Here is a 56761-nt window from a genome sequence, read left to right on the forward strand (position 1 = left end):
GCGCGCAGGTAGGCGACGCCGGTGGCCAGGGACAGACCCAGCTCCTCGGCCGCACTGCCACCCGCCTCGTGATACGGCAGCGCGTCCACGGCGAGCGCCCGCACGTGCGGGTAGTCGGCGGTGGTCGCCTTCGCCAGCTCCACCGCGTCGGCAAGGTCCAGGGCCTGGCCGGTGCGGGCCTCGTGGCCCAGCGGGTCCGCGCCGAGGCTCGCTCGGACGGCCGTCGGCTGCATCTTGCGCTCGGAGCAAAGGGTGAGGAACGCCCGCGCGGCGTCGGCGTAATCGGCCCCCGCGTCCAGGGAGACGGGCGCGAGGTCGAGGTAGACGCCGTCCAGAACACGGGACAGCGAATCGACCGGAACGCCGCCGTGGCCGACGGTCAGCCAGAGGGAGGTGACCCCGTTCTCCAGGTCGGCGAGGGCCGCCTCGTTGACCCGTACGGGGTCGGTGCCGAGGTGGCGCTGGCGCACGTCCCAGCCGGCCGCCGCGTTCCCCTCGGCCCTGCCCCCGCGCACGAAGGGGGCGAAACCCGGGAAGCCCGAGGAGTCGGGCGCGCCGGCGGGCGCGGTGTACAGCGGGCGGGTGGTGAGCCCGTCCTCGAGCTTCGTGGACAACGCTTCTTCCGCGGCCTCGCCGGATGCTTCCTTGCCCGACTTGCGCAGCACGCCTTCTACCAGGCGCTGCCACTGCTCATGCGTCGCGTCAGGGAACTCGGCGGCCAGGGAGAGCCCGTCGTCAGGCAGGACCGTCATGGCTCGAATGCTAGGGGGGCGCCTGTGAACGACCAATAACCACTCGGTGTGATCTCCCCCTCTCAATTGAGGTGGGAGGGGTCACGAAAGAGCGGGCCGAGCAGGACGGTCGCGGCCGCCCCGGACAGTACGGCGGGCCCCGCGTGCGGCGCCACGATGCGGTCGGGGTCACCGGGGGCCGAGCCGGTTCGGGAGACGGCGGCGGCCGCCGTGCGGATCTCGTCCAGGTAGCCGTCGTGCAGCACGCTCGACAGTTCGGTGATCACCATGACGGCCGGGTTGAAGACGTCGAGGAGTACGGCCGCGGCGCTGCCGACGGCGCGGGCCCGCTCGCGCAGCAGCCGGTCGGCACGGGGGTCGCCGGCCGCCGCGGCGTCCACGAGCAGGTTGACGGAGGGTTCCGGGACGATGCCGAGGCGCAGGGCCTCGGCGCCGAGCGCGGCGTCGGAGGCGGTGGCCTGGAGGCAGCCGGTACGACCGCAGGGGCAGACCGTACGGCTTCCCGGCACGGGGAGGTGAGCCACGTCACCGGCCGCCGCGCCGGGGCCCTGGTGCACGGTGCCCTCGATGCCGAAGGCGGCGTCGACGACGCTGCCGATGAACAGGTGGACGATGCTGCGGCGGGCCTCGGGGCGGCCGAAGAGGATCTCGGAGTGGGCGACGGCGCGGGCGTGGTTGTCAACGGAGACGGGGAGCCGGAGCCGTTCGGCGAGCTGGGCGGCGAGGGGGCGGTCGTGCCAGCCGAGTGCCTCGTGGCGTACGACGGTCCCGTCGGCGGGCCGTACCCATCCACCGAGGGCCACACCGAGGCCGAGGAGGGGACGGCCGGTGTCGAACTCGCCGAGGAAGGCGGCGAGTCGGTCGGCGATGTCGGCGGGGCCGGGGCCGGGGCCGGGGCCGGGGGCGCCGGGGGACGGGTGGGGGGAGGTGCGGCGGGCGAGGACCGTGCCGCGGAGGTCGACGAGGCTGAACGTGGCGGAGGGCACGCCGATGTGCAGCCCGGCGGCGACGGGCCCGCCGATGGCACCGGTGTGCAGGTCGAGCGGGATCCGGGGGCGCCCTACGCCCGCGGCGGGGCCGGGGAGTTCGCGCAGCAGGCCGCTGCGGAGGAGGCCGGTGGTCTGCCGGGACACGGCGGCGGGGCTGAGTCCGCACAGCCGGGCGATGGCGCTGCGCGCGACGGGCCCGTGCTCCAGGACCGTGCGGAGCACGGTGGCGGCGTTCGCGGCGGCTCGGCTGTCGCCGGCGGTGGGGGGCATGGGGGCTCCTGGGGATTGGTCCCCCGATGATGCCGGTTCCTGCCGGGGGCGGGTGGGGGTCTTGGCCCCGGGGGCGGTGCGGCTCAAGAACCTGGGGCTCCGCCCCAGACCCCGCGCCTCAAACGCCGGCGGGGCTGGATTTTGCCGCCCCAGGGGTTCCGGCGGAGTCGGGCGCGCGCCGGGGCACCTCCTCGGGCGTCGAACCTTTCAGGCAGCGGACAAGTCCGACGTGGTTGCGTTCGACGCCCTGCGGGGGCGCCCCGGCACACACCCGACTCCGCCGGAAGCGGGCAGCGCCGGCTCCTGTGAGGGCGCGTTCCCGGGACGGGGACGGGGACGGGGTGGGGTGGGGTGTCGTCCGGGACGTGAAACGTGATGTGTGGCGCGGCGCCCACCTGGGCATCACAACCCGTCCGGGCGCCATAGATCATGAGTCCCGGATGACACCCCACCCCGGCACCGGCCCCCTTGCGAAGCCCCCGGCTGGGACACCGCGCAGCGGAAGTCCGGACCCGTGGCGGGCGCGTTGCGGGGGTATGAAATCCAGCCATGGTTTTCGGCCGATCGGAGAGGTGTCATCGGGCCGGCGCCCGGCGGGAAAGCGCAGGTCAGGGTGGGTGGTCGGAGGTCGGTTCGGGTTTGTGGCGGGGTCGGGGGAGCGGGTTGACCGGGGGCTCGGGCGCTGACACGCTCCGGGACATGTCCGCGAACGAACTCCTTGTCCCGCGGCTCCACACCCCCGGCCCCTGTACCGCGCCGGGTGGCTGTCCGGGCCGCTGTAGCGCCCCGCGCCAGGTCTGAGTCCCGCAAGGGCTCGCGCCCGACGCCGGGCCTGAGCCCCGCCGGGCCCTGATCCCGAGCCGGGCCCTGATCCCGAGCCGGGCCCTGATCCCGAGTCGGGGCCGGGTCCCCCGTCGGGCCCGGGTTCCGCCTAGGTTCGTGCCTCGACCGAGGGCCTGAGTTCCGCAGGGTCCGGACCTGTATCGGGCGCGGCGAGTGCCTCGCGTCACGCCCCGCATCGGGTGGGTTCCGCAGGGCCGAGCCCGGAGTCCGGACCGAGTCCCGTACGCGCCGAATCCGGCCCGGCCCGCACGGGCCCGCGGCGGGTCCGGTTTCCGTGGCTCGGCCCCCTGGGGCCCCGCCCCCCCCGTGTCGTCGTCACCCGTCGTTCCGAGCACCCGCACCCGCAGCCGCGTACCCCGCACCCGCGCCACCGTTCCCGCGTCGCCCCGTACTCGCGACGTCCCCCGTCGTTCCGCAGCCCCGTACCCCCGTAGGCCTATTTCTTCCGCTGCGGAAATAACTGCCGCAGCCCACTCCAGGGAGCACCCATGACCACCGTCACCACCTCCACCACCGTCACGAAGATCGGCGGCCGCATCGGCGCCGAGATCGGTGGCGTCAAGCTCGGCGGAGACCTCCCCGAGGCGACCGTCGCCGAGATCCGGGCCGCTCTCCTCGCCCACAAGGTCGTCTTCTTCCGCGACCAGGACCACCTCGACGAGGCCGGTCACGAGGCCTTCGCCCAGCTGCTCGGCGCACCCGTCGCGCACCCCACCGTCCCCTCCGCGGACGGCCGTTACGCCCTCGGCATCGACTCGCACCACGGCGCCCGCGCCAACCAGTGGCACACCGACGTCACCTTCGTGCCCGCCTACCCCGCCTTCTCCATCCTGCGCGCCGTCACCATCCCCCCGTACGGCGGCAACACCCTCTGGGCCAACACGGCCGCTGCCTACGCCAACCTCCCGGCGCCCCTGCGGACCCTCGCCGACGGCCTGCGCGCCCTGCACTCCAACGAGTACGACTACGCCGCCCTCAAGCCCGACGCGGTGCCCGAGGCCCTGACGCAGTACCGCGAGGTGTTCACCTCGACCAAGTTCCTCACCGAGCACCCGGTGGTCCGCGTCCACCCCGAGACCGGCGAACGCACTCTGCTGCTCGGCAACTTCGTCCAGCGGATCGACGGCTTCACCGGCCGGGACTCCCGCGCCCTGCTCGACCTGTTCCAGGCCCACATCGAGAGCCCGGAGAACACCGTCCGCTGGCAGTGGCGCGCCGGCGACGTCGCCATCTGGGACAACCGCGCCACCCAGCACTACGGCGTGGACGACTCCGATGACCACGAGCGCACCCTGCGCCGCGTGACCGTCGACGGGGACGTCCCGGTCGGTCCTGACGGCGAGCCCTCGCGGCTGATCACCCCGGAGTCCGTCCCGGACCCGGCCTTCGGCATCGCCTCCGGAGCCTCCACCACCGACTCCGCCACCGCCACCTCCGGCGACTCCGCCGCCTGACCGTCCCGCAAGGAGCCCCCGTGCCCAGCCTGCTCGCCATCACCGGCAGCCCCTCCGCCCACTCCCGTACCGCCGTGGTCGCCGAACACGTGCTGGGCCGCCTGGCCCACTCCGGTTTCGAGACCGCGCACCTCTCCGTACGCGACCTGCCCGCCGCCGATCTGCTCGCCGCCCGCCGTGGCGAGCCGGAGATCCGCCGGGCGCTCGATGCCGTCGCCGAGGCCGACGGCCTGGTCATCGCGACCCCCGTCTACAAGGCCTCGTACACCGGCCTGCTCAAGGCGTTCCTCGATCTGCTCCCGCAGGACGGGCTGGCCGGCAAAACGATCCTGCCGCTGGTCACCGGCGGCAGCCTCGCCCACGTCCTGACCATCGACTACGCCCTGCGCCCGGTCCTCTCCGCCCTCGGCGCCCGGCACGTCACCGCCGGCCGGTTCGTCCTCGACTCCACCGTCGAGCGGGGCAACGGCCCCGACCGGCTGCGGCCCGAGGCGGAGCTGGACCTCTACCAGGCCGTGGACGAGTTCGCCGACGCCCTGCGCTCCGTCCCCGCCACCGCGCTCACCGCCGCCCCGTAACCCCGTATCCCGTACCGACAAGGAACCGTCATGGCCGCAGCCTTCACCTCGACCTCCACCTCCCGTCGCCAGTTCCTCACCCTGCTCGGCATCTCGGCGGCCGCGGTGAGCTGCGGCACGGCCACCGCCAACGGCGGCGGCTCCGGCTCGGGCTCTCAGATCAAGACCCTGAAGTACCAGGGAGCGGTCGGCTCGGTCTCGCTCCCCGAACTCGCCGCGGACCTCGGCCACCTCGAGGACCTCAAGCTCGAATGGGTCGGCAACACCATCAGTGGCCCGCAGGACATCCAGTCCGCCGCGACCGGCCAGACCCACTTCGGCAGCGCCTTCAACGGCGCCGTCATCAAGCTCGCCGCCGGCAACGCCCCGATCAAGGCCGTCATCTCCTCCTACGGATCCGACCAGTACTCCTACGGCGGCTACTTCGTCCTGGAGGACAGCCCGATCCGCTCCGCCCGCGACCTGATCGGCAAGAAGGTCGGGATGAACACCCTGGGCGCGCACTACCAGGCCCTGCTGGACCTCTACCTGAACCGCAACGGCCTCTCCAAGGCGGACGCCGGCAAGGTCGAGCCCCTGGTGGTGCCGCCCGTCAACACCGAACAGGCCCTGCGCCAGAAGCAGATCGAGGTCGGGGTGCTCACCGGGATCCTGCGCGACAAGGCCCTCGCCACCGGCGGCATCCGCCCGCTCTTCACGGACGTCGAGCTGCTCGGCCCGTTCAGTGCGGGCACCTACATCATGACCGAGCGCTTCATCAAGCAGAACCCGGACACCGTACGGACCTTCACGACCGGCGTCGCCAAGGCCATCGAGTGGTCCCGCACCACCCCGCGCGAGGAGGTCGTCGCGCGGATGACGGAGATCGTCAAGAAGCGCGGGCGCAACGAGGACACCGCGGCCCTGCAGTACTGGCACTCCTACGGGATCGCCGAGCACGGCGGCCGGATACCCGACAAGTCCTTCCAGCTGTGGATCGACTGGCTCGGCGAGCGGGGCGAGATCAAGAAGGGCCAGTTCAAGCCCTCGGACCTCTACACCAACGAGTTCAACGGCTTCGGAAAGGGCTGACCGGACATGGCGAAGATCGTGTTCGAGGGGGTGGGCAAGACCTTCCCGGCCAAGAACAAGAGCCGGGGCGGGCAGGAGTTCACCGCCCTCGACGGCATCGACCTGGAGATCGAGGCAGGTGAGTTCGTGGTCGTCGTGGGCCCCAGTGGCTGCGGCAAGTCCACCCTCCTGGACCTCCTCGGCGGGCTGTCCCGGCCGACGTCGGGGCGGATCCTGCTCGACGGCGAGCCGGTCACCGGGCCGGGTCTCGACCGGGGCATCGTCTTCCAGCAGTACGCGCTGCTGCCGTGGCGGACAGCGCTCGGCAACGTCGAGTTCGGCCTGGAGGCCACCGGCGTACCCAGGCGCGAACGGGCCGACCGGGCACGGGAGTTCCTCGACCTGGTCGGACTGAGCGGATTCGAGGACCGGCACCCGCACGAGCTGTCCGGCGGCATGCGCCAGCGCGTCGCCATCGCCCGCTCGCTCGCGTACGACCCGGACGTGCTGTTGATGGACGAGCCGTTCGCCGCGCTCGACGCGCAGACCCGCGAGTCCCTCCAGGACGAGCTGCGCCGCATCTGGCAGCGCACCGGCAAGACCGTCGTCTTCATCACGCACGGCATCGAGGAGGCGGTCTACCTCGGCCAGAGGGTGGCCGTCATGACCTCGCGCCCGGGACGCGTCAAGGAGATCGTCCCCGTCTCCTTCGGTGAACGGAGCGCCGGTCTGCAGGGCGAGGAACTGCGCTCCAGCCCGGAGTTCGCCCGCTACCGCCACGAGGTCTGGACCCTGCTCCACGACGAGGTGGCCCGCGCCCAGCAACTGGAGAAGGAGGAGGCCACCGTATGAGCACCGGAACCGACACCACCGTCGACACCACCACCCCTACCACCATCGGCGCCGCCACTGCGACTGCGACTGCGACTGAGCCTGTGACCGCGACCGCCACCGTCGCAGACCCTGCGCCGGAGTCGGGCGTACGGGCCAAGGCCGACGAGGTGCGGGACCCCGCGCCCCCGGCCGCTCCCGATGCCGGGAAGAGCAACCGTCCGGCCGCGGCTGCCGGCCGGCAGCCCCTCCGGGCCGTGGGCCGGTGGCTGCGCGCCGCCGCCCTGCGCTCGGCGGCCCTCGTCGCCCTGCTCGCCGTATGGGAGTCCGCACCGCGGTTCGGCCTGGTCGACGCCACTTTCCTGCCGCCCTTCAGCGTCGTCGCGCAGGCGTGGTGGGACCTCCTCGGCAACGGCCAACTCGCCGAGCACACCTCGGCCAGTCTCACCCGCTCCTTCGGGGGCTTCGGGATCGCCGTCGTCGTCGCGGTCCCGCTCGGCCTGCTCATCGGCTGGTACCGGCCGGTCGCCGCGCTGCTCGGCCCGCTGCTGGAGGTGTTCCGCAACACCGCGGCCCTCGCCCTGTTGCCGGTCTTCGTGCTCCTGCTCGGCATCGGCGAGACCTCGAAGGTCTCGATCGTCGTCTACGCCTGCGTGTGGCCGATCCTGCTGAACACCATCAGCGCCGTCGGAAACGCCGACCCCACGCTCGTCAGGCTGGCCCGCTCGATGGACCTGTCCACCCCGAGGCTCTTCCAGAAGGTGATCCTCCCGGCCTCGGTGCCGGTCATCTTCACCGGGATCCGGCTCGCCGGCGCCGTCTCCATCCTCGTCCTCGTCGCCGCCGAGATGATCGGTGCGAAGGCGGGCCTCGGCTACCTGATCAACGCCTCCCAGTTCAACTTCGCCATCCCGCAGATGTACGCGGGCATCATCACCATCTCCGCCATCGGGGTGGCCTTCAACCAGCTGCTGGTCACCGTCGAACGCCGCCTCAGCCTCTGGCGCGTCCCGGCCGCCTGACGCCGTTCGCCTCCCGGCGCGGGTGGCGTACGAGAGCCCGGTCCCGCGGCCCCGGCCCCCGTTCGGTGCCGGGTCCGCCCGACCGCCACGCGTCGCCGCCCCCGCCCCGCCCGCTCCGCCCCTCTTCCCACCCCAGGATCAGCCATGACCGCATCCCGCACCCTCCACCTCAACGCGTTCCTCATGAACGCCGGTCACCACGACGCCGCCTGGCGGCACCCCGACAGCACCCCCGAACGGGCCACCGACCTCGCGTACTTCCAGGAGCTGGCCCGCACCGCCGAGCGCGGCAGACTCGACTCGATCTTCTTCGCCGACGGGGTCGCCCTGTGGGGCAAGGCCCGCTACAACGCCCTCGGCGGGTTCGAGCCGATCACCCTGCTCTCCGCGATCGCCGCCGTCACCGAGCACATCGGGCTCATCGCCACCGTCTCCACCACCTTCAACGAGCCGTACAACCTGGCCCGGAAGTTCGCCTCACTCGACCACATCAGCGGCGGCCGCGCCGGCTGGAACATCGTCACCTCCGGCAGCGTCGACGAGGCCCGCAACTTCAACCGGGACGAGCACCTGGAGCACGCCCGCCGCTACGAGCGCGCCCGCGAGTTCCTCGACGTCGCCACCAAGCTCTGGGACAGCTGGGAGGACGACGCGATCGTCCTCGACAAGGAGCGCGGCGTCTACGCCGACACCGACAAGCTCCACCCCGCCGCCCACCGCGGCGAGCACTTCGGCGTCGCCGGACCGCTCAACGTGCCCCGCTCCCCGCAGGGATACCCGCTCCTCGTGCAGGCGGGCTCCTCCGAGGACGGCAAGGAGTTCGCCGCCCAGTACGCCGAGGCCGTCTTCACCGCCCAGCAGACCCTCGCCGACGGCCAGACCTTCTACAAGGACCTCAAGTCCCGGCTCGCCCGCCACGGCCGCGCCGAGAGCGACCTGCTCGTGCTGCCCGGCATCGCCCCCGTCATCGGTTCCACCGAGGCCGAGGCGAAGGCCCTGGAGCAGCAGCTCACCGACCTCCAGATCCCCGAGTACGGCCTCGCCCAGCTCTCCGGGATGCTGGGCGTGGACCTCACCGGCCTGCCCCTCGACGGCCCGCTGCCCGATCTCCCGGAGGAGCGGGACATCAACGGCAACAAGAGCCGCTTCACCCTCGTCGCCGAGCTCGCCCGCCGCGACGGGCTGACCCTGCGCGAGCTGATCGCCCGCCTCGGCGCGGGCCGCGGCCACCGCACCTTCGCCGGTACCCCCGAGCAGATCGCCGACCAGCTGGAGGAGTGGTTCACGCAGGGGGCCGCCGACGGCTTCAACATCATGGCCCCGATCCTGCCGACCGGCCTGACCGACTTCGTCGACCACGTCGTGCCGATCCTCCAGCGCCGCGGCCTCTTCCGCACCGAGTACACCGGCCGCACCCTCCGCGAGAACTACGGCCTGCCGCGCCCCGTCAACCGGTACGCGAGGGAGTTGGCGTGAGCGAACACCTCGCCGACGTACTCGTCGTCGGCGGCGGGCCCGCCGCCACCTGGGCCGCCCTCAAGGCGGCCCGGGCCGGGGCCCGCGTCGTCCTCGCCGACAAGGGCTGGTGCGGTACGAGCGGCGCGACCGCCGCCGGGGGCACCGGTGTCTGGTACGTCCCGCCCGAGCCCGCGGCCCGCGAGGCGGCGATGGCGAGCCGCGAGGGCCTCGGCGGATACCTCGCCGACCGCCGCTGGATGGCCCGCGTCCTCGACGAGACGTACGAACGGATGAACGAGCTCGCGGTCGACGGCCGTTACCCGTTCCCCACCGGACCCGACGGGCGGCAGCTGCGCGGCGGCCTCCAGGGCCCCGAGTACATGCGGCGGATGCGCATCCGAGTCCGCCGCGCCGGGGTGCGGATCCTGGACCACAGCCCGGTCACCGAGCTGCTCACCGACGCGGACGGGGCCGTGGCCGGGGCCGCGGGCTACCGCCGTCAGGCCCGTGAGACGTACCGGGTCCGGGCCGGCGCCGTGGTCCTCGCCACCGGCGGCTGCGCCTTCCTCAGCGGGGCCCTCGGCACCAACACCAATACGGGCGACGGCGCGCTGTTCGCCGCCGAGGCCGGGGCGGAGCTCTCCGGGATGGAATTCTCCAACGCCTACGGGATCGCCCCCGAGGGCACCTCGGTCACCAAGACCGCCTTCTACTCCTTCGCCACCTTCTATCAGGAGGACGGCAGCGTCCTGGAGGGCGCCGCCAGTCAGGGGGGCCGCTCGGTCATCGCCCGCGAACTCCTCACCGGGGCCAAGGTGTACGCCCGCCTCGACCGGGCCGACGAGGCCGCGCGGCGGGCGATGCGCAACGCCCAGCCGAACTTCTTCCTCACCTTCGACCGCCTCGGCATCGACCCCTTCACCGACCGGTTCTCCGTCACTCTGCTCGCCGAGGGCACCGTCCGCGGCACCGGCGGCATCCGGATCACCGACGACGACTGCGCCACCGGGGTGCCCGGCCTGTACGCCGCCGGGGACGCGGCCACCCGGGAGGAGATCTGCGGCGGCTTCACCGGAGGCGGCAGCCACAACGCGGCCTGGGCCATCTCCTCGGGCAGCTGGGCCGGCCGGGCCGCGGCCCTGCACGCGCTCGCCCTCGGACCGGGGCACGCCGGGTCCCGCCCCGTCAGCGGCGTCGGCGGAGCGGGAGTGCGGCCGACGGGAACCCCCGGACCGGCCGGGGAGCACCGCGCGGCCGTGGCCCTCGTACAGGAGGAGGTCCTGCCGTACGACAAGAACTACCTGCGCCGCGGTGATGTCCTGGCCGCGTCGCTGAGCTCCCTCGACGAGGCCTGGTCGCGGCTACGGTCCTCGCTCCACGGCGAGGGCGCGGAGCTGGTCAGGGCCCGGCAGGCGGCGGCGATGACGGCGCACGCGCGCTGGATGTACGCGGCCGCGCTCGCCCGGACGGAATCCCGGGGCATGGCCAGGCGTCTGGACCACCCCGGGCAGGACCCGGCCCAGCACCACCGGATCACGGTCGGCGGCCTGGACCGGGTGTGGACGCGGGCGGCGGTGGCGGCGTGATCGAACTGGTCTCGGCGGAGCGCTGCATAGCATGCGACAAGTGCGTGGAGGTCTGCCCGACGGACGTGTTCGAGCGCGGGCCCGACGGGATTCCGGTCCTGGCCCGGCAGGAGGATTGCCAGACCTGTTTCCTGTGCGAGGCCAACTGCCCGGTGGACGCCCTGTTCGTGTCCCCTCTGACCCGGCCGGCGCCGGACGACCCGGCCGTACGGGACGAGGCCGGACTGGTGCGCCGGGGGCTGCTCGGCAGCTACCGGCGCGAGATCGGCTGGGGTGAGGGGCGCACGCCCGGGGCGCTGAGGGCGGTCGGGCCGTCCCTGGCACCGGCGTCGCCACCGATCACGTCCTGAGCGCGCGAGGGGCGGTGCGCCACGGGCCGCCCCGTCGCGCGCGGCGGACCCGTCAGACCGTCAGGACGATCTTGCCGCGGGTGCGGCCGGCGGCGCTCAGCTCCCAGGCCTTGGCGGCCTCGGCGAGCGGCAGCGCGTGCTCCACGTTGACGGTGAGCTTGCCCGCGTCGGCCAGTTCGGCCAGGAAGGTCAGGTCGGCGGTGTCGGGGCGCACCCACAGCTGGTGGGCGCCCTTGGCGGCGGCCTCGTAGTCGGCGATGGAGACGACCCGCCCGCGCGCCTTGACGAGCGACTGGAGGATCTCGACGGCGCCGTCGCCGTAGAAGTCCAGGCCCGCGTCGATGCCTTCGGGCGCCAGCTCGCGGATCCGGTCCGCCAGCCCCTCGCCGTAGAGCACGGGCTCGGCGCCGAGCGAGCGCAGATAGTCGTGGTTGTGGGCGCCCGCCGTGCCGATGACGCGCAGGCCGAGCGCGACGGCGATCTGCACGCCGAAGGAGCCGGTGCCGCCGGCCGCGGAGTGGATGACGACCGTCTCGCCCGCCTTGAGGCCCACCCGGGTGAGGGACTGGTAGGCCGTCAGACCGGCCAGCGGGATGCCGGCGGCCTGCTCGAAGGTGAGCTCGCGGGGCTTGCGCGCGAGGGTGCGGACGGGGGCGGCGACCAGTTCGGCGTAGGTGCCGAGCTCCACCCATTCCTTGCGGACGTAGCCGTAGACCTCGTCGCCGACGGCGTGGTCGAAGGTGTCGGGGCCGACGGCCTCGACGACCCCGGCAACGTCCCAGCCCGGTATGACGGGGTAGCGGACTTCGAGGATCGGGTCGAGGTATCCGGCGGCGAGCTTCCAGTCCACCGGATTGACGCCGGCGGCCTTCACGCGGACGAGCACCTCGCCCGGGCCGACCTTGGGTTGGGGCGCCTCAACGAGCTTGAGGGAGGCGGGAGTTCCGTATGCGTCGTACGTAATCGCTTTCATGGTCAACCCCAACGGGGCGAATCGCGACGCTATTCCTCAGGCCGGGAGGGTGTTGTGGTGCGAGCGTCGCCGGGCCGCGCTGATGAGCGCCTGGATCTGCGCGCCGGACTGTTCGACGTGGTCGAGCGGGGAGGGGAAGGGCAGCCGCACGTCGTGGTGGCCGCGCCGTTCCTCCAGGCGCAGGGTGATCCCGTACCGGTCCAGGGCCACCGGCAGCGCGCGGACCATGGCGGTGGTGGGCAGCGGCCGGACCAGGCGCAGGAGCAGGGTGACGAGGTCGGGGTGGTCGTCCTGGAGGTGCGTGAGCATCCCCGCCTCGAAGGGGGCGAGCGGGTCGGGGACGGCGGCGTCCAGCTCTTCGAGTCCGGTGTACGCGACTCCGCGCGAGGTCTCCAGGACGGCCTGGCCGAACTCCATGCAGGTGGAGTCGGCGGACTCGTCGGAGTAGGGGGTGAGGAGCCGGCCCAGCAGGGTGACGCGGGCGCGTACCCGGTCGCGCACGGGGGTGGGGGCGATGTCGGTGAACTCAAGCCGGATCGCGGGCCGGTGTTCACGCTCGCGCTCGTGCCCGTGCCGGTGACCTCGCCCGTGACCGCCGTCCGGTCCGGAGGGGTGCAGGTGCAGGCGGCCCATCGGATCGGAGCCGTCGAGGTGGCGGACCTCGCTGCGCAGGCCGTCCGTGACCACGGTCATGGAGTGGGCGGCGGCCAGCACGGACCGGATCAGCTCGGCGTCGGTGGGGGTGCGGCGGGCACCGGACATGTGCATCGGGTCTCTCCATCCTCCGAGGGGTTACTTAGGTATGCCTAACCTAACCTACTCGCCCTTTCGGGGGTAGCCGGCGTGGCTCGTGTCGGTGTTGGGCTGAACGGGTGAAACGCGAGAGGATGGGGGGATGCACAAGAAGCCAACGGCCGAGGCGGCCCGGTGAGCAGGTACGACGTCACCGACGAGCAGTGGGAGGGGCTCGCGCAGGTGGTCCCCCTGCGCAGCCGCAACGAATGGCCCTCCCGGGTGGACCACCGCACGATCCCCAAGGCGCCCGGCGCGTCGGCGGCGGAGCAGCGGCGCTTCGTGGTGATCCGGGTCCAGATCTTCGCGGACGCCCGGGAGGTGGCGGAGTACCTGATCGCGCAGATTCCGGTACTGCTCGACCTCACCGGTGCGGACGGCGAAGTCGCCAAGCGCATCCTGGACTTCAGCAGTGGCGTGGTCTTCGGGCTGGGCAGCGGGATGCACCGGGTGGACCGGAACGTCTTCCTGCTGGCGCCGGTCGGCACGGAGGTCGAGGGGATCGCGGCCGCGGCCGTCCCCCGATCGTAGGAAGGTCCGTACGAGGTAACGGTTCGCCGGGCCCACGGGGCACCCGGCGGCCCGTACCGTCCGCCGCATGGACGCCACCCTGCCCGAGGCAACACCCCGCCCCGCCCCCGTTCCCCCGTTAGTCGACGCCCCGTCACGCCCGGCCGAAGCGCAGCCCTCGGCCGGGCCGGGCATGCCGACGGCCTCGCCGGCAGCCGCGTTGACCGCTCCGCCGGCCCCGGCGCCGGTCACTGCGCCGATCGCCTCGCCGGTCACCGTGCCGGTCGCCTCGCCGGTGACCGCGCCGGCCGCTGGGCCGGTCATCGCGCCGGTCACGACGCCGTCCAGCTCACCGGGCACCGTGCCGACCGACTCGTCCGCCACCGCGCCGACCGCCTCGCCGCCCCAGCCCGCGCAGCGGCACCTGCGGGCCGTCATCACCGAATTGCGGCTCTCCGCCTTCGGCCCGCACCGGGCGGCGGTGTTCCCCGTCGGGCCGGTCACCCTCTTCGCGGGGCCCAGCGGCAGCGGGAAGTCCCAACTCCTGGCCGCCTACGAGGCCCTCGCCGCGCTCGGTTCCGGGGCCGAGCTGGAAGAGGCCTTCCCCGACGCCCGCGCCCGCATCCCCGACCGGGCCGTGCCCGACGCGGAACGGCGGCGCGGGTTCCGGCTCGGCTGCACGGTCGACGGGCCCGCCGGGCCGGTCCGGCTCGACCTCGCCGTGCAGGCCGAGCCCGCCCTGCGGATCGTCGGCGAACGGCTCTCGCAGGACGGGCAGATCCTGCTCGCCACCGCCCTGCGCGACCCGGGCCGCCGTTCCGTGCAGGCCGCCTGGCTGACCGGCGGCTCCGTCGGCGTCACCCGGGCCCCGCTGCCCGACGACCGGCTCGGCACCGCCCTGCTCCCGCTGCGCGTCGCCGGGTCCACCGCCGGGCAGCGGCAGGTGCTGGCCGCGGCGGAACAGGTGGTGGTGGCCCTGCGGTCGGTGTTCCCCTGCGACCCCGGACCGGACCGGATGCGCGCCCCCGTGCCGCCCGGCGAGGGCCGGCTGCTGCGGGACTGCGCCAACCTGGCCGACGTACTGCGCCGGACCCGCCACGAGTGCGGCACCCGCCACGCGCTGCTGACCGAGGCGGCCCGTACGGCCTGCCCGGGCACGGTCGCCGGGTTGGACGTACGGGCCCCCGCCGGCGGCACCCCCGTCACCGCGGTGCTGGACCGCGGCCCCGGCCGGCCCGCCACGGAACTGGCCCGCCTCGGCTCCGGCGAGCTCCGGTTCCTCGCACTGGCCCTCGTCCTGCTGACCGGACCGGGCGTGCTCGCCATGGACCCGGCCGCCGAACTGCCCTCCGCGCGGCAGGTGCTGACCGTGCTCGCCGACGACTTCGACCGCGGCCTCGACCGCCGCCAGAGCGCGGAGCTGCTGCGCCTGGCCCTGCTCTCCTGCGGTCGCGGACACGTTCGGTTGGCGGCCGCGGTGGGCGAGGCGACGGCCGATGCCGCCCGCCGCCTCCCGGGCGTCGCGGTGGTGGACCTGTCCGCCTGATCCCGCCCCTCGCGGGCGGGGGTTACGTTGGTGTCCCTCCGGCCGAGGCCGGGGGGGTACGTTCGAGGAGGCTGGGATGAACGACACGCACGACGCCCGCGAACCGCGGCCCGAGGAGAGGCTGGACCGGCTGCGGCGGCGGCTCGTGGACTTCGCGGCCGCGCGGGGCTGGGAGCCGTACCACACGCCCAAGAACCTGGCGGTGGCGCTCAGCGTGGAGGCGTCCGAACTGGTCGAAATCTTCCAGTGGCTGACACCGGAACAGTCCGCGAAGGTCATGGAGGAACCGGAATCCGCCCACCGCGTGGCCGATGAGGTGGCCGATGTGCTCGCGTACCTGCTGCAGTTCTGTGAGGTCCTGGGGGTGGATGTGCTGGATGCGCTCGCCGCGAAGATCGAGAGGAACGAGCTCCGCTTCCCCGTGACGGGCCCTCCGACACCGAATCGTCACTCTTCGGAGTGATGGCGTCATCCACAATCACGTTTCTGTCCACATTTTCCGAATACCCCTGGCTTTACTGGCCGGTTGCCCTCACTCTGGGTAGTGGCGAGAACGGCGGGATGTCGTGCGGACGGGGGACGGCATATGGATGCGGTACGGCTCATCGCGGCCGGCCGGCACGCGCTGGCACAGAGCGGGGCTGCGTGGGGCATCGTGGGCGAGGCCTGGCAGGCACAGGCGCTCGCGCAGGGCATAGGGGGCTACCTGGCGGTCACCGGGCCGCAGGAGCTGAGATCGGAGGCACGGGGGCTGGGGGAAGCGGGAAGCAGAGGCTGCGGGGTGCTCGACAGAGCGGCCCTGCGTGGTGAGGGCATCGCGCCCGAACGTCCGCCGAGAGCAGCGCAGTTGAGCGAGATGTCGGACGTCCGGCAGGCGCTGCTCGGACTGCAGGCGCTGCTGGGTGAAGTGGGCATAGCCCTGGTCGGGGTGGCCTGCGGGACGGATGACGAGACCCTGTACTGGCAGTGCATAGAGTCGATCGACGCGGCCGACGAGTCGAGCGACCGGGTACGTGCGCTGCTGCGGAGGATGACGGTCCGTGAGCGGGGATCCGCCTCGGGTGTGGCCTGACGGGCCTGGCCTGACGGGCCGTCCGGCGAGGGTGGTGGCAGGGCCCTGGCGGCACGGGTCCCGCCGCGCGCGACGGGACCCGCCCGGTCAGTACGCCCGGTGCGCCGGGAGCTCGGTCTCGGCGCCGGAGCCGGCGGCCGGAGCGCGGTCCGTGGAGGACTGGAGGTCGGCGTCGAGCTGCGACAGATCGGCGTTCAGTGCCGCCATCAGCTCTTCCATCTGCTGGAGCAGGCCCTTCGGCGCGCCTCCGCCCTGGGCGGGTACCGAGGGTTCCTGGTGTGCGTGGTCGTGCGCTGCCTGTCCGGTCCGTCCGGTCTGGCCGGCGGGTCGGTGTGGCTCCGGCGCGGACTCGTGGGACATGGCGGCCTCCTCGGCCCTGGCCCCTTCCGGGGCGGAAGGGTGCGACGGACGCACCGGCGAAGGGGCCGCCGGCGCGCGGGCCGGGCGGTCCGGCTCCCTCCGAGCAACGATCTCCGTCCGGGCTGGTCACTGGCGGGGTCGGCGACCGACACATCCGGTTGACGAAGATTCACTCGGCAGGGGTGGGCCGTGCGGCAACGCGCGGGCGAACCCGAGTCGCACACGACATACGTCACCATCCGGGACAATGAAGAGGAAGGCCATGTCACCCACACGCCGAACGAGGTAGCACCCGATGCCACGCGCGTCCGGCCCGCTCTCCAGGGCCCTGAAGCACAGGACCCTGCTCCTGGACGGCGGGCTGAGCAACCAGCTCACCGCCCAGGGCTGCGACCTGTCCGGCGGCCTCTGGTCGGCCCGGGTGCTCGTCGAACGGCCCGACCAGGTGGAGGCCGCCCACAGCGCGTACGTGCGCGCCGGCGCCGAGGTGCTGATCACCGCCAGTTACCAGATCGGGTACGAGACCTTCGCCGCCCGCGGCCACGACCGGGCGCAGACCTCCGCCCTGCTGCGCCGCAGCGTCGACCTCGCGGCCCGCGCCGCCGAGGCGGCGGACCACGAGGTCTGGGTGGCCGCCTCGGTCGGCCCGTACGGGGCGGTGCCGGCGGACGGCTCCGAGTACCGGGGCCGGTACGGGCTGAGCGTGCGCGAACTCGTCGCCTTCCACCAGCCCCGCGTCGAGGCCCTGCTCGACGCGGGCCCGGACGTCCTCGCCCTGGAGACCATCCCCGATCCGGACGAGGCCGAGGCCCTGCTGACCGTCCTGGCCCGGACGGGCGCACCGGCCTGGCTGACCTACACCGTCGCGGACGGCCGCACCCGCTCCGGCACCCCGCTCCCCGAGGCGTTCGCCCTCGCCGCGGGCTCCCCGCAGATCATCGCCCTCGGCGTCAACTGCTGCGACCCGGCGGAGGTGCTCCCCGCCCTGGAGGCCGCTGCCGGCGCCACCACGAAACCGCTCGTGGCCTACCCCAACGACGGCTCCGTCTGGGACGCGACCACCGCCACCTGGCACGAGCCCGACACCGAGGCCCCCTGGCCCACCACGGCCTGGCGCAACACCGGAGCCCGCCTCATCGGCGGCTGCTGCCGCATCGGCCCGGTCCGGATCGCGGCGCTGGGCGAGACGTTCTGAGCTACTGACGCCAACGGTTCGGGGCGGGGCCCTTGCAGGTGTAGATCCGCCCGTTGTACGTGCCGGTGGCTCCGGCCGGGGAGCAGAACGCGCCGGGGTGGACGGTGCCGACGCTGCCGGACCCACCCGACGTGCTGCCGGAGCCGCCGGAGGTGCTGCCCGAGTCGTCCTCGTCCACCGTCGGCTTGGGCGTGGGCGTGGGCGTGGCCTTGGGCGTGGACTTCGGTTTCAGGGAGGTGCCCTTCTCGGCCGGGCACGTCGTACCGGCCGCCACGAGGTGGACGCTCGCCGGGACGGACTTCGATGCGAGCGCGGAACCCGCCGCAGGCTCCTGGAAGCACACGACCCACGTCGTGTGGTCGGCCGGCAGCGTCACGTCCGCGTACGCGCTGAGGGCGGTCAACTCGGTGTCGAGCAGGGCCTCCACGGCCTTCTCGGCCCCGGCGAAGGGAGTGCCGACCACCGAGGGCATCGCGGGGGCGGGCGTCGGTGACGGAGCCGCGGCCGCCGGCGCAGAGGACTGGGGCGCGGCCGTCGTCGCGACGGTGGCCGGGGACTTGGCGTCGTCACCCGACTTCTTCGCCGAATCCGGGGTCAGCACGAAGAGCAGGAACCACAGCCCCGACAGGACGGTGGCGATGATCTTCTTCTTCTGGTCCCAGCGGCTCGTCCAGGCCAGTGCGATTCCCGCCGGGGGCAGGAGAACGAGGGCGGTGATGATCAGCGCCGGATGCTGCCACCAACGTCTTAAGGGCTGGGGGGCGTAGGAGTGGGGCTGCTGGTACTGCTGGTACACGGTGCTCCAGGTCTGGGTGAAGACGAATGGATGTTCAAACCCGAGCAGAATGTCAAAATGTGTCAGCCCTTGTGCGGGAAATGAGGAAGTCCCTCACCTGCGGTGTTCGCGCAAAACACGTTGGCCGGGTCGTGAGTGCCGCCCCATACTCGGACGTGTGTTCCTGACGATCTCCACCACCGGTACCCCTGAACGACCCGCGACCGACCTGGGCTTCCTGCTGCACAAGCATCCCGGGAAGATCCAGGCGTTCTCCACCTCCCACGGCAACGCCCACGTGTTCTATCCCGAGGCCACGGCCGAGCGGTGCACGGCGGCCCTGCTGCTGGAGGTGGATCCCGTCGCGCTCGTGCGACGCGGACAGGGCAAGGGACGGGGCGGCGCTCCCGACGCGGCGCTCGCGCAGTACGTCAACGACCGCCCGTACGCCGCTTCCTCACTGCTGGCCGTCGCGCTCAGCGGGGTGTTCCGCAGCGCACTGAAGGGTCAGTGCGCCGCGCGGCCGGAGCTGCCCGAGGAGAAGCGGCCGCTGCGCGTGGAGATTCCCGTGTTGCCCGCACGCGGCGGCGCGGCGCTCGTGCACCGCCTGTTCGACCCGCTGGGCTGGGACCTCGTGGACGTGGAGCCCGTACCGCTCGACGAGCGGTTCCCCGAGTGGGGGGACTCCCGGTACGTGCGCCTCGTACTGGAGGGCGAGCTCAGGCTCGCCGACGCCCTGCGGCAGCTGTACGTGCTGCTGCCGGTCCTCGACGACGCCAAGCACTACTGGATCGCTCCCGACGAGGTCGACAAGCTGCTGCGCGCCGGAGACGGCTGGCTCGCCTCCCACCCCGAGCACGGGCTCATCAGCTCCCGCTACCTGGCCCGCCACAAGCGGCTGACCCAGGACGCGCTGGAGCGCCTGGAGCTGGTACGTCTCGCCGAGTCCGACGGCAGCGAGGTCGAGGAGCTCGACAACGCGGTCGACGACGAGATCGCGGAGCGGTCCGTGCCGCTCGCCGTGCAGCGGCGCGAGGCGATCCTCACCGCGCTGCGGGCCGCGGGCGCGGCACGCGTCCTCGACCTCGGCTGCGGACAGGGGCAGTTGGTGCAGGCGCTCCTCAAGGAGGTGGCGTTCACCGAGATCGTCGGCATGGACGTGTCCGTGCGGGCCCTGAACCTGGCCGCCAAGCGGCTGCGGCTGGAGCGGATGGGCGAGCGGCAGAGTTCGCGCGTCACGCTGTTGCAGGGTTCGCTCGCCTACACCGACAAGCGGCTGGCCGGCTACGACGCGGCCGTGCTGAGCGAGGTCATCGAGCACCTGGACCCGGAGCGGCTGCCCGCCCTGGAGTACGCGGTGTTCGGCTCGGCCCGCCCCCGCGCCGTCCTCGTCACCACCCCGAACGTCGAGTACAACGTCCGCTGGGCGAGCCTGCCCGCCGGGCACGTGCGCCACGGCGACCACCGCTTCGAGTGGACCCGCGAGGAGTTCCGCGCCTGGGCGGACGGCGTCGCGAACCGGCACGGCTACGGCGTCGAGTTCGTCCCCGTCGGCGACGACGACCCCGAGGTCGGTCCGCCGACCCAGATGGCCGTCTTCACCCAGACCGACACCACCCCCGACACCACCACCGAGACCCCGAAGGAGGGCGAGGCAGCATGACCACCGAGACCGACATCGACGCCGACATCGATACCGACGCCGGCACCGAGACCGGGAAGCACCGTGTACTTCCCGTCACCGATCTGTCCCTCGTCGTCCTGATCGGGGCCACCGGATCGGGCAAGTCCACCTTCGCCCGCAAGCACTTCAAGCCGACCGAGGTCATCTCCTCCGACTACTGCCGGGGGCTCGTCTCCGACGACGAGAACGACCAGAGCGTCAGCCGGGACGCCTTCGACGTCCTGCACTTCATCGCCGGCAAGAGGCTGGCCGCCGGGCGCCTGACCGTCGTCGACGCGACGAGCGTCCAGGCCGAGGCCCGCCGGAGCCTGGTCCGACTCGCCCGCGAGCACGACGTACTGCCCGTCGCCATCGTGCTCGACATGCCCGAAGAGGTCTGCGCCGAGCGCAACGCGGCCCGCCCCGACCGGGCCGGACTGCCCCGTGCCGTCATCCAGCGCCACCGCCGCGACCTGCGGCGCTCCCTGCGCGGACTGGAGCGCGAGGGCTTCCGCAAGGTGCACGTGCTGCGTTCCGTCGAGGAGGCCGAGAACGCCGAGGTGGTGCTGGAGAAGCGCTTCAACGACCTCACCCACCTCACCGGCCCCTTCGACATCGTCGGTGACATCCACGGCTGTTCGTCGGAGCTGGAGACGCTGCTCGCCAAGCTGGGGTACGAGGACGGCGTCCACCCCGAGGGCCGCACCGCCGTCTTCGTCGGCGACCTCGTCGACCGCGGCCCCGACAGCCCGGGCGTCCTGCGCCGCGTCATGGGCATGGTGAAGTCCGGCAACGCCCTGTGCGTGCCCGGCAACCACGAGAACAAGCTCGGCCGGTTCCTCAAGGGGTCCAAGGTCCAGCGGACCCACGGGCTCGCCGAGACCATCGAGCAGCTGGAGAAGGAGCCGGAGGAGTTCGTCCGGGAGGTACGGGAGTTCATCCGCGGCCTCGTCAGCCACTACGTGCTCGACGGCGGCAAGCTGGTGGTCTGCCACGCGGGCCTGCCCGAGAAGTACCACGGCCGCACCTCCGGCCGGGTCCGCTCGCACGCCCTGTACGGGGACACCACCGGCGAGACGGACGAGTTCGGGCTGCCCGTGCGCTACCCGTGGGCCGAGGACTACCGCGGCAAGGCCGTCGTGGTCTACGGCCACACCCCGGTCCCCAACACCGCGTGGATCAACAACACGATCTGCCTGGACACCGGCGCGGTCTTCGGCGGGAAGATGACCGCCCTGCGCTGGCCCGAGCGCGAACTGGTCGACGTACCGGCCGAGAAGGTCTGGTACGAGCCGGTCAAGCCGCTCGCCGCCGAGGCGCCCGGCGGCCACGACGGCCGCCCGCTCGACCTGGCCGACGTACAGGGACGCCGGGTCGTGGAGACCCGGCACCTGGGCAACGTCAACGTGCGCGAGGAGAACGCGGCCGCCGCCCTGGAGGTCATGAGCCGCTTCGCGGTGGACCCGCGCCTCGTCCCGTACCTGCCGCCGACCATGGCGCCGACCGAGACGTCCAAGGAGGACGGCTACCTGGAGCACCCGGCCGAGGCCTTCGCCCAGTACCGCAAGGACGGCATCGCCCAGGTCGTGTGCGAGGAGAAGCACATGGGCTCCCGCGCCACCGTCCTGGTCTGCAAGGACGCCGAGGCGGCCCGCGAGCGCTTCGGTGTGGACGGACCCACCGGTTCCGTCTACACCCGCACCGGACGGCCGTTCTTCAAGGACCCCGAGGTCACCGAGGAGGTCCTGACCCGGCTCCGCTCGGCCGTCGCCGACGCCGGCCTCTGGGAGGAGCTCGGCACGGACTGGCTGCTGATCGACGGGGAACTGCTGCCCTGGTCGCTGAAGTCCACCGGCCTGCTGCGCAACCAGTACGCCGCCGTGGGCGCGGCCTCCGGCGCCGTCTTCCCGGGTGCGCTCGCCGCCCTGGAGGCGGCCGCCGCCCGGGGCATCGACACCGGTGAGCTGCTGAACCGCCAGCGCGGCCGGGCCGCCGACGCGGCGGCGTTCACCGAGGCGTACCGGCGCTACTGCTGGACCACCGACGGGCTGGACGGCGTACGGTTCGCGCCGTTCCAGCTGCTGGCGGCGGCCGGGCGTTCGCTGGCCGCCGTACCCCACGACGAGCAGCTGTTCTGGCTGGACCGGCTGGTCGCCGCCGACGAGGCCGCGGGGACCGGGCTGTTGCGCCGCACCGGCCGGATCCTCGTGGACACCGCGGACGAGGCCTCCGTACGGGCCGGCACCGACTGGTGGCTGGAACTGACGGCCGCCGGCGGCGAGGGCATGGTCGTCAAGCCGCTCCAGGCCTACGCCCGGGACGGCAAGGGCCGTCTCGTGCAGCCCGGAGTCAAGGTGCGGGGACGCGAGTACCTGCGGATCATCTACGGCCCGGAGTACACCCGTCCGGACCACCTGGAGCGGCTGCGCGGGCGCTTCCTCGGGCACAAGCGCTCGCTCGCCCTGCGCGAGTACGCGCTCGGTCTGGAATCACTGGACCGGTTGGCCGCGGAGGAGCCGCTGTGGCGGGTCCACGAGGCCGTCTTCGCGGTGCTCGCCCTCGAATCGGAGCCGGTCGACCCCCGGCTCTGACAGAGGGGAATCGACGGCACATGTCGAAGGCATGGGCCGCCGGCCGCCCGGAGCGTCAAGCCGAGACCTCCGGGCGGCCCCTCTTTAGGTCGTATGGGGGAACTTTCGTCGAGAACGCCGGGAAACGACCTGGCGGGATCGTTCATCCAGGGCAGCGGAGTGTCCGCGACCCTGGAAGGACGGAACGTCACCTATGAAGATGACCGCGCGCGGAAGCATTGCGGCGCTCATGACCTGTATGGCGGCGGCCGGCGCTGCCGCCCCGGCCGTCGCCGACTCGGTGCCGGTCGGTGTCCCCCTGGACGCCGTCAAGACCACGCTGGGCGTGGACACCCCCCGCGTGGCCACCGGGATCCCGGTGCCGGTCGTCGGAGCGCCGGAAACGCCGGTCCAGCACATGGGGGACATGCTCCCGACCCCGGTGCTCCCGACGGTCCCGCTCAGCACCGAGCTCGGTCGCACGCTCGTCTCCACGCCCGTCCCGAACGTGCTGGGCGACCCGGCGACGGACGGCGAGGGCTCCCTGACGGCCCCGGACACGGACATGCGCGCGCACACCCCGGGCGCCGTCGTCGGCTCCCCGCTGACGATGCCGAACGCCGCCAACTACGGTCTGCCGGACGTCACGCTGCCCAAGTTGGGGGTGGTCGCCCCGGAACTCGTCGGCGCGCCGTCGGCGCTTCTCGGCCTCACCCCGGCCCGCTGAGCCGACGCCGGGTCAAAGCCGCCCCGTCTGGGAACGTGTACGGCATGGGATTCCACGTCGACTCCGAGACCGGGCGGCTCCGCCGCGTCATCCTCCACCGGCCCGACCTGGAGCTGAAGCGGCTCACACCGAGCAACAAGGACGCGCTCCTCTTCGACGACGTGCTGTGGGTGCGCCGGGCCCGCCAGGAGCACGACGGCTTCGCGGACGTGCTGCGCGACCGGGGGGTCGCGGTCCACCTCTTCGGCGACCTGCTGGTCGAGGCCCTGGACATTCCCGAGGCGCGACATCTCGTACTGGACCGGGTCTTCGACGAGAAGGAGTACGGGCCGCTCGCCACCGACCACCTGAGGTCGGACTTCGACGGGATGTCCTCGGCAGACTTGGCGGAGGCGCTGGTCGGCGGGATGACCAAGCGCGAGTACCTGGAGCGGCACGCGGAGCCGCTGTCGGTGCGCTTCCACGCCCTGGACCTGGACGGCTTCCTGCTGGGGCCGCTGCCCAACCACCTCTTCACCCGGGACACCTCCGCCTGGATCTACGACGGCGTCTCCGTCAACGCGATGCGCTGGCCTGCCCGGCAGCGCGAGACCGTCCACTTCGAGGCGATCTACCGGCACCATCCGCTCTTCACCGCTTCCGGGGCCTTCCACTACTGGTCGCAGGGGCAGGTGGACTACCCCTCGACGATCGAGGGCGGTGACGTCCTGGTCATCGGCAACGGCGCGGTGCTGATCGGGATGAGCGAGCGGACCACCCCGCAGGCCGTGGAGATGCTGGCGCGGGGCCTGTTCGCCGCCGGCTCGGCGCGCAGCATCGTGGCCCTCGACATGCCGAAGCGGCGGGCCTTCATGCACCTGGACACCGTGATGACGATGGTCGACGGAGATACGTTCACCCAGTACGCGGGGCTCGGCATGCTCCGCTCCTACACGATCGAGCCGGGCGACGGTCCGGGCGAGCTGAGGGTGACCGACCACCCTGCCGAGCACATGCACCGCGCGATCGCCGCGGCCCTCGGCCTGGACTCGATCCGGGTGCTGACCGCGACCCAGGACGTGCACTCGGCGGAGCGCGAGCAGTGGGACGACGGGTGCAACGTACTGGCCGTGGAGCCGGGGGTGGTCGTCGCCTACGAGCGGAACGTGACGACCAACACCCACCTGCGCAAGGAGGGCATCGAGGTCATCGAGATCCCGGGCAGCGAGCTGGGCCGGGGCAGGGGAGGGCCGCGCTGCATGAGCTGCCCGGTCGAACGCGACGCGGTGGCCTGAGCCGGGCCGACCGACGGCTCCATGAGGCAGCGATCACTTTTCCGTATATCAATGCAGAGGATCGTATAGACTTCCATCACCCCTTGTCACGATGATGCTGGAGCGACCCCATGGCCACCGACCTCACCGGCCGCAGTTTCCTCAAGGAGCTCGACTTCACCGCCGCCGAGTTCCGCGGCCTGGTCGAGCTCGCCGCCGACCTGAAGGCGGCCAAGAGGGCCGGGATCGAGCAGCGCCAGCTCCGGGGCAGGAACATCTGCCTGATCTTCGAGAAGACCTCGACGCGCACCCGCTGCGCCTTCGAGGTCGCCGCCGCCGACCAGGGCGCCCACACCACCTACCTCGACCCCTCCGGCTCCCAGATGGGCCACAAGGAGTCGGTCAAGGACACCGCCCGGGTGCTGGGCCGGATGTTCGACGCGATCGAGTACCGGGGTGACAGCCAGGACACCGTGGAGGAGCTCGCCGCCCACTCCGGCGTGCCCGTCTTCAACGGTCTCACCGACGACTGGCACCCCACGCAGATGCTGGCCGACGTCCTCACCATGACCGAGCACAGCGCCAAGCCGCTGGAGCGGATCTCCTTCGCCTACCTCGGCGACGCCCGCTTCAACATGGGGAACTCCTACCTGGTGACGGGCGCGCTGCTGGGCATGGACGTGCGGATCGTGGCGCCGAAGGCCTACTGGCCGACCGAGGCGGTGGTGGCCGAGGCGCGCAGGCTCGCGGCGGAGAGCGGTGCGCGGATCACCCTGACCGAGGAGATCGCGGAGGGCGTCGCCCAGGCCGACTTCGTCCTGACGGACATCTGGGTGTCGATGGGCGAGCCCAAGGAGGTCTGGGACGAGCGGATCGCCGCCCTGTCCCCGTACGCCGTCACCATGGACGTGCTGCGGGCCACCGGGAACCCGGACGTGAAGTTCATGCACTGCCTGCCGGCCTTCCACGACCTGGGCACGAAGGTGGGCCGGGAGATCCACGAGAGCCACGGGCTGGAATCGCTCGAAGTGACGGACGAGGTGTTCGAGTCGGAGCACTCCATCGTCTTCGACGAGGCCGAGAACCGGCTGCACACCATCAAGGCCGTACTCGTCGCCACGCTGGCGAAGCCGCAGACCGGCGCATAGTCATACGCGTGGTCACGTGCGCGCGGGAAGGGTGAACCACACCGCCTTGCCGTGCGCGGTGCGACGGTGGCCGCAGGAGGAGCTGAGGGTGCGGATCAGCAGCAGGCCGCGGCCGTGCTCCTGCCAGGGGTCGGGGTGGTGCTCGTCCGGGCGGGCCGTCAGGCCGCCGGGCGGCTGCGGGTCGCCGTCGTGGACCTCGACCTGGCAGCCGTCGTCCAGGAGTTCCACGACCAGTTCGATCGGGGCCTCGCGGTCGGTGTGCTCCACGGCGTTGGCGACCAGCTCCGCGGTCAGCAGTTCCGCCGTGTCGCTGTCGGCGGGCGCGTCGAGTTCGGCGAGCGCGGTGCGGACGAGGGCGCGGGCCATGGGTACGGCGGCCGCGGTGTGGGGCAGGGGGATCCTCCAGGCGGAGAGGTCGGACAAGGTGGAACCCTCCATTCGGTGAGGGTGGTGGCGCCGGAGCCGTGTCAATAGGTACTGGATTCAACGATACGAAGTCGAAATATCTTCCCGCGGGGCGCCCCGGCGGGTGGGTGTGGCGGGTGGGTGCGGCGCGGGCGTGTTGCGCTTCCATGACGGTGGTCAGGATTCGGTGATACCGTCGATGGCGTGAGCCCCTTCACCGGTTCCACAGCAGCGACCGAACGGTGGCACCACCTCCGCCTCACCCGGCAGGACGGCGTCGCCACCGTCACCTTCGACCGCCCCGAGAAGCTGAACGCGCTCACCTTCGGCGCCTACGCCGACCTGCGCGACCTGCTCGCCGAACTGTCCCGCGACCGCTCCGTGCGCGCCCTCGTGCTCGGCGGAGAGGGGCGCGGTTTCTGCTCCGGCGGAGACGTGGACGAGATCATCGGCGCCACCCTGGCCATGGACACCTCCCAGCTCCTCGACTTCAACCGGATGACCGGTCAGGTCGTGCGGGCCATCCGCGAATGCCCCTTCCCGGTCATCGCCGCCGTACACGGCGTGGCCGCCGGAGCCGGAGCCGTCCTCGCGCTCGCCGCGGACTTCCGCATCGCCGACCCCACCGCCCGCTTCGCCTTCCTCTTCACCCGCGTCGGCCTCTCCGGCGGCGACATGGGCGCCGCCTACCTGCTGCCCCGGGTCGTCGGCCTCGGCCACGCCACCCGGCTGCTGATGCTCGGAGAGCCCGTACGCGCCGCCGAGGCCGAGCGGATCGGCCTGCTCAGCGAGCTCACCGAGGAGGGCAAGTCGCTCGTCCGGGCGAACGAACTCGCGCTGCACCTGGCCGCGGGCCCCGTACTCGCCTACGCGCAGACCAAGGCCCTGCTCACCGCCGAACTCGACATGCCGCTGGCCGCGTCGGTCGAACTGGACGCCGCCACCCAGGCCCTGCTGATGAACGGCCGGGACTACGCCGAGTTCCACGCCGCCTTCACCGGGAAGCGGCCGCCGCAGTGGCAGGGCAGGTAGCCGCCATGCGGGTGGCCGTCGTCGGCGGCGGACCCGGCGGGCTCTACACGGCCGCGCTGCTCGCCCGCCAGGGCCACACCGTCGAGCTCTGGGAGCGGGGCGCCCCCGATGACACCTTCGGATTCGGCGTCGTCCTCTCCGACGAGACCCTCGGCGGCATCGAGCGGGCCGACACCGTCGTCCACGCCGCCCTCGGCGCGGAGTTCGTGCGCTGGGACGACGTGGAGATCGTGCACCGGGGCCGACTGCTGACCTCCGGCGGCCACGGCTTCGCCGCCATCGGCCGGCGCCGGCTGCTGGAGATCCTGCACGAGCGCTGCGCCGGACTGGGCGTCCGGCTCCGGTTCCGGACGGCGGCCCCCGACCTCCGCGACCTCTCCGCCTCGTACGACCTGGTGGTCGCCGCCGACGGCGTGCACAGCGCCGTCCGCGAGGCCGGGGCCGCGCACCACCGGCCGTCCGTGACGCCCGGCCGCTGCCGCTACATCTGGCTCGCCGCCGACTTCGCCTTCGAGGCCTTCCGCTTCGAGATCGCCGAGACCGAGCACGGGGTCGTGCAGCTGCACGCCTACCCCTACTCGGCCGACTCCTCCACCGTCATCGTCGAGATGCGCGAAGAGGTGTGGCGGGCCGCCGGTTTCGACCTGTGCGACGAGACCGAGTCCGCCGCCCGCTGCGCCAAGACCTTCAGCGAGGCCCTCCACGGGAGGCCGCTGCGCGGGAACCGCTCCGCGTGGACGCGGTTCCGCACCGTCGTCAACGAGCACTGGTCGCACGGAAACGTGGTCCTGCTCGGCGACGCCGCCCACACCGCGCACTTCTCCATCGGCTCCGGCACCAAACTCGCCGTGGAGGACGCCCTCGCACTCGCCGAAGCGGTGCGCGCACACCCCGACGTACCGACAGCCCTCGCCGCCTACGAGGCCGAACGGCGCCCCGCCGTCGCCAGCACCCAGCGCGCGGCCGCCGCCAGCATGCGCTGGTTCGAGGAGATCGAAGGGTGCGTCGGCCAGCCCGCCCGGCAGTTCGCCTTCAACCTGCTCACCCGCAGTCGCCGCGTCACCCACGACAACCTGCGACTGCGCGATCAGCGGTTCACCCGGGCCGTGGAACGGGACTTCGGCTGCCCGGACGAGAACACCCCGCCGATGTTCACCCCGCTGAGGCTGCGCGGCCTGACCCTGCGCAACCGGGTCGTCGTCTCGCCGATGGACATGTACTCCGCCGAAAGCGGCGTGCCGGGGGACTTCCACCTCGTCCACCTCGGCGCCAGGGCCCTCGGCGGCGCGGGGCTCGTGATGACCGAGATGGTCTGCGTCAGCGAGGAGGGCCGCATCACCCCCGGCTGCACCGGCCTCTGGAACCAGGAACAGGCCGCGGCTTGGAAGCGCATCGCCGACTTCGTCCACACCTCCGCTCCCGGCACCGCGCTAGGCGTCCAGCTCGGACACGCCGGCCGCAAGGGCTCGACCCGGGTGATGTGGGAGGGCATGGACGACCCGCTCCCCGAAGGCAACTGGCCGCTGGTCGCCGCCTCCGCGCTGCCGTACCGGCCGGGCGTCTCGGCCGTCCCGCGCACCCTCGCCGAAGCGGACCTGGCCGCGCTGCGCTCGGAGTTCGCGGCCGCCGCCGTCCGCGCCGCCGACAGCGGCTTCGACCTGCTGGAACTGCACTGCGCCCACGGCTACCTGCTCTCCGGGTTCCTCTCGCCGCTCACCAACCACCGCGAGGACGCCTACGGTGGCCCGCTGGAGAACCGGCTGCGCTTCCCGCTGGAGGTCTTCGACGCGGTCCGCGCCGTCTGGCCCGAGGACCGCCCGATGACCGTCCGCCTCTCCGCCACCGACTGGGCGCCCGGCGGCACCACGCCCGAGGAGGCGGTGCGGATCGCGGCCGCCTTCGCGGAGCACGGCGCCGACGCCATCGACGTCTCCACCGGGCAGGTGGTCGCGGACGAGACCCCCGAGTACGGGCGCTCGTACCAGACCCCGTACGCCGACCGGATCCGGGGCGCCCTCGGCGTCCCCGTCATCGCCGTCGGCGCCATCTCCTCCTGGGACGACGTCAACTCCCTGCTCCTGGCGGGCCGCGCCGACCTCTGCGCGCTGGGCCGCCCCCACCTCTACGACCCCCACTGGACCCTGCACGCGGCCGCCGACCAGTCCTACGAGGGCCCGGCCGCGCCCTGGCCCGCGCCCTACCGGGCGGGCAGCCGCAAGCCGCCTACCGGCCGGGGTTGAGGCACTCGTGGCACAGGCACGGTTGGGGGTGGTGCCAGTCGAGCCAGCGCTCGCTGCGCAGGGCCCTGGCGTGCCGGTCCATGAACGGGGCCGCCTGCGCCGCGTCCGCCTCGGCCGTCGAGCCCCAGAAGTGGGACCACTCGGTGGTCCGGAGCACGACCGGGCTGCGGACGAACTTCGGGCGGAAGGTGTGCAGATGGCGGGTGTGGACGTGCGCCTCGACGTACCGCGGGGAGTTCCGGGGCCGGCCGACGACCTTGCACACGTCCCGGCCGTCCGCGAAACCGTAGACGTACAGCTTGGCGCCGCCCTTGAAGGTCTTCGTGCCCGGGCGCTGACCCTGGCCGCCCTCACCGCAGCGGCGCCACTCCACCACGTTGGCCACCAGCATCCAGCACGGTTCCGGCGGCTGTGGCGGCTCGTCCGGCTCGTCCGGCTCGGTGGGCGTGCTCATGCTGCGACCACCTCGGCCCGGTCCTCGACCGGGGTGTAGCCCAGGCGCAGGTAGACGCCATTGCTCGTCGGGTTCGCCAGGTCCGTGAAGAGCAGCACCTCGGAGGCGCCGGCCGCGTACGCCGCTTCGCTCGCCGCGTGCGTGACCCCGGCGGCGTAGCCGCGGCCGCGGACCGCGGGCGGGGTGTAGACCTGCCCGATGCGGGCGGCCGAGCCGATCGGGCGGCTGAAGGAGGCGAGTGAGACGGGCACCCCGGCATCCTCCCAGAGCAGGACCCCGCCGTACGAGAGCCGGTCGCGCAGGCCGGCCTCGGAGCCCGTGCCCGGCTGGCCCAGCTCCTCGTCGTAGGCCTGGACCCACTCCAGCAGCAGCGGAAGGTCCTCCTCGCCGGCGAGGCGGGCCCGCCCGGACGGCGCGGGATCGGGGTCGACGAGCCCGGCCAGCCGGTAGAGGCGGTTCTCCTCGGCGAGGCGGGACGGCCGCCCCCACGCCGCGGCCAGCGTGTCCGTGTCCCGGCGCCGGGCGCTGATGCCGTCGACCCCGGCGAGCAGCGGTTCGGTGGTCAGGGCGGCCGCGAGGGCGTGCACCGCCTCCTCGGGAAGCGCGCCGAGCTGCAGCGGATACGGCGGGGTGCGCAGCAGGGCCCCGGAGACGGTGCCGTCGGCCCCGGTCCACCAGCCGAAGACCGGATCGGCGTCCCCGTAGACGTGCGGCCCGCGCCGGGCGAGCGCGTCGGCGACGGTGATCAGGAGGGTGTTGGAGACGGGATGGGCGGCCACCGCCGGGCCCGTGGCGGCGAGGTAGGCGTCGAGGTCGGAGCTGAAGGTCCAAGTCATGGCCCATCCTGGCGCGCCGCGGGAACCGCGCGCACCCGGATTTCCGCCCCGGATCCCGTGCCCCGGATCCCGCGTCCCGGTTCACCTCACGAGGGCAGCCACCCCGGCCACCACGGCGGCACGTTGCCCGGCCCGCACCTCTCCGGGTTCCCGGGATACCCGTCGAGGGTGCCGCGCACGGCGAAGTACAGCACCGTCAGACCCGCCAGTACGACCAGTACCGTGCCCAGCTGCAGTGCCACGGCCTGCCGGTCCAGGAGGAAGGCCACGAGCAGGGCCACCACACCGAAGACCACGGCCAGCGGCAGGAGCGTGAGGGAGAGCTCCAGGCGGCCGCCCGCGTGAGCGCCGGCGTCGCAGTACTCCCGGGACCGGGAGGCCAGGGAGACGGCCGCGCAGCCCGCCGCGAGGCCGGCGAGCAGCGCGGGGCCCAGGGTCAGGCAGCGCTTCCTGAAAGAGGGCCTCTTCGGGGAGGGGCGCGCAGCGCGTGGCGTCATGCTCCGCTCGACGATCCCCGGCCCCTCACGGTTGCGCGGACCGCCTCACGGTTGTGCGAAGAGCGTGCCCCGGTCCCACAGGCGGGCGTGCAGCTCGGCGAAGACGGCCGCCGCGCGGTCGCCCGGCCAGTCCGCCGGAAGCAGGTCGCGGGGCAGGCCCGGGTCCGCGTACGGGAGCCGCCGCCAGCTGTCCAGGGCGAGCAGATAGCCGCGGTAGGCCTCCTCCGGGGTCGGCTCCGGGCCCGACCGCAGGGCGCGCAGGGCGGGGCCGTGCCGGTCCAGGAACTCCTCGTGCTGCTTGGCCAGGGCGGCCAGGTCCCACCAGCGGGCCACCGCCTCCGCGGTCGGCGCGAAACCGAGGTGGGCGCCGCGGAACAGCTCCACGTACGGCGTCAGCCGCAGCCGCTCCAGCGTGTGCGCGGTCTCCTCCGTGAGCCGGGCCGGGGCGATCCACACGCCCGGCGCCACCGATCCGAAACCGAGCCGGGCCAGCCGAGAGCGCAGCAGGTGCCGCTTGCTCCGCTCCTGCTCCGGCACGGAGAACACCGCCACCAGCCAGTCCTCGGAGGGCTCCGGGCTGCCGTAGATGCGCCGGTCCCCGTCGTCCAGCAGCTGCTGCGCCTCGTCGGAGAGCACGTACGCGGCCGAGCCGTCCGCCGCGCGCTCGGGCAGCAGGAAGCCGCGCCGCTTCAACCGGGACACCGACGAGCGGACCGACGGGGGGTCCACGCCGGCCGCGCCCAGCAGGCGGATCAGCGCGGACACCGGGACCGGTCCCTCGAAGGCCCGCCCGTAGGCGCCGTAGAACGTGACGATCAGAGATCGCGGGGTGTGCTGCTCGACCACGGGTTCATGCTAGATCGCGCAGCCGGAAGCGTTGCAGCTTGCCGGTCCCGGTGCGGGGGAGCTCGGAGAGAAAGACGAAGACGCGCGGGCACTTGTGCGGGGCCAGCTCGGCCCGCATGAAGGCGCGCAGTGCCTCCTCGGTCAGCGTCGCGCCCTGCCGGGGCACGGTGTACGCCACCACGATCTGGCCGCGTCGCTCGTCCGGGCGGCCCACCACGGCGGCCTCGGCCACGTCGGGGTGGCGCAGCAGGGCCTCCTCCACCTCCGGGCCGGCGATGTTGTAACCGGACGAGATGATCATGTCGTCGGCGCGGGCCACGTAACGGAAGTAGCCGTCGGCGTCGCGGACGTAGGTGTCCCCGGTCAGGTTCCAGCCGTCCCGTACGTACTCCGCCTGGCGCGGGTCGGCCAGGTAGCGGCAGCCCACCGGGCCGCGTACGGCCAGCAGCCCCGGCTCGTCGTCGGCCACGGGCATCCCTGCCTCGTCCACCACCCGCGCCTCCCAGCCCGGTACCACCCGGCCGGTGGTGCCGGGCCGGATGTCCTGGTCGGCGGACGAGATGAAGATGTGCAGCAGCTCGGTCGCCCCGATGCCGTTGATGATCCGCAGGCCCGTGCGCGCGTACCAGGCCCGCCAGGTGGTGGCGGGCAGGTTCTCCCCGGCGGACACGCAGCGCCGCAGCGCGGAGAGGTCGTACATGCCCACGTGGTACGGGCCCAGGGCGTCCAGCATCGCCCGGTAGGCGGTGGGCGCCGTGAACAGCACCGTCACCCGGTGCTCGGCGAGGGAGGGCAGCAGCCGCCGCGGCACCGCGTCCTCCAGCAGCAGCGCGCAGGCGCCGGCCCGCAGCGGGAAGACGACCAGCCCGCCGAGACCGAAGGTGAAGCCGAGGGGCGGGCTGCCCGCGAAGACGTCGTCGGGGCGCGGGCGCAGCACGCTCCGGGAGAAGGTGTCGGCCACGGCGAGCAGGTCGCGGTGGAAGTGCATGCAGCCCTTGGGCCGGCCCGTGGTGCCGGAGGTGAAGGCGATCAGGGCCACGTCGTCGGCGGAGGTCGGGACGGCCTCGAACGGCTCGGTGTGTCTCTCGGCGAGCCGGAGCAGGTCGTCCTCGGTCCCGCCGCCGTACGGGGTGATCCGCAGCCCCGGCACCTCCGCCTTGACCAGGTCGTCCAGTACGCCCGCGTGGCACAGCGCGTACTGGACCCGGGCCATCGAGCAGACCGTGGCCAGCTCCTGCGCGCGCTGCTGGGGCAGTACGGTCACCGCCACCGCGCCCGCCTTCATCACAGCGAGCCAGCACGCGGCGAGCCAGGGGCCGGTGGGCCCGCGCAGCAGCACCCGGTTGCCGGGGACGACGCCGAGGTCGGTCGTGAGCACGTGCGCGATCCGGTCCACGCGCCCGCGCAGCTCCCCGTACGTCCACACCTCGCCCGAACCGCTGCGGAAGGCGGGTCGGCCGGGGCCCTCGGGCCCGAACCGGGCGATGGTGGCGTCGAGCAGCTCGGCCCCGCAGTTGAGGCGGTCCGGGTAGGCCAGTTCGGGCAGCTCGAAGAGGAGTTCCGGCCACGCGTCCGCGGGTGGCAGATGGTCGCGGGCAAAAGTGTCGGTGTGAGCGGAAGGCTTCAGGTCCAAGGCGGGTTCGCCCCCTTGTGACGGTCCCGGGTGGGGTGGAGCGGCCGTGCGGTCACCGCCACGAGCGTATCGTGATGGTGACGGCAGTCAACAGGACGCGATAGAAGCGGGGGTGTTCGGATGAACGGATTCGCGCTCGGGGCGGACCAGGAGGAGTGGTGCGGGCGGTTGCGCGCACTGTCGGCCGACCGGCTGCGGCCGCTGGCGGAGAAGGGGGAGCCGGGCCGGGTCAACCGGCCGCTGCTGGCGGCGCTGGGGGAGTCGGGCCTGCTGGAACGGGTGTTCACGGCCGGGGCGCTGGAGCTGTGCCTGCTCCGGGAGTCGCTCGCCTACGGTTGCACGGAGGCCGAGACGGCGCTCGCCCTCCAGGGGTTGGGTGCCTACCCCGTCCTGCGGGCGGGCAGCGACGAACAGCGGGAGCGGTGGCTGCCGAGGGTCCGTGCGGGGCGGGCGGTGGCGGCCTTCGCGCTGAGCGAGCCCGGAGCGGGCTCGGACGCGGCGGCGCTGGAACTGGCGGCGGCGCCGGCCCCCGGCGGCGGCTGGCTGCTGAGCGGTGAGAAGCGCTGGATCTCCAACGCCCCGGAGGCGGATTTCTACACCGTCTTCGCCCGGACGGGTGAGGGGCCGGGGGCCAAGGGGGTCTCCGCCTTCCTGGTCCCCGCCGACCGGCCCGGACTCTCCGGCGAGGCCCTGGACATGCTCTCCCCGCACCCCATCGGCGCCCTCGCCTTCGACGGGGTCCCGGTCGGCCCGGATGACCTCCTCGGCGAGGCGGGCCGGGGCTTCCGCGTCGCGATGGACACCCTGAACCTCTTCCGGCCCAGCGTCGGCGCCTTCGCGGTGGGCATGGCCCGGGCCGCGCTCGACGCCACCCTCGCCCACACGGCGGGCCGCACCGCCTTCGGCGGCACCCTGAGCGACCTCCAGGCGGTCGCGCACCGGGTGGCGGAGATGGCCACCCGCACGGAGGCGGCCCGGCTGCTGGTGTACGCGGCCGCCGGGGCGCACGACGGGGGAGCGGGCGACGTGCCGCGCCGGGCGGCGATGGCGAAGCTGCTGGCCACGGAGACGGCCCAGTACGTCGTGGACCACGCGGTCCAACTGCACGGCGCGGTCGCGCTCCAGCGGGGTCACCTGCTCGAACACCTCTACCGGGAGGTGCGGGCGCCGAGGATCTACGAGGGGGCGAGCGAAGTGCAGCGTTCGATCATCGCGAAGGAGCTCTACCGGACGGTGGCGGCCGGATGAGCCCCGAGAGGATCAACCCGGTGGAGCTCTCGCCGGCGACGGGCTTCTCCCACGCGGTGGTGGCGACCGGCTCGCGGCTGGTGTTCCTGGCCGGCCAGACCGCGCTGGACGGCGCCGGCAAGGTGGTGGGGGAGGGCCTGGTCGAGCAGTTCGAGGTGGCGCTGTCCAACCTCCTGTCCGCCCTGGCCGCCGCGGGCGGCTCCCCGCAGGACCTGGCCCGGGTGACGGTGTACGCGGTGGACGTGGCGGCGTACCGCGAGCACGCGGCCGAACTGGGCCGGACCTGGCGGCGGTTGGCGGGCCGGGACTACCCCGCGATGGCGGTGATCGGCGCGGTCCGCCTGTGGGACGAACAGGCCCTCGTCGAACTGGACGGCTTCGCGGTCCTCCCGTAGCCCGCGCGGCCGCTCGGCCCCGCCGGTCGGACCGGCGGGGCCGTACGTCCGCCCCGTGCGTGGGCGGAGACCCGCGCCGGCCGCCCACCGGGGTGGACTAGCCGCCCAGAAGTCGGCCCATCCACTCCTCGATGTCCGCCACCGTGCGCGGCAGCGCGTTCGACATCAGGCGGGCGCCGTTCGCCGTGATCACCAGGTCGTCCTCGATGCGGACGCCGATGCCGCGCAGTTCCGTCGGGAGGGTCTCGTCGTCCGGCTGGAGGTACAGGCCCGGCTCCACGGTCAGGACCTGGCCCTCCTCCAGCACGCCGTCCAGGTAGGTCTCCGAGCGGGCCTTCGCGCAGTCGTGGACGTCCAGGCCCAGCATGTGGCCGCTGCTGCAGAGGGTGTAGCGCCGGTGTCGGTCGCCCTCGGCGTCCTTGAGGACGCCCCAGTCCGCCAGGCCCTCGGCGATCACCCGCATCCCGGCCCGGTGGAAGTCGCGGAAGCTCGCGCCGGGGCGCAGCGCCGCCATGCCCGCCTCCTGGGCGGCCAGGACCAGTTCGTACACCTGCCGCTGGACGGGGGAGAAGCGTCCCGACAGCGGGAGCGTGCGGGTGATGTCCGCCGTGTAGAGGGTGTCGGTCTCCACGCCCGCGTCCAGGAGCAGGAGTTCGTCCCCGTTCAGCCGGCCGTCGTTGCGGATCCAGTGCAGGACGCACGCGTGCGCGCCCGAGGCGGCGATCGTGTCGTACCCCGTTCCGTTGCCCTCGGCGCGGGCGCGCAGGCCGAACACCCCCTCGATCCAGCGCTCCCCGCGCGGATGGGCCAGGGCGTGGGGCAGGGCCCGTACGACGTCCTCGAAGCCGGCCGTCGTGTGGTCGACGGCCAGTTGGAGCTGCCCGACCTCCCAGGCGTCCTTCACCAGGCGCAGTTCGGACAGGGCGGCGGCGAGTTCGGCGTCGGCGGAGGAGTCGCGGCCCGCCGGTGAGCCCAGGGCGTCCAGGTGGGCGCAGCGCAGGCCGGTCAGGCGTTCCGCCTCGGCCAGGTCGGGGCGGCGGCCCACCCAGAACTCCCCGTACCGGCGGTCCCGGTAGAACTCCTCGGTCCCGTCCGAGCGCGAGGAGCGCGGTCGCAGGTACAGGACGGCCTCGTGTCCGTGCGGGCCCGAGGGCTCCATGACCAGGACGTGGCCCACCTGGTCCTCACCGGTCAGCCCGGTAAGCCAGGCGTACGCGCTGTGCGGGCGGAAACGGTGGTCGCAGTCGTTGGAGCGGACCTTCAGCTCACCGGCGGGGACGATCAGCCGCTCGCCCGGGAAGAGCGCCGACAGCCGGGCCCGGCGGCCGGGCGTGACGGCGTACGGGGGTACGCGTACGGAGTCCGGGAGCGGGGACGGAGCCCAGTCGCCCGCCATGAACCGGGACAACTCGGGGGATACGGGCAGGTCGTGGCTGCCCGTATTGAGGCGCGAGGGGGTGTCGGTCACGGGGGCTCCCTCAAGAAGAAGCGAACTGATGGGCGCACAGGTCTTGTCAGTGCAATTTCACATTACTATGTTACAGCTCACACCGCGGCACGTTAATCCCCGTCAAACGCCGTGTGACCCGGGGCAGTTGGCCCGGGCATTCCACGCACCACCCCCCACGCACCACCCCCCACTTCTCTCCACACAGGAGTCCTCGGTGTTCAAGCACAAAACCGTGCGTTCGGCCCTGCTCGCCTCCGCCGTGACGGTCACCCTCCTCGCCTCCGCGGGCCAGGCGGTGACCCAGGCCGCAGACCAGGGGGCCGCAGCCGCCGCGGGCAGTCCGGCGGCCGGCACCTTCTCCGGTGGGGCCCCGGCCGCGAACCCGTTCGACGAGGTCGACCGCGTCGCCCACGCGAAGCCCGACACCCCGGCGGACGCCCAAGCCCCCGGTGGGAAGGACCTCGCGGGGAAGGTCCCCGGGGCCGCCACCGCCGCCCCGGCCGCCACCGCGTCCTCCGAGCGCGTCGAGAAGAACGGCAAGGGCGCCGCGCAGGCGGCCCCCACCGCGAGAAGCGTCGCCGCCGGCGTGCCCTGCACACTCGACGGGATCACGGGCCTCGGCCCGGAGCAGTTCGCCGACTTCCTCGCCGACCAGGCCGTGCTCGCCGACGGATGCCTGCGCGGGCTCATCTGGACCTGGGACGCCCGCCTGGCCCCGGTGATGTCGGACGCCCACGTCCAGGCCGTCTCCCGCCGGATATCCGCCCTGGCCGCCGCGCACGACGGCCGCAACTCCTCCCACCTGGAGGAGATGTTCACCTACCTGCACGCGGTCGCCTACCACGACTACTCGCGCTCCGAGATCGACGTCACCGACGCCCCGACCGTGGGCGCCATGCGCCAGGCCATCGCCGACTTCGCGGGCGCCGCCCACACCTTCGACGTGACCCCCACCAACGCCCGCACCCTGCGCGAGGCCCTCTACGCGGGCAGCGCGCCGGGTCTGCGCCAGCACCAGCTCGGCCTCATCAAGAAGGTCCTGGCCACCATGGACCCGGCCCACCCGGCCACCAACCTCGACGCCGGCTGGGCGGGAGCCGCCCTCTCCGCCCTCTCCGTCAACTACCTCGGCGTCTACCCGGGCAACCAGGACGCCGCCTTCCACGCCGCCGTCGCCGCGGACCCCGCCTACCGGGCGACCTTCAAGGCCTTCTCGACCTACATCCACCTCAAGGGCACGGGCAACGCCTGGGTGGCGCGCGACGCCCTCGGCGAGTACGGCCGGTTCGGCCAGGTCGCGGGCCTCCAGGAGCAGGTCGTCGCCGACCTCGGCGCGATGCTGGAGCCGGTCAAGAGCGGCCTGGGCACCGAGCCCTGGGCCAAGGTCGTCTCGTGGCTCAACTTCTACAACGCGTGCAAGCCGTACGGGGTCTGCAAGGAGGACATCGAGAAGCAGCTCTTCCCGAACACCTACACCTACGACAACGGCGCCATCAAGGTCCGCACCGCCCTCGACCGGGCCACCGTCGACCAGCTCTACTACGCGAGCAAGCAGGTCAAGACGCAGTTCCACCGGGTCCTGGGCACCGACCAGCCGCTCGCCGGAGACCCCAACAGCACGCTGAACATCGTCCTCTACGCCTCCCGCGCGGACTACGAGAACTACCACCCCATCCTGACCGGCTACGGCACCAACAACGGCGGCATCTACATCGAGAACGGCGCCACCTTCTACACCTACCAGCGCCGCGTCCCGCAGGACTCCTCCCTCACCCTGGAAGAGCTCTTCCGCCACGAGTACACGCACTACCTCAACGGCCGCTTCGCCGTCCCCGGCACCTTCGGTCAGGGCGACTGGTACCAGGGCGACCGTACGACCGCGATGGACGAGGGCACCGCCGAGTTCTTCGACGGCTCCACCCGCGACAACGGCATCGCCGTCCGCAAGTCCCTGGTCCGCGGCATCATCAACGACACCGCCGGCGGCGGCCCGCGCATGAGCGTCGACCAGCTCCTGCACGCCACCTACGACGGCGACGGCTTCCGCTTCTACAACTACGCGGGCACGTTCTTCGAGTTCCTCTGGACCGAGAAGCCCTCGCTGCTGCGGGAGATGTACACGTACATGCGGGGCAACGACGTGGCCGCGTACGACGCCTGGCGCCACCGGATGGGCGCGGACACCTACCTCCAGCGCGACTACGACCGCTTCCTGGACGCGCAGATCGCCAAGGTCGACCAGCTCTACGTGCCGAACACCGTCTTCACCCCCAACGGGCAGCTGCGCGACTCGGCGCTCGCCGACGTGAAGTCCTCCTTCGCCACGGCCACCTACAACACCCCGGACTGCGTGGAGAACGGGGACCCCGGCAAGCGCCGCTTCACCTGTACCGGGCGCATCACCGCGAACCTGAAGAACTGGCGCAGCGACGACCAGAACTTCAAGGACATGTCCGAAACGGTCGACTACTTCATCCTCGACCGCGCGGGCGCGGCCTCCAACAACCTCGCCGACATGAACTGCTCCTTCGGTCCGCTGGAGATCTGGAGCAACAAGGTCGCGGGCACGTCGAGTTACAGCTGTGAGGGCCCGCTCCGCAGCTGATCCGCACCGGCCCGCCCGGTCCGGTCCCGCACCCGAAGTGGGTGCGGGACCGGCCTGGGCAGCCACTGAAGAATGTGACATATTACTGTCGTGCTCAAGAGACACTCCCTGGACGCCGTCATCATCGGCGCCGGCGTCGTCGGAGCGGCCTGTGCCTACTACGCGGCCCGCGCCGGACTCTCCGTGGCGGTCGTCGACCGCGGCCCCGTTGCGGGCGGTACGACCGGCGCCGGCGAGGGCAACCTGCTCGTCTCCGACAAGGAGGCCGGCCCGGAGCTCGACCTGGCCCTGCTGTCCACCCGCCTCTGGCGCGAACTCGCCTCCGCCCTCCCCCGGGAGACCGAGTACGAGCCCAAGGGCGGCCTCGTCGTCGCCTCGGCCCCGGCCGCGGTGGACGCGCTGCGCACCTTCGCCGAAGGGCAGCGCAAGGCGGGCGCCCTGGCGGTCGAGGTGCCGGCGGACGCCCTCCACGACCTGGAACCCCGTCTCGCCCCCGGCCTGGCGGGCGGCTTCCACTACCCCCAGGACGCGCAGGTCCAGCCGGCCCAGGCGGCGGCCCGCCTGCTGGCCGCCTCCGGAGCCGAGCTCCACCTCGGGGAGGAGGTGACGGAGGTCCTGCTGGACGCCGCGGGCGCGGTACGGGGCGTCCGTACCCCGCGCCGGGACCTGCTCGCCCCCGCCGTCGTCAACGCGGCCGGAACCTGGGGCGGCCGCATCGCCGAACTCGCCGGGGTGGAGCTGCCGGTCCTCCCGCGCCGCGGCTTCGTCCTGGTGACCGAACCGCTGCCGAGGGTGGTCCGGCACAAGGTCTACGCCGCCGACTACATCGCGGACGTGGCCAGCGGATCCGCCTCGCTCCAGTCCTCCGCGGTGGTGGAGGGCACCCCGTCCGGCCCGGTCCTGATCGGCGCCACCCGCGAACGCGTCGGCTTCGACCGCTCGCTGTCCACGGAGGCCCTGCGCCGTCTCGCCTCGCAGGCGGCGGCCCTCTTCCCGGTGCTGGCGGACGTGCGCGTCCTGCGGACCTACCACGGCTTCCGGCCGTACCTCCCGGACCACCTGCCGGCGATCGGTCCGGACGCGCGGCGGCCCGGGCTGTTGCACGCGTGCGGGCACGAGGGGGCGGGCATCGGGCTGGCGCCGGCGACGGGGCTGCTGATCGCGGCGGCCCTCACGGGGGCCGACCCCGTGCTGCCGCTCGCCCCGTTCCGCCCGGAGCGGTTCACGTGAGCCGGGCCGGATGGCTGCCGCTGCGCGGGGCCTTTCCCCCACCCCGCCCCTTCCCGAAACCGGGCTCTGCCCGGACCCGGTCCTCAAACTCCCCCAGCTACCGCTGGGAGGTGCCCCCTGGGCGGGCTGATCAGACCCGGGGCGCCGCCCCGGACCCCGCTCCTCGAGCGCCGGAGGGGCTGGATTCCCCCTGGCCAGGGGGAACGCCCCACCCTGCCGAGCCCCCGGCACGGGACACCGCCCTGAGGAGGACCCCCTGATGCGCAGCCCCCGCTCACTGGTCGGCGGCACCCCTTCGGCCGCCTACACCATCGGCTTCGACGGCAGGGAACTCCCCGCGCAGGAGGGTCAGTCCATTGCCGCCGTGCTGTGGGCGGCCGGGATCCTCGCCTGGCGGACCACCCGCGAGACCGGCGCCCCGCGCGGCGCGTTCTGCGGGATCGGCAGCTGCTACGACTGCCTCGTCACCGTCAACGGCCGCCCGAACCAACGCGCCTGCCTCGTCCCCGCACGAGCGGGCGACACCGTCACCACCCAGGAGGGAACCGGCCATGCCGACCTCGCCGTCTGAGACGGAGCACCGGGCCGACCTCGCCGTCGTCGGGGCCGGGCCCGCCGGGCTCGCGGCCGCCGTGACCGCCGCCGGGCTCGGGCTGCGGGTCGCGCTCCTCGACGCGGGGGAGCAGCCCGGCGGGCAGTACTACCGCCACCCCGCGCCCGGGCTGGGCGCCGCCCGCCCCGAGGCCCTGCACCACGGCTGGGCCGCCTTCGCCCGCCGTGAAGCCGCCCTGCGCGCCCATGCCGAGGCCGGGCGGATCACGTACCTCCCGCAGCACCACGTGTGGACGGTCGTCCCCGGCGAGGGTGCCACGGAGTGGGTCCTGCACGCCGTGGCGGGGTCCGAGGAGCGGGCCGCAGGCGTGCGGGCCGCCGCCGTGCTGCTCGCCACCGGTGCCTACGAACGCCAACTGCCGTTCCCCGGCTGGACCCTTCCCGGGGTCGTCGGGGCCGGTGGCGCCCAGGCCATGCTCAAGGCCGGGCTCGTCCTCCCCGGCAAGCGCGTGGTCGTCGCCGGCAGCGGCCCGCTGCTGCTCGCCGTGGCCGGGTCGCTCTCCGCCGCCGGAGCCACCGTCCCCGCCGTGGTGGAGGCGGGCGCGTACACCGCGTACGCCGGCCACCTCCCCGCCCTGCTGCGCAACCCCGGCAAGCTCGCCGAGGCCGCGACCTTCGGCGGAGCCCTCGCCCGGCACCACGTACGCCTCCTCACCCGGCACGCGGTGACCGAGGCGCACGGCACCGACCGCGTCGAGGCCGTCACCGTGGCCCGACTCGACCGGGACTGGCGTCCGCTGCCCGGCACCGCCCGCCGGATCCCGTGCGACGCCCTCGCCGTGGGCCACGGGCTCGTTCCCCAGTTGGAACTCGCCACCGGACTCGGCTGCGCCACCCGCCGGAGCCCCGACGGCACGATCGCCCTCGAACTCGACGCCGAACAGCGGACCTCCGTCCCCGGCGTCTGGTCGGCGGGGGAGACCGGCGGCATCGGCGGGGCGCAGCTCGCCCTGCTGGAGGGCGAACTGGCCGCCCACTCCATCGCCGCCGCCGGCGATCCCGCCCCCCGCCGCCTCGTCCGCGCCCGTGCCCGGCTGCGCGCCTTCGCCGACGCGATGGCCGCCGCCCACCGCCCGGGCGGTGCCTGGACCGGCTGGCTCCCCGACGACTCCGTCGTGTGCCGCTGCGAGGAGGTCCCGGCCGGCCGGATCCGCGAGGCCGTGGACGAGCTCGGCGCGCGGGACGCCCGTACCGTCAAACTCCTCACCCGGGCCGGCATGGGCTGGTGCCAGGGCCGTATGTGCGGGCCCGCCGTCGCCGCCCTCGCCGGGGAGGAGCCCGCCCCCGACCGGCGGCCGTTCTCCTGCCCGGTCCCGCTGCGCCACCTCGCCGAACTTCCCGCCACCGACGGCTGATCCGGCCCCTCCGGGGCCTTGTGGCCGCCTCACACCCACTAGTAAAATGTCACACACCACTCTAGGGAGCTCACCCATGACCCACGCGCACACCACCGCGTCCATCCCGCCCCGCACCCGCCCCTGGCACGGAATCATGGTCGCCACCGCGCTCCCCCTGCGCGAGGACCTCGGCGTCGACTACGACGCCTACGCCGAACACGTGGCCTGGCTGATCGCCAACGGCTGTGACGGCGTGGTCCCCAACGGCTCCCTCGGCGAGTACCAGACCCTCACCGACGAGGAGCGCGCCCGCGTCGTCCGTACCGCGGTCGAGGCCGCCGGCGACGGCGCCCGCGTCATGCCCGGCGTCGCCGCCTACGGCAGCGCCGAGGCCCGTCGCTGGGCCGACCAGGCCGCGGAGGCCGGGGCCGGATCCGTACTGCTCCTGCCGCCCAACGCCTTCCGCGCCGACGAGGCGACCGTACGCGCCCACTACGCCGAGGTCGCCGGCGCCGGACTGCCCGTCGTCGCGTACAACAACCCGCACGACACCAAGGTCGACCTGACCCCGGACGTGCTCGCCCGACTGCACGCCGACGGCTCCATCGTCGCCGTCAAGGAGTTCAGCGGCGACGTGCGCCGCGCCTACGAGATCGCCGAACTCGCCCCTGGCCTCGACCTCCTCATCGGCGCCGACGACGTCCTCCTCGAACTCGCCCTCGCCGGCGCGGTCGGCTGGATCGCCGGCTATCCCAACGCCCTCCCGAACTCCTGCGCCGCGCTCTACCGGGCCGCCGTCGCCGGGGACCTCGACACCGCCCTCCCGCTCTACAAGTCCCTGCACTCCCTGCTGCGCTGGGACTCCAAGACCGAGTTCGTCCAGGCCATCAAGCTCTCCATGGACCTGGCCGGCCGCCCCGGCGGCACCACCCGCCCGCCGCGCTTCCCGCTGACCGGGGAGACCGAGGCCGCCGTCCGCGCCGCCACCGAGAAGGCCCTCGCCGAGGGCCTCAACTAGCAACCCGGGGGGACCCATGCGTACGCGTCACATCTACCACGCGGTGGACTCGCACACCGAGGGCATGCCGACCCGGGTCATCACCGGGGGCGTCGGGGTGATCCCCGGCGCCACCATGGCCGAGAAGCGGCTCCACTTCATCGAGCACATGGACCACGTCCGCACCCTGCTCATGTACGAACCGCGCGGGCACTCCGCGATGAGCGGCGCGATCCTGCAGCCCCCCACCCGCCCCGACGCCGACTACGGCGTCGTGTACATCGAGGTGTCGGGCCTGCTCCCCATGTGCGGGCACGGCACCATCGGGGTCGCCACCGTCCTCGTCGAGACCGGCATGGTGCCGGTCGTCGAGCCGGTCACCACCGTCCGGCTCGACACCCCGGCCGGACTGGTGAGCGTCGACGTCCGCGTCGAGGACGGGGCGGCGACCGCCGTCACCCTCACCAACGTGCCCTCCTTCAGCGTCGGGCTCGATCTGAAGACCGAGGTCCCCGGCTTCGGCACGATCACCTACGACCTGGCCTACGGCGGCAACTTCTACGCCTTCGTCGAACTCGACGCCCTGGGACTGCCCTTCGACCGGGCCCGCAAGGACGACCTGATCGCCGCCGGCCTCGCGATCATGGAGGCGATCAACGCGGGCGACGACCGACCCGTCCACCCCGAGAACCCCTCCATCGCCGGGGTCAAGCACGTCTACCTCGCCGCCCCCGGCTCCGACGCCCACCGCTCCCGGCACGCCATGGCCATCCACCCCGGCTGGTTCGACCGCTCGCCCTGCGGGACCGGAACCAGCGCCCGCATGGCCCAACTGCACGCCCGGGGCCTGCTCGGCCTGGACACCGACTTCGTCAACGAGTCCTTCATCGGCACGGAGTTCACCGGCCGGCTCGTCGGCGAGACCACCGTCGGCGGCCTGCCCGCCGTGGTCCCCACCGTCACCGGCCGGGCCTGGATCACCGGAACCGCGCAGTACTTCCTGGACCCGACCGACCCCTTCCCCGGAGGCTTCCTCCTGTGATCACCGTCCGCACGGTGGACTACCACACCGCAGGCGAGCCCTTCCGCATCGTCGACACGTCGGCGCCGGGGATGCCCCCCGTCCCCGGCGACACCGTCGCCGAACGCTGCGCCACCGCCATCGGCCCGGGGGGCTCCGGGACCGCTCCGCGCCGGGGCTCGCTGGACGACGTACGACGGCTGCTCGTGCAGGAGCCGCGCGGGCACGCCGGGATGTACGGCGGGTTCGTCGTCCCGGCCGACGACGACGGCGCCCACTTCGGGGTGCTGTTCTGGCACAAGGACGGCTACTCCACGGCCTGCGGCCACGGCACCATGGCCCTCGGGGCGTGGGCCGTGGACACCGGCCTGGTCCCCGCCCCCGACGACGGGGACGCCCCGGTGCGCATCGACGTGCCGTCCGGCCGGGTCACCGCCACCGTGCACCGGGCCGGCGGCCGTACGACCGGGGTCACCTTCCGCAACGTCCCGGCCCGGGTGAGCGCCCGCAAGGTGCCCGTCGCCACCACCCTCGGACTCGCCGAGGTGGACATCGCGCACGCCGGGGCCTGTTACGCCTCCGTCCGCGCCCGGGACCTCGGGCTGGAGGTCACCCGGGCCGCACTGCCCGACCTGGTGCGGGCCGGCCGCGAGATCCGGGCCGCGCTGGCCACCCATCCGGCGACCTGGCACCCCGACGGCCCGCTGCTGTCCGGCGTGTACGGGGTGATCCTCCACGAGGAGCTGCCCGACACCCCGTTCGGGCCGCACCAGCGCAACGTCACCGTCTTCGCCGACGGGCAGATCGACCGCTCGCCCTGCGGCTCCGGCACCTCGACGCGGCTCGCGCTGCTCGCGGAGGACGGGCGGCTCGCGGCGGGGGAGGACCTGCTGAACGAGTCGATCACGGGCACGGTGTTCACCGGTCACGTGCTGCCCGGCGGGGTCACCGAGGTCACCGGCACCGCCTACCGCACCGGCGAACACGTCTTCACGGTCGACCCGCACGACCCCCTGGGCGCGGGGTTCCTCCTGTGAGCACGGGCGGCTTTCCGCAGCTGGGCGCGGCGGCCATGGCGGGACTCCTCACCCCGGCCGGGGCCGCCGACGCCCTGGCCGCCACCCTGCTCGGCGGCCTGGACCCGGAGGGCTGCCCGCAGCGCTCGGCGATCGCGGTGCCCGGCGGCGGCGAACTCCTGCTGATGCCCGCCGCGTCCGCCACGTACGCCGGGGTGAAGATCGCCGGGGTGGCGCCCGGGAACCCCGCCCGGGGGCTGCCCCGGATCACCGGGTCCTACCTGCTGCTGGACGGGCCGACGCTGAACCCGCTCGCCCTGCTCGACGGCGCGGCCCTCACCGCCCTGCGCACCCCGGCGGTCTCCGCCCTGGCGCTGCGGTACCTGGCGCCGGCCGGACGGCCGCTGCGGCTGGTGCTCTTCGGCTCCGGACCGCAGGCGTACGGGCACCTGGAAGCGGTCCTCGCCGTGCGGGAGTTGGCGGAGGCGGTCGTGGTCGCCCGCAACCCCGGGGGTGCGGAGCGGCTCGCCGCGCACGCCCGACGGCTCGGCCATCGGGCCCGTACCGGCACGCCGAAGGACGTGGCCGACGCCGATCTGGTCGTCTGCTGCACCACCGCCCGCGAACCCCTCTTCGACGGGAGCCTGGTCCGCCCGGGAGCCACCGTCGTCGCCGTCGGCTCCCACGAGCCGACGGCCCGGGAGACGGACACCGCGCTCGTGCGACGCGCCGCGGTGTACGTGGAGTCGCGCGCGGCCGCCCTGCGCGAGGCGGGGGACCTCCTGGTCCCGGAGGCGGAAGGGGCGATCGGGCCGGGTCACATCACCGGCACCCTCGCGGACCTGGTCGCCGGGCGGATGCCGCCCGGCGGGCCGCAGAGTTCTCCACAGCTCTTCAAGAGCGTGGGCATGGCCTGGGAGGATCTTGCCGTGGCGGTCGCGTTGTTCGAGGCCGCAGGGGCGAGCGGCGCAACGTGACATTGTACGCTGTTCCTCTGCCCATCGAGGGTGTACGGGCCATCGGAGGAAGAGCAATGGGTGACCTCAAGCAGCACAGTCTCATCAAGGCCCAGGAGCGGCTGCGCGACCAGGTCGGCCACGCCCTCCGCGCCGCGCTGATAGCGGGCGAACTGCGCCCGGGCAGCGTCTACTCGGCCCCCGGTCTCGCGGCCGAGCTCGGGGTCTCGGCCACCCCCGTGCGCGAGGCGATGCTCGACCTCGCCCGCGAGGGCCTGGTGGAACCCGTACGCAACAAGGGGTTCCGGATCACCGAGGTCAGCGAGCGCGACCTGGACCAGTACACCGAGCTGCGCACGATGATCGAGGTCCCCACCATCGGCCGGATCACGAAGACGGCCACGGTCGAGCAGCTGGAGGAGCTGCGCCCCATCGCCGAGGAGATCGTCACCAGCGCGCGCGAGCACAACCTCATCGGCTACCTGGAGGCGGACCGCCGCTTCCACCTGACCCTGCTCGGCCTCGCGGGCAACGACCGCCTCGTGGAGACGGTCGGCGACCTGCGCAAGCGGTCCCGGCTGTACGGCCTGACCGGCCTGGACGAGGCCGGCAAGCTGGTCTCCTCGGCCGAGGAGCACATCGAGCTGCTCGACCTGATGATCAGCGGTGACGCGAAGGCGGCGGAGGAGTGCATGGCCCGCCACCTCGGCCACGTCCGCTCCCTCTGGGCCCAGGGCCGCGACGAGCCGGTGGGTCGCACCCCGAGCGTCCTCGGCGGCACTGCCAAGAGCTGACCCCGGCGTCCCTCGGGGACGCCGCACGTTGGGCCCGGACCTTCTCGGTTCGGGCCCAACTGCCTTTTCAATCAAGGGATTTGGACACGGCTGGATAACGGCGGCGCCAACCCCTTGTCAGTGCAATTTCACATTACTATGTTACCGGTCACATCGTAGAGCGCGGCCCTTCACTGGAGTGACCATGACCAAGCGCACCCAACTCGCCCTCGCCACCGGCCTGGTGGCAGCACTCGCACTCGGCGCCTCGGGCTGCTCCGGCACCAAGAAGGGCTCGGCGGGTTCGGGTGCCTCCAACCCCGCCGCCGCCAACGACGGCAAGACCATCGGCGGCACCCCGGTCAAGGGCGGCACCCTCACCGTCCTGTCCAACCAGGACTTCGCCCACCTCGACCCGGCCCGCAACTGGACGATGCCGACGATGGACTTCGGCACCCGCCTGCTCTACCGCACGCTCGTCACCTTCAAGGCGGAACCCGGCAAGGCCGGCAGCGAACTGGTCCCCGACCTCGCCACCGACCTCGGGACCCCGTCCAACGGCGGCAAGACCTGGACCTTCACCCTGAAGGAGGGCCTGAAGTACGAGGACGGCTCGCCGATCAAGGCCCAGGACGTCAAGTACAACGTCGAGCGCTCCTTCGCCCCCGACCTGACCGGAGGCCCCGACTACGCCGCCCAGTACCTGGCCGGCGCCGAGGGCTACAAGGGCCCGCTCCAGGGGCAGCACCTCGACTCCGTCAAGACCCCCGACGACCGCACGATCGTCTTCGAACTGCGTCGCCCCGTCGCCGAGTTCTCCCAGACCGCCACCCTCCCCACCTTCGCGCCCGTCCCGCAGGCCCAGGAGAAGGGCACCCAGTACGACGCCCGCCCGTTCTCCTCCGGCCCGTACAAGATCGAGACGTACGACCGCGACAAGAAGCTCGTCCTCGTCCGCAACGAGCACTGGGACCCGAAGACCGACACCGTCCGCAAGGCCTACCCGGACAAGTTCGTGGTCGTCATGGGCCTCAAGGGCGGCCAGATCGACGACCGCATCATCGCCGGCGAGGGCGCCGACGCCTCGGCCGTCGAGTACGCCAACATGCGCCCCGAGAGCGCCCCCAAGGTGCTGCCCAAGCCCGAGATCAAGGGGCGGCTGCTCGCCGAGTCCCAGGGCTGTACGGTCATGCTCCACCTGAACAACTCCCGCGCCCCCTTCAACGACCCCAAGGTCCGCGAGGCCATGCAGTACGCGGTCGACAAGGAGGCCATCATCACCGCGGCCGGCGGGCCCGCCCTCAACGAGGTCGCCACCGCCTACCTGCCCCCGGCCCTCTCCGGCGGCAAGCAGGCCGACACCCTGAAGATCGCCCCGGCCGGCGACCCGGCCAAGGCCAAGGAACTCCTCAAGGCCGCCGGCAAGGAGAACCTCAAGGTCACCCTCGCGGTCTCCACCGGCGACAAGGGCCGGGCGGAGGCCATCCAGCAGGGCCTGTCCCGGGCCGGCGTCGAGGTCGTCATCGACACCGTCGACCCCGGCGCGTACTACGACGCCATCGGCGACCTCTCCACCACCCCCGACATGACGTACACCGGCTGGTGCCCCGACTACCCCTCCGGCTCCACCTGGATCCCGTTCGTCTTCGACGGGCGCACCATCAAGGACAAGGGCAACCAGGGCAACTACGCCCAGTTCCGCGACGACGCCGTCATGAAGCGGATCGACGAGATCAACGCCATGGCCGACGCTAAGCAGGCCAACCAGGCGTGGATCGACCTCGACGCCGAGATCATGAAGAAGTCCCCGTCCATCCCGATCCTCATGGAGCGCAAGCCGCTCCTCGTCGGCCCGAACATCGCGGGCGCGTACGGCCACCCCGTGTGGACCGGCACCATCGACTACGGGACGGTCGGCCTGAAGGACCCGTCGAAGAGCCAGGGCTGAGGAACCCGGAGCCCCCGCCCATGACCACCACAGCACCGGTCCCGGAAGACCGGGCGGCGCCCGACCCGTCCGGCACCCCGCTTCCCGACACGGCCCCCGCCCCGGGTACGGCCCCGGACGCTGGTACGGCCCCGGCCTCCGATGCCGCCACCGCCCGGCCCGCGGCAGCGCACGGCAGCAGCCCCTGGCAACTCGCCCGGCAGGAGCTCGGCCGACGGACCGCCGTCCGGGTCAGCCTCTGCGTCGTCCTCCTCTTCGTCCTGATGGCCCTCGCCGCACCCTGGTTGGGCGCGCTCGGCGGCTGGTCCCCCGAGGAGTTCGACAAGACCGCCATCGACCCCTACCTCGGCGGCCAGCCCCTCGGCGCCTTCGGCGGGATCGGCCCCGAACACTGGCTCGGCGTCGAACCCGTCACCGGACGCGACCTGTTCGCCCGCGTCGTCCACGGCGCGCAGGTCTCCCTCCTCATCGCCTTCGCGGCCACCGCCATCGTCGTCGTCGCCGGCACCGCCGCCGGGATCGCCGCCGGGTACTTCGGCGGCCGCACCGACACGGTCCTGTCCCGGCTCATGGACCTGACCATGTCCTTCCCGTCCCTCATCTTCATGATCGCGATGCTCTCGGTGGCCAAGGACGTCAACCGGCTCGTGCTGATGACCTCCGTCATCGGCCTCTTCGGCTGGCCCGGCGTCGCCCGGATCGTCCGCGGCCAGACCCTCTCCCTCCGCCACCGCGAGTACGTCGACGCCGCACGCGTCGGCGGCGCCGGCTCCTGGCGGATCCTGACCCGCGAGATCCTCCCGGGCGTCTCGGGCCCGGTCATCGCCTACACCACCCTGCTCATCCCCGGCATGATCAGCACCGAGGCCGCGCTCAGCTACCTCGGCGTGGGCGTGCGCCCGCCCACCCCCTCCTGGGGCCAGATGATCGCCGAGTCCGTGGCCTTCTACGAGACCGACCCCATGTACTTCGTCATCCCGAGCGTGTTCCTCTTCCTCGCCGTGCTCGCCTTCACCCTGCTCGGCGACGCCCTGCGCGACATCCTCGACCCGAGGGGCGGCCGCAGTTGATCCTCTACCTCGCCCGCCGGCTGCTCGCCCTCGTCGGAGTGCTGCTCGCGATCGCCGCCGTCACCTTCCTCATCTTCTACGTCCTGCCCTCCGACCCGGCCGCGGCCGCCTGCGGCAAGACCTGCAGCGCCGAGCGGCTGGCCGACGTCCGCGCGTACCTGGGGCTCGACCAGCCCCTGTGGCGGCAGTTCGGCGACTTCCTCACCGGGATCTTCACCGGCCGCACCCTCGGCTCCGGCCAGTACGCCGTCCAATGCGACTTCCCCTGCCTCGGCTACTCGTACGAGAACTCCCTGCCCGTCTGGGACCTGCTCATGGACCGGCTCCCGGTCTCCGCGTCCCTCGCCGTCGGCGCCGCCGCGCTCTGGCTGGTCCTCGGACTCGGCGCCGGCGTCACCGCCGCGCTGCGCAAGGACACCGCCACCGACAAGGCCCTGATGGTGGGCGCGGTCGCCGCCGCCTCCCTGCCCGTCTACTTCACCTCCGTGATGCTGATCTACGGGGTGATCCGCATCGCGGGCCTCCTGCCGTACCCCTCCTACCAGGCCTTCACCGACGACCCGCTCGCCTGGGCGACCAACCTGCTGCTGCCGTGGACCGCGCTCGCCCTGCTGTACGCGGCCATGTACGCCCGCCAGAGCCGCGGTTCGATGATCGAGGCGATGGCCGAGCCGTACATCCGCACCGCCCGCGCCAAGGGCATGCCCGAGCGCACGGTCGTCGTCAAACACGGGCTGCGCTCCGGGATGACCCCGATCCTGACCATTTTCGGAATGGACCTCGGCGGGCTGCTCGCCGGAGCCGTCATCACCGAGTCCATCTTCGGACTCCCCGGCATCGGGAGGCTGTTCTACGGAGCGCTCGTCAACTCCGACCAGCCCGTGGTCCTCGGCGTCACGCTGCTCGCCGCCTTCTTCATCGTCGTCGCCAACCTCGTCGTCGACCTCCTGTACGCCGTCATCGACCCGAGAGTGAGGTACTGATGGCAGCTCTCCTCGAAGTCCGTGATCTGAGCGTCACGTTCACCACCCCGCGCGGGACCGTGCGCGCCGTCGACTCCCTGGGGTTCACCGTCGAGGCGGGTCGCACCCTCGGGATCGTGGGCGAGTCCGGATCCGGCAAGTCCGTCACCTCCCTGGCCGTCATGGGCCTGCACCGGGGGGCCGTCGAGGTCGGCGGCTCCGTCGCGCTCGACGGACGGGAGCTGACCGGCCTGTCCGAGCGGGAGCTGTCCCGGATCCGCGGCCGCAGGATGGCCATGATCTTCCAGGACCCGCTCTCCAGCCTGCACCCCTACTACACGGTCGGCGAGCAGATCGCCGAGCACTTCCGGGTCCACTTCAAGTCCGGCCGGGCCGCCGCCCGCAAGCGGGCCGTGGACATGCTCGGCGAGGTGGGCATCCCGGAACCGGCCCGCCGGGCGGCGGAGTACCCGCACCAGTTCTCCGGCGGCATGCGCCAGCGGGCCATGATCGCCATGGCCCTGGCCTGCGAGCCCGACCTGCTGATCGCCGACGAGCCGACCACCGCCCTGGACGTCACCGTGCAGGCGCAGATCCTGGAGCTGATCGCCCGGCTCCAGCAGGAGCGCGGCCTCGGCGTCGTGATGATCACCCACGACCTGGGTGTCGTCGCACGCGTCGCCCACGAGGTGCTGGTCATGTACGGCGGCCGGGCCGCCGAACAGGCGCCGGTCGACGCCCTCTTCGCGGAACCCGCCCACCCCTACACGCGCGGCCTGCTCGACTCGCTGCCCCGCCTCGACACCGCCGACGACCTTCCGCTGCCGTCCATCCCCGGCTCCCCGCCGTCCCTGCTCGCCCCGGCGCCGGGCTGCGCCTTCGCCCCCCGCTGCGCGGTGGCGGCCGCGGCCCCGGCCGGGGACGCGGAGCGCTGCGCGGGCGAGCGGCCCGAACTGCGCCCGGGCGCCTCGTCGGACCGGCTGGCCGCCTGCCACTTCGCCGGCGCGGTGCCCGCTGCCGCCGTCCCCGCCCCGGAGGTGTCCCGATGACGGCCCAGGCCACCCGCCCCCAGTCCGCCGCGGAACGTGAGGCGCCGCCGTCCGGGCCGCTGCTGAGCGTCCGCGACCTCACCATGACCTTCCCCGGGAAGCGGTCCGTGACCGGGCGCCGGGGGGCGCCCGTGCACGCCGTCGACGGGGTCTCGTTCGACCTGGAGGCGGGTCGGACCCTCGGCCTGGTCGGCGAGTCGGGCTGCGGGAAGTCCACCACCGGGCGGATGCTCGTACGGCTGCTGGAACCCACTTCCGGCAGCGTCGAGTTCGAAGGCCGCGACATCAGCCGCCTCTCGCAGAGCGCGCTGCGGCCGATGCGGCGGCACATCCAGATGGTCTTCCAGGACCCCCACTCCTCGCTCAACCCCCGCCAGACCGTGGCCCGGATCATCTCCGACCCGCTGCTGGTCCAGGGCTGGAGCGCGGGCGACGCCCGCCGCCGCGCCGCCGAACTGATGGACCTGGTCGGCCTGATCCCCGAACACATCGACCGCTACCCGCACGAGTTCTCCGGGGGCCAGGCCCAGCGCATCGGCATCGCCCGCTCGCTGGCCACCAGCCCGCGCCTGGTCATCGCCGACGAGCCGGTCTCCGCCCTCGACGTCTCCGTCCAGGCCCAGATCGTCAACCTGATGGAGCGGCTCCGCACGGAACTGGGTCTGGCGTACGTGTTCATCGCGCACGACCTCTCGGTCGTCAAGCGGGTCAGCGACCGGGTCGCCGTCATGTACCTCGGCAGGATCGTCGAGATCGGGGACAAGCAGCCCCTGTACGAGAACCCCCAGCACCCTTACACCCGGGCGCTGTTGTCCGCCGTACCGCTGCCCGACCCGGCGGCGGAACGGCGACGGGAGCGGATCGTGCTGCTCGGCGACCCGCCGAGCCCGGCCGCCCCACCCCCGGGCTGCACCTTCCACCCGCGCTGCCCCAAGGCGCAGGAGGTCTGCCGCACCGAGCGGCCGCTGCTGCAGCTCACCGCCTCCAGGGAGGTGGCGTGTCACTTCCCCGGTGACTGACGGGGATCTTGGGGAAGGGGAGGGGCCCCGGGGACGACGACGTCCCCGGGGCCCTTCCGCGTGTCCGGAGCCGCTCAGGCCAGTTCGCGGCGGAAGAACTCCAGTTCCAGGGCCATCAGCTTCTCGCGCGTGCCGCCCGGGGTCATGTGGGTGACGCCCGGGAGGGCCAGTAGTTGGTGGGGGCGGCCCGCGTTCGTCAGGGCTTGGGACAGGCGCAGGGTGTGGGAGGGGTGGACGTTGTCGTCGGCCAGGCCCGTGGTGAGGAGCAGGGGGCGGGTCAGCTTCGGCGCGTCCGGGATCAGGGAGTCCCGTTCGTACACCTCCGGGTGCTCCTGGGGCAGGCCGAGGTAGCGCTCGGTGTACGCGGTGTCGTAGTGGCGGAAGTCGGTGGGCGCGGCCCCGGCCGCCGCCGCGTGGAAGACGTCCGGGCGGCGCAGCACCGCCATGGCCGCGAGGTAGCCGCCGTAGGACCAGCCGCGGATGCCGACCCGGCCGAGGTCGAGGTCCGGGTGCCGGGCGCCGAGTGCCCGGAGGGCGGCGACCTGGTCCTCCAGGGTCACCTCGGAGAAGCCGCGGTACATGGCGTGCGTGTGGGCGGGTGAGACGTACGCGGTCCCGCGGTTGTCGACGGTCACCACGGCGAAGCCCTGGTCGGCCCACCACTGGCGGGCCTGCCAGCGGCGCGGTTCGGAGCTGACGTCCTGCGCGCCGGGGCCGCCGTAGCTGTCCATCAGTACGGGCAGCCGCCGGCCGGGGAGATGGCCGCGGGGCAGGACCAGGGCGGTGGGGAGGCGGTGCTCGGTGACCCGTTCCAGGAGCGGGACCACCCGGTGGGGCAGCGGCGCGGACAGGTCGGCGGGGGAGAACTCCCGCCCGTCCGCGGTGCGCACGGTGCGCCGGATCCCGTCCGCGTCGGCCGAGGTCAGCAGCAGGGTCCCGGCCGAGGCGAGGACGGAGTGCACCCCGGGCCCGTCGGCGAGCGGGGTCGGCGCGCCGGTGCCGGGGTCGAGCAGCAGCACCTGCTGGTCGGCGGGATCTCCGTGGGCGGCCTCGACGAGCAGGGAGCCCCCGTGGATCCCGGCCACTCGGCGGATCTGGATCCCGTCGCCGGTGAGCAGGGCGCCGTCGACGGCGAGCGCACGGGCCGCTCCGCCCGGGGTGTCGGCGCCGGTCAGCATCCGCCCGTCGGGGAGCCGGGCCGGGGTGCCGGGGAGCAGCGGGTCCACCCAGTGGGGGTGCGCGGTGCGGGAGAGCTCCCGCGTGCGGCCGGTGGCCGGGTCGGCGGAGAGCAGCAGGACGCGCTGCTGGAGGCGGTCCTGGACGGTGAGCAGGATCTCCGACTCCGACTCCCAGCCGGCGTCGGAGACGTACGGGTAGGTCCCGGCGTCCCAGTCGAGCCGTATCCGCTCCCCGGCCGGGCCCAGCACCCACAGCTGGACGTCGGCGTTGGGCCCGCCCGCCTCGGGGTAGGCGAAGTCCTCGGGCGGCAGCTCCGGGTGGGCCGGATCGGTGAAGTGGCGCCGCTGGAGGCCGGATTCGTCGACGCGGGCGGCGAGCAGCGTGACCCCGTCCGGAGACCACCAGTGGCCCCGGGCCCTGCCCAGCTCCTCGGCGGCGGCGAACTCGGCCACGCCCCAGCGGGCCCCGTCGTCTGGGCTGACGCGGCCGCCGGGGGCGACGTACAGGGCGTCGTCGTCGCCGACGTACGCGGTGCGGGAGCCGTCGGCGTTGGGCCTCGGGTCCCAGGCGGGGCCGGCGGCCGGGATCTCCTCGGGCGCCGCGGATCCGGCCGCGCCGACCCCGTACAGCCGCCCGTACAGGGCGAAGGCGGCGCGCAGGCCGTCGCCGGAGAGCGCGTACGACCCGATGCCGGCCGCGACGAGCCGGATCCGCTCGCGCAGTCGGCGCTCGGCGGTGGGCAGGGGGCCCGGCTGCGGACACAGCTCGCGGGGGTCGGCAAGCCGGGTTTCGGTTCCGGTGGCGGTGTCGAGCACCCAGAGGCTCTCGAAGGCGTCGGTGGGACCGCCGGAGCGGAGGAACCAGAGCAGTCGACCGTCGTCCCCGAAGGAGAAGGCGCGCGGGGCTCCGTGGGTGAACCGGGCCGTGTCGGCGGAGAGCCTGAGGAAGTCGTCCATGGATGTAGTTTGACATGTGAAATGGCACAAGCCCTAGGTGTGCGGGACGCCCGTGACTAGGCCGTTCGAGTGGTGACCCCGTGGGAGCGGGCTTAGCGTCGAAAGGGTGGACGCGAACGCATCGCCGAACAACGCATCGCCGAACACCAAGGGGACCGACGGCAAGGTCCGAGGCGGCGGCAACGGACTCGCACTGTTCGTCATCGCCTCCTGCCAGCTCATGGTGGTCCTCGACATCACCATCGTGAACATCGCGCTGCCGCACATCCAGACCGCGCTCCACTTCAACACCGAGAGCCTGTCCTGGGTCGTCAACGCCTACACCCTCGCCTTCGGCGGCCTGTTGCTCCTCGGCGGCCGGACGGGCGACATCCTCGGCCGCAAACGCGTCTTCATCTCCGGCGTCCTGCTCTTCGGGCTCGCCTCCCTTCTCGGCGGACTCTCCCAGAACGAGGGCCAGTTGATGGCGGCCCGGGCCCTCCAGGGCGTCGGCGGCGCCATCGCCTCCCCGACCGCCCTCGCCCTGATCACCACCACCTTCCGCGAAGGCCCGGCCCGCAACCGGGCGTTCGGCGTGTTCGCGGGAGTCTCCGCCGCCGGCGGCGCGATCGGTCTCCTCGCGGGCGGCATCCTCGTCGAATGGCTCAACTGGCGCTGGGTGTTCTTCGTCAACGTCCCGATCGCCGTGCTGATCGCGGTGCTGGCCAGGAGGGTGATCCACGAGTCCGCGCGCCACCCCGGACACTTCGACCTCGCCGGAGCGCTGCTGTCCACCACGGGCATGGTCGCCCTCGTGTACGGCTTCATCCGGGCCTCCCAGGACGGCTGGCGCGACCCCGTCACGCTCGGCTCCTTCGGCGCCGCCGTGGTCCTGCTGACCCTCTTCATCCTCAACGAGCGCCGCTCGCCGCAGCCGATCACCCCGCTGCACATGTTCGCCGACCGCAACCGGGCCGGGACCTACGGGATCATGCTGATGCTCGCCTGCGCGATCTTCGGCATGTTCTTCTTCCTCACGCTCTTCGTGCAGATCGTGCTCGGCTTCAGCCCGCTCCAGGCCGGCCTCGCCTTCCTGCCGGTGAGCGCCATCATCGCGGTGGGCGCCGGCACGACCTCGCAACTGCTCCCGAAGTTCGGACCCAAGCCCTTCATGGTCACCGGCGCGCTGTGCACGGCGGCGGGGCTCGCCTGGCTGACGCAGATCGACATCCACTCGACGTACCTGGGC

51 protein-coding genes (1 of these 51 cut by a window edge) are annotated in these 56761 nt (G+C 73.0%); 37 read left to right on the forward strand and 14 right to left on the reverse strand.

The annotated features are described in order from the left end of the window. Together ACFYYJ_RS31820 and ACFYYJ_RS31825 are read right to left on the reverse strand one after the other, a co-directional pair. Positions 1 to 752: methylmalonyl-CoA mutase family protein (locus ACFYYJ_RS31820; RefSeq protein ID WP_389137533.1), on the reverse strand; the 752-nt coding region annotated here is incomplete at its 3' end. Positions 753 to 814: 62 nt separating this feature from the next. Next, positions 815 to 2011 carry an ROK family protein gene (locus ACFYYJ_RS31825; protein WP_389137535.1) on the reverse strand — a complete coding sequence of 399 codons (1197 nt, stop codon included), beginning with the start codon at positions 2009 to 2011 and terminating at the stop codon, positions 815 to 817. A 1331-nt stretch (positions 2012 to 3342) separates the two neighbouring features. Here ACFYYJ_RS31825 and ACFYYJ_RS31830 point away from each other — a divergent pair. The 8 genes from ACFYYJ_RS31830 to ACFYYJ_RS31865 all read left to right on the forward strand — a co-directional run bounded on the left by ACFYYJ_RS31830 (position 3343) and on the right by ACFYYJ_RS31865 (position 11183). Further along, positions 3343 to 4308, forward strand: coding sequence for a TauD/TfdA dioxygenase family protein (locus tag ACFYYJ_RS31830; RefSeq protein ID WP_389137537.1), 966 nt, complete (start codon positions 3343 to 3345; stop codon positions 4306 to 4308). 20 nt (positions 4309 to 4328) lie between these two features. Next, entirely contained in the window at positions 4329 to 4886 is a 558-nt protein-coding gene (gene ssuE / locus ACFYYJ_RS31835) for an NADPH-dependent FMN reductase (RefSeq protein WP_385358978.1), read from the forward strand. A 30-nt stretch (positions 4887 to 4916) separates the two neighbouring features. Further along, a complete protein-coding gene (locus ACFYYJ_RS31840; protein ID WP_385358980.1) occupies positions 4917 to 5957 on the forward strand; it encodes an ABC transporter substrate-binding protein in 1041 nt (346 codons plus the stop codon). A 6-nt stretch (positions 5958 to 5963) separates the two neighbouring features. Further along, positions 5964 to 6788 (forward strand): ABC transporter ATP-binding protein, encoded by an 825-nt coding sequence (locus ACFYYJ_RS31845; RefSeq protein ID WP_385125567.1) that lies wholly within the window; start codon positions 5964 to 5966, stop codon positions 6786 to 6788. Next, positions 6785 to 7789 (forward strand): ABC transporter permease, encoded by a 1005-nt coding sequence (locus ACFYYJ_RS31850; protein ID WP_389137539.1) that lies wholly within the window; start codon positions 6785 to 6787, stop codon positions 7787 to 7789. The genes ACFYYJ_RS31845 and ACFYYJ_RS31850 overlap by 4 nt, the downstream gene beginning before the upstream one ends. Positions 7790 to 7933: 144 nt before the next feature. Beyond that, entirely contained in the window at positions 7934 to 9265 is a 1332-nt protein-coding gene (locus tag ACFYYJ_RS31855) for an LLM class flavin-dependent oxidoreductase (RefSeq protein WP_389137541.1), read from the forward strand. After that, a complete protein-coding gene (locus ACFYYJ_RS31860) occupies positions 9262 to 10833 on the forward strand; it encodes an FAD-binding protein (RefSeq protein ID WP_389137543.1) in 1572 nt (523 codons plus the stop codon). Before ACFYYJ_RS31855 ends, ACFYYJ_RS31860 begins: the two co-directional genes overlap by 4 nt. Further along, entirely contained in the window at positions 10830 to 11183 is a 354-nt protein-coding gene (locus tag ACFYYJ_RS31865) for a ferredoxin family protein (RefSeq protein ID WP_385125562.1), read from the forward strand. The genes ACFYYJ_RS31860 and ACFYYJ_RS31865 overlap by 4 nt, the downstream gene beginning before the upstream one ends. A 52-nt stretch (positions 11184 to 11235) precedes the next feature. On the opposite strand, the gene ACFYYJ_RS31870 is transcribed toward ACFYYJ_RS31865, so the two are convergent. Continuing rightward, positions 11236 to 12156, reverse strand: a complete 921-nt coding sequence (locus ACFYYJ_RS31870; RefSeq protein WP_389137546.1) for an NADP-dependent oxidoreductase — start codon at positions 12154 to 12156, stop codon at positions 11236 to 11238. Between the two features lie 36 nt (positions 12157 to 12192). Beyond that, positions 12193 to 12924 (reverse strand): DUF2470 domain-containing protein, encoded by a 732-nt coding sequence (locus tag ACFYYJ_RS31875; protein ID WP_389137548.1) that lies wholly within the window; start codon positions 12922 to 12924, stop codon positions 12193 to 12195. A 159-nt stretch (positions 12925 to 13083) separates the two neighbouring features. Between ACFYYJ_RS31875 and ACFYYJ_RS31880 the strand changes: the two genes are divergently transcribed. The 4 genes from ACFYYJ_RS31880 (at position 13084) to ACFYYJ_RS31895 (ending at position 16076) form a co-directional block, all read left to right on the forward strand. Further along, complete coding sequence (locus tag ACFYYJ_RS31880) at positions 13084 to 13479, forward strand: cell division protein SepF (RefSeq protein WP_344166147.1); 396 nt, start codon at positions 13084 to 13086, stop codon at positions 13477 to 13479. A 301-nt stretch (positions 13480 to 13780) separates the two neighbouring features. Beyond that, positions 13781 to 15004, forward strand: coding sequence for an ATP-binding protein (locus tag ACFYYJ_RS31885; protein WP_389137719.1), 1224 nt, complete (start codon positions 13781 to 13783; stop codon positions 15002 to 15004). A gap of 76 nt (positions 15005 to 15080) precedes the next feature. Further along, positions 15081 to 15467: a nucleotide pyrophosphohydrolase gene (locus tag ACFYYJ_RS31890; RefSeq protein ID WP_384578258.1), complete on the forward strand. Its 387-nt coding sequence runs from the start codon at positions 15081 to 15083 to the stop codon at positions 15465 to 15467. Between the two features lie 123 nt (positions 15468 to 15590). Further along, positions 15591 to 16076 (forward strand): DUF6099 family protein, encoded by a 486-nt coding sequence (locus tag ACFYYJ_RS31895; protein WP_389137551.1) that lies wholly within the window; start codon positions 15591 to 15593, stop codon positions 16074 to 16076. A gap of 87 nt (positions 16077 to 16163) precedes the next feature. Here ACFYYJ_RS31895 and ACFYYJ_RS31900 read toward each other — a convergent pair whose 3' ends face one another. Then, on the reverse strand, positions 16164 to 16436 hold the full coding sequence (locus ACFYYJ_RS31900; RefSeq protein ID WP_389137553.1) for a hypothetical protein: 273 nt from the start codon (positions 16434 to 16436) through the stop codon (positions 16164 to 16166). Between the two features lie 295 nt (positions 16437 to 16731). Between ACFYYJ_RS31900 and mmuM the strand changes: the two genes are divergently transcribed. Then, complete coding sequence (mmuM, locus tag ACFYYJ_RS31905) at positions 16732 to 17631, forward strand: homocysteine S-methyltransferase (RefSeq protein ID WP_389137555.1); 900 nt, start codon at positions 16732 to 16734, stop codon at positions 17629 to 17631. Position 17632: 1 nt separating this feature from the next. Here the strand turns inward: mmuM and ACFYYJ_RS31910 are convergent, their stop codons facing one another. Further along, positions 17633 to 18427, reverse strand: a complete 795-nt coding sequence (locus tag ACFYYJ_RS31910; protein ID WP_389137557.1) for a hypothetical protein — start codon at positions 18425 to 18427, stop codon at positions 17633 to 17635. Positions 18428 to 18584: 157 nt separating this feature from the next. Between ACFYYJ_RS31910 and ACFYYJ_RS31915 the strand changes: the two genes are divergently transcribed. From ACFYYJ_RS31915 to argF, 5 genes are all read left to right on the forward strand, one after another. Further along, positions 18585 to 20069: a 3' terminal RNA ribose 2'-O-methyltransferase Hen1 gene (locus ACFYYJ_RS31915; protein WP_385125553.1), complete on the forward strand. Its 1485-nt coding sequence runs from the start codon at positions 18585 to 18587 to the stop codon at positions 20067 to 20069. Then, on the forward strand, positions 20066 to 22660 hold the full coding sequence (locus tag ACFYYJ_RS31920; protein ID WP_385359004.1) for a polynucleotide kinase-phosphatase: 2595 nt from the start codon (positions 20066 to 20068) through the stop codon (positions 22658 to 22660). Before ACFYYJ_RS31915 ends, ACFYYJ_RS31920 begins: the two co-directional genes overlap by 4 nt. A 199-nt stretch (positions 22661 to 22859) precedes the next feature. Then, positions 22860 to 23366: a hypothetical protein gene (locus ACFYYJ_RS31925; protein WP_385125550.1), complete on the forward strand. Its 507-nt coding sequence runs from the start codon at positions 22860 to 22862 to the stop codon at positions 23364 to 23366. A 44-nt stretch (positions 23367 to 23410) separates the two neighbouring features. After that, positions 23411 to 24640 carry an arginine deiminase gene (locus tag ACFYYJ_RS31930; protein WP_385125549.1) on the forward strand — a complete coding sequence of 410 codons (1230 nt, stop codon included), beginning with the start codon at positions 23411 to 23413 and terminating at the stop codon, positions 24638 to 24640. A 110-nt stretch (positions 24641 to 24750) separates the two neighbouring features. Beyond that, positions 24751 to 25767, forward strand: a complete 1017-nt coding sequence (gene argF, locus ACFYYJ_RS31935; protein WP_385125547.1) for an ornithine carbamoyltransferase — start codon at positions 24751 to 24753, stop codon at positions 25765 to 25767. A gap of 12 nt (positions 25768 to 25779) precedes the next feature. Here argF and ACFYYJ_RS31940 read toward each other — a convergent pair whose 3' ends face one another. Next, complete coding sequence (locus ACFYYJ_RS31940) at positions 25780 to 26205, reverse strand: ATP-binding protein (protein ID WP_385359009.1); 426 nt, start codon at positions 26203 to 26205, stop codon at positions 25780 to 25782. Positions 26206 to 26376: 171 nt separating this feature from the next. Here ACFYYJ_RS31940 and ACFYYJ_RS31945 point away from each other — a divergent pair, with 171 nt between their 5' ends. Continuing rightward, positions 26377 to 27204 (forward strand): enoyl-CoA hydratase family protein, encoded by an 828-nt coding sequence (locus tag ACFYYJ_RS31945; protein WP_385125543.1) that lies wholly within the window; start codon positions 26377 to 26379, stop codon positions 27202 to 27204. 5 nt (positions 27205 to 27209) lie between these two features. Beyond that, the gene (locus tag ACFYYJ_RS31950; protein WP_389137721.1) at positions 27210 to 29444 is read left to right on the forward strand and encodes a bifunctional salicylyl-CoA 5-hydroxylase/oxidoreductase; all 2235 of its coding nucleotides are present in this window, start codon (positions 27210 to 27212) and stop codon (positions 29442 to 29444) included. Here the strand turns inward: ACFYYJ_RS31950 and ACFYYJ_RS31955 are convergent. The 5 genes from ACFYYJ_RS31955 to ACFYYJ_RS31975 form a co-directional block, all read right to left on the reverse strand. After that, positions 29428 to 29898, reverse strand: a complete 471-nt coding sequence (locus ACFYYJ_RS31955) for a hypothetical protein (protein WP_389137562.1) — start codon at positions 29896 to 29898, stop codon at positions 29428 to 29430. The two genes, ACFYYJ_RS31950 and ACFYYJ_RS31955, sit on opposite strands and share 17 nt — an antisense overlap. After that, positions 29895 to 30734, reverse strand: coding sequence for a GNAT family N-acetyltransferase (locus tag ACFYYJ_RS31960; protein WP_389137564.1), 840 nt, complete (start codon positions 30732 to 30734; stop codon positions 29895 to 29897). Before ACFYYJ_RS31960 ends, ACFYYJ_RS31955 begins: the two co-directional genes overlap by 4 nt. 86 nt (positions 30735 to 30820) lie before the next feature. Next, positions 30821 to 31231: a hypothetical protein gene (locus ACFYYJ_RS31965; protein WP_385359014.1), complete on the reverse strand. Its 411-nt coding sequence runs from the start codon at positions 31229 to 31231 to the stop codon at positions 30821 to 30823. A 45-nt stretch (positions 31232 to 31276) separates the two neighbouring features. Then, positions 31277 to 32077, reverse strand: coding sequence for a PaaX family transcriptional regulator C-terminal domain-containing protein (locus tag ACFYYJ_RS31970; RefSeq protein WP_389137566.1), 801 nt, complete (start codon positions 32075 to 32077; stop codon positions 31277 to 31279). A gap of 4 nt (positions 32078 to 32081) precedes the next feature. Next, positions 32082 to 33710, reverse strand: coding sequence for an AMP-binding protein (locus ACFYYJ_RS31975; protein WP_385125537.1), 1629 nt, complete (start codon positions 33708 to 33710; stop codon positions 32082 to 32084). Positions 33711 to 33830: 120 nt separating this feature from the next. Here ACFYYJ_RS31975 and ACFYYJ_RS31980 point away from each other — a divergent pair, with 120 nt between their 5' ends. Beyond that, on the forward strand, positions 33831 to 34958 hold the full coding sequence (locus ACFYYJ_RS31980; RefSeq protein ID WP_389137569.1) for an acyl-CoA dehydrogenase family protein: 1128 nt from the start codon (positions 33831 to 33833) through the stop codon (positions 34956 to 34958). Continuing rightward, positions 34955 to 35353 carry a RidA family protein gene (locus tag ACFYYJ_RS31985; protein WP_385125535.1) on the forward strand — a complete coding sequence of 133 codons (399 nt, stop codon included), beginning with the start codon at positions 34955 to 34957 and terminating at the stop codon, positions 35351 to 35353. Before ACFYYJ_RS31980 ends, ACFYYJ_RS31985 begins: the two co-directional genes overlap by 4 nt. A 97-nt stretch (positions 35354 to 35450) precedes the next feature. Here the strand turns inward: ACFYYJ_RS31985 and ACFYYJ_RS31990 are convergent, their stop codons facing one another. After that, positions 35451 to 36821, reverse strand: a complete 1371-nt coding sequence (locus ACFYYJ_RS31990; protein WP_389137571.1) for an aminopeptidase P family protein — start codon at positions 36819 to 36821, stop codon at positions 35451 to 35453. A 196-nt stretch (positions 36822 to 37017) separates the two neighbouring features. Between ACFYYJ_RS31990 and ACFYYJ_RS31995 the strand changes: the two genes are divergently transcribed. The 14 genes from ACFYYJ_RS31995 (at position 37018) to ACFYYJ_RS32060 (ending at position 53398) form a co-directional block, all read left to right on the forward strand. Then, entirely contained in the window at positions 37018 to 39408 is a 2391-nt protein-coding gene (locus ACFYYJ_RS31995; RefSeq protein ID WP_389137573.1) for a collagenase, read from the forward strand. 90 nt (positions 39409 to 39498) lie between these two features. Further along, a complete protein-coding gene (locus ACFYYJ_RS32000) occupies positions 39499 to 40638 on the forward strand; it encodes an NAD(P)/FAD-dependent oxidoreductase (protein WP_389137575.1) in 1140 nt (379 codons plus the stop codon). Positions 40639 to 40897: 259 nt separating this feature from the next. Next, the gene (locus ACFYYJ_RS32005; protein WP_385359025.1) at positions 40898 to 41209 is read left to right on the forward strand and encodes a (2Fe-2S)-binding protein; all 312 of its coding nucleotides are present in this window, start codon (positions 40898 to 40900) and stop codon (positions 41207 to 41209) included. Beyond that, on the forward strand, positions 41190 to 42605 hold the full coding sequence (locus ACFYYJ_RS32010; protein ID WP_389137577.1) for an NAD(P)/FAD-dependent oxidoreductase: 1416 nt from the start codon (positions 41190 to 41192) through the stop codon (positions 42603 to 42605). The genes ACFYYJ_RS32005 and ACFYYJ_RS32010 overlap by 20 nt, the downstream gene beginning before the upstream one ends. A gap of 76 nt (positions 42606 to 42681) precedes the next feature. Further along, the gene (locus ACFYYJ_RS32015; protein WP_385359030.1) at positions 42682 to 43605 is read left to right on the forward strand and encodes a dihydrodipicolinate synthase family protein; all 924 of its coding nucleotides are present in this window, start codon (positions 42682 to 42684) and stop codon (positions 43603 to 43605) included. Positions 43606 to 43621: 16 nt separating this feature from the next. Continuing rightward, entirely contained in the window at positions 43622 to 44626 is a 1005-nt protein-coding gene (locus ACFYYJ_RS32020) for a proline racemase family protein (RefSeq protein ID WP_385125526.1), read from the forward strand. Then, positions 44623 to 45642: a proline racemase family protein gene (locus ACFYYJ_RS32025; protein WP_385125524.1), complete on the forward strand. Its 1020-nt coding sequence runs from the start codon at positions 44623 to 44625 to the stop codon at positions 45640 to 45642. Before ACFYYJ_RS32020 ends, ACFYYJ_RS32025 begins: the two co-directional genes overlap by 4 nt. 35 nt (positions 45643 to 45677) lie before the next feature. After that, a complete protein-coding gene (locus tag ACFYYJ_RS32030) occupies positions 45678 to 46598 on the forward strand; it encodes an ornithine cyclodeaminase family protein (RefSeq protein ID WP_385359073.1) in 921 nt (306 codons plus the stop codon). 56 nt (positions 46599 to 46654) lie between these two features. After that, the gene (locus ACFYYJ_RS32035) at positions 46655 to 47371 is read left to right on the forward strand and encodes a GntR family transcriptional regulator (RefSeq protein ID WP_385125523.1); all 717 of its coding nucleotides are present in this window, start codon (positions 46655 to 46657) and stop codon (positions 47369 to 47371) included. A gap of 184 nt (positions 47372 to 47555) precedes the next feature. Beyond that, positions 47556 to 49298: an ABC transporter substrate-binding protein gene (locus ACFYYJ_RS32040; RefSeq protein WP_385359032.1), complete on the forward strand. Its 1743-nt coding sequence runs from the start codon at positions 47556 to 47558 to the stop codon at positions 49296 to 49298. Between the two features lie 20 nt (positions 49299 to 49318). Next, positions 49319 to 50368, forward strand: coding sequence for an ABC transporter permease (locus ACFYYJ_RS32045; protein WP_389137581.1), 1050 nt, complete (start codon positions 49319 to 49321; stop codon positions 50366 to 50368). Further along, positions 50365 to 51351 (forward strand): ABC transporter permease, encoded by a 987-nt coding sequence (locus ACFYYJ_RS32050; protein ID WP_384744098.1) that lies wholly within the window; start codon positions 50365 to 50367, stop codon positions 51349 to 51351. Before ACFYYJ_RS32045 ends, ACFYYJ_RS32050 begins: the two co-directional genes overlap by 4 nt. Further along, a complete protein-coding gene (locus ACFYYJ_RS32055) occupies positions 51351 to 52379 on the forward strand; it encodes an ABC transporter ATP-binding protein (RefSeq protein ID WP_385125519.1) in 1029 nt (342 codons plus the stop codon). The genes ACFYYJ_RS32050 and ACFYYJ_RS32055 overlap by 1 nt, the downstream gene beginning before the upstream one ends. Then, positions 52376 to 53398 (forward strand): ABC transporter ATP-binding protein, encoded by a 1023-nt coding sequence (locus ACFYYJ_RS32060; RefSeq protein ID WP_389137584.1) that lies wholly within the window; start codon positions 52376 to 52378, stop codon positions 53396 to 53398. The genes ACFYYJ_RS32055 and ACFYYJ_RS32060 overlap by 4 nt, the downstream gene beginning before the upstream one ends. A gap of 74 nt (positions 53399 to 53472) precedes the next feature. Here ACFYYJ_RS32060 and ACFYYJ_RS32065 read toward each other — a convergent pair whose 3' ends face one another. Beyond that, entirely contained in the window at positions 53473 to 55533 is a 2061-nt protein-coding gene (locus ACFYYJ_RS32065; RefSeq protein WP_389137586.1) for a prolyl oligopeptidase family serine peptidase, read from the reverse strand. 193 nt (positions 55534 to 55726) lie between these two features. Here ACFYYJ_RS32065 and ACFYYJ_RS32070 point away from each other — a divergent pair, with 193 nt between their 5' ends. Continuing rightward, positions 55727 to 56761 carry the 5' portion of an MFS transporter gene (locus tag ACFYYJ_RS32070; RefSeq protein ID WP_385359076.1) on the forward strand. Its footprint extends 441 nt past the window's final position, so the window shows 1035 of its 1476 coding nt (coding positions 1-1035); the start codon lies at positions 55727 to 55729; its stop codon lies beyond the right edge, outside the window.

The organism is Streptomyces sp. NPDC002467, from assembly GCF_042889825.1.
Lineage (GTDB): Bacteria > Actinomycetota > Actinomycetes > Streptomycetales > Streptomycetaceae > Streptomyces.

What these genes read in the sequence shown, in the direction of transcription:
- ACFYYJ_RS31920 (WP_385359004.1), top strand. Translation starts at nt 20,066, where the DNA reads ATGACCACCGAGACCGACATCGACGCCGACATCGATACCGACGCCGGC.
- ACFYYJ_RS31875 (WP_389137548.1), bottom strand. Translation starts at nt 12,924, where the DNA reads ATGCACATGTCCGGTGCCCGCCGCACCCCCACCGACGCCGAGCTGATC.
- ACFYYJ_RS31925 (WP_385125550.1), top strand. Translation starts at nt 22,860, where the DNA reads ATGACCGCGCGCGGAAGCATTGCGGCGCTCATGACCTGTATGGCGGCG.
- ACFYYJ_RS31940 (WP_385359009.1), bottom strand. Translation starts at nt 26,205, where the DNA reads ATGGAGGGTTCCACCTTGTCCGACCTCTCCGCCTGGAGGATCCCCCTG.
- ACFYYJ_RS31840 (WP_385358980.1), top strand. Translation starts at nt 4,917, where the DNA reads ATGGCCGCAGCCTTCACCTCGACCTCCACCTCCCGTCGCCAGTTCCTC.
- ACFYYJ_RS31830 (WP_389137537.1), top strand. Translation starts at nt 3,343, where the DNA reads ATGACCACCGTCACCACCTCCACCACCGTCACGAAGATCGGCGGCCGC.
- ACFYYJ_RS31870 (WP_389137546.1), bottom strand. Translation starts at nt 12,156, where the DNA reads ATGAAAGCGATTACGTACGACGCATACGGAACTCCCGCCTCCCTCAAG.
- ACFYYJ_RS31845 (WP_385125567.1), top strand. Translation starts at nt 5,964, where the DNA reads ATGGCGAAGATCGTGTTCGAGGGGGTGGGCAAGACCTTCCCGGCCAAG.
- ACFYYJ_RS32035 (WP_385125523.1), top strand. Translation starts at nt 46,655, where the DNA reads ATGGGTGACCTCAAGCAGCACAGTCTCATCAAGGCCCAGGAGCGGCTG.
- ACFYYJ_RS31850 (WP_389137539.1), top strand. Translation starts at nt 6,785, where the DNA reads ATGAGCACCGGAACCGACACCACCGTCGACACCACCACCCCTACCACC.
- ACFYYJ_RS32015 (WP_385359030.1), top strand. Translation starts at nt 42,682, where the DNA reads ATGACCCACGCGCACACCACCGCGTCCATCCCGCCCCGCACCCGCCCC.
- ACFYYJ_RS31980 (WP_389137569.1), top strand. Translation starts at nt 33,831, where the DNA reads ATGAACGGATTCGCGCTCGGGGCGGACCAGGAGGAGTGGTGCGGGCGG.
- ACFYYJ_RS31930 (WP_385125549.1), top strand. Translation starts at nt 23,411, where the DNA reads ATGGGATTCCACGTCGACTCCGAGACCGGGCGGCTCCGCCGCGTCATC.
- ACFYYJ_RS32030 (WP_385359073.1), top strand. Translation starts at nt 45,678, where the DNA reads ATGGCGGGACTCCTCACCCCGGCCGGGGCCGCCGACGCCCTGGCCGCC.
- ACFYYJ_RS32060 (WP_389137584.1), top strand. Translation starts at nt 52,376, where the DNA reads ATGACGGCCCAGGCCACCCGCCCCCAGTCCGCCGCGGAACGTGAGGCG.
- ACFYYJ_RS32065 (WP_389137586.1), bottom strand. Translation starts at nt 55,533, where the DNA reads ATGGACGACTTCCTCAGGCTCTCCGCCGACACGGCCCGGTTCACCCAC.
- ACFYYJ_RS32005 (WP_385359025.1), top strand. Translation starts at nt 40,898, where the DNA reads ATGCGCAGCCCCCGCTCACTGGTCGGCGGCACCCCTTCGGCCGCCTAC.
- ACFYYJ_RS32040 (WP_385359032.1), top strand. Translation starts at nt 47,556, where the DNA reads ATGACCAAGCGCACCCAACTCGCCCTCGCCACCGGCCTGGTGGCAGCA.
- ACFYYJ_RS32055 (WP_385125519.1), top strand. Translation starts at nt 51,351, where the DNA reads ATGGCAGCTCTCCTCGAAGTCCGTGATCTGAGCGTCACGTTCACCACC.
- ACFYYJ_RS31955 (WP_389137562.1), bottom strand. Translation starts at nt 29,898, where the DNA reads ATGAGCACGCCCACCGAGCCGGACGAGCCGGACGAGCCGCCACAGCCG.
- mmuM (WP_389137555.1), top strand. Translation starts at nt 16,732, where the DNA reads ATGCCACGCGCGTCCGGCCCGCTCTCCAGGGCCCTGAAGCACAGGACC.
- ACFYYJ_RS32020 (WP_385125526.1), top strand. Translation starts at nt 43,622, where the DNA reads ATGCGTACGCGTCACATCTACCACGCGGTGGACTCGCACACCGAGGGC.
- ACFYYJ_RS31825 (WP_389137535.1), bottom strand. Translation starts at nt 2,011, where the DNA reads ATGCCCCCCACCGCCGGCGACAGCCGAGCCGCCGCGAACGCCGCCACC.
- ACFYYJ_RS32045 (WP_389137581.1), top strand. Translation starts at nt 49,319, where the DNA reads ATGACCACCACAGCACCGGTCCCGGAAGACCGGGCGGCGCCCGACCCG.
- ACFYYJ_RS31960 (WP_389137564.1), bottom strand. Translation starts at nt 30,734, where the DNA reads ATGACTTGGACCTTCAGCTCCGACCTCGACGCCTACCTCGCCGCCACG.
- ACFYYJ_RS31855 (WP_389137541.1), top strand. Translation starts at nt 7,934, where the DNA reads ATGACCGCATCCCGCACCCTCCACCTCAACGCGTTCCTCATGAACGCC.
- ACFYYJ_RS31890 (WP_384578258.1), top strand. Translation starts at nt 15,081, where the DNA reads ATGAACGACACGCACGACGCCCGCGAACCGCGGCCCGAGGAGAGGCTG.
- ACFYYJ_RS31965 (WP_385359014.1), bottom strand. Translation starts at nt 31,231, where the DNA reads ATGACGCCACGCGCTGCGCGCCCCTCCCCGAAGAGGCCCTCTTTCAGG.
- ACFYYJ_RS31895 (WP_389137551.1), top strand. Translation starts at nt 15,591, where the DNA reads ATGGATGCGGTACGGCTCATCGCGGCCGGCCGGCACGCGCTGGCACAG.
- ACFYYJ_RS31985 (WP_385125535.1), top strand. Translation starts at nt 34,955, where the DNA reads ATGAGCCCCGAGAGGATCAACCCGGTGGAGCTCTCGCCGGCGACGGGC.
- argF (WP_385125547.1), top strand. Translation starts at nt 24,751, where the DNA reads ATGGCCACCGACCTCACCGGCCGCAGTTTCCTCAAGGAGCTCGACTTC.
- ACFYYJ_RS31950 (WP_389137721.1), top strand. Translation starts at nt 27,210, where the DNA reads ATGCGGGTGGCCGTCGTCGGCGGCGGACCCGGCGGGCTCTACACGGCC.
- ACFYYJ_RS32010 (WP_389137577.1), top strand. Translation starts at nt 41,190, where the DNA reads ATGCCGACCTCGCCGTCTGAGACGGAGCACCGGGCCGACCTCGCCGTC.
- ACFYYJ_RS31900 (WP_389137553.1), bottom strand. Translation starts at nt 16,436, where the DNA reads ATGTCCCACGAGTCCGCGCCGGAGCCACACCGACCCGCCGGCCAGACC.